This is a genomic window from Polyangium sp. y55x31 (assembly GCF_029946505.1).
GTDB lineage: Bacteria > Myxococcota_A > Polyangia > Polyangiales > Polyangiaceae > Polyangium.
Genome location: NZ_JARZHG010000034.1, coordinates 57,672 through 114,996, shown reverse-complemented (window position 1 = coordinate 114,996; position 57,325 = coordinate 57,672). Strand labels below are relative to the sequence as shown.

Annotated in this window: 49 protein-coding genes (2 of these 49 only partly in view); 17 read left to right on the top strand and 32 right to left on the bottom strand. The window is 68.9% G+C overall.

Annotation, left to right across the window (positions count from 1 at the left end; all coding sequences use genetic code 11):
• Together QHF84_RS38920 and QHF84_RS38915 are read right to left on the bottom strand one after the other, a co-directional pair.
• Positions 1 to 526, bottom strand: partial view of an amino acid permease gene (locus tag QHF84_RS38920; RefSeq protein ID WP_281318618.1) — the start only. Its footprint begins 1,013 nt before the window's first position; only the first 526 of its 1,539 coding nucleotides appear in the window; the start codon lies at positions 524 to 526; the stop codon falls past the left edge of the window.
• A 52-nt stretch (positions 527 to 578) separates the two neighbouring features.
• Positions 579 to 1,664 carry a PCRF domain-containing protein gene (locus QHF84_RS38915; RefSeq protein WP_281318627.1) on the bottom strand — a complete coding sequence of 362 codons (1,086 nt, stop codon included), beginning with the start codon at positions 1,662 to 1,664 and terminating at the stop codon, positions 579 to 581.
• 69 nt (positions 1,665 to 1,733) lie between these two features.
• Here QHF84_RS38915 and QHF84_RS38910 point away from each other — a divergent pair, with 69 nt between their 5' ends.
• Positions 1,734 to 2,456, top strand: coding sequence for a 2OG-Fe(II) oxygenase (locus QHF84_RS38910; RefSeq protein ID WP_281318617.1), 723 nt, complete (start codon positions 1,734 to 1,736; stop codon positions 2,454 to 2,456).
• Here QHF84_RS38910 and QHF84_RS38905 read toward each other — a convergent pair.
• Positions 2,429 to 2,947, bottom strand: coding sequence for a hypothetical protein (locus tag QHF84_RS38905; protein ID WP_281318616.1), 519 nt, complete (start codon positions 2,945 to 2,947; stop codon positions 2,429 to 2,431). The two genes, QHF84_RS38910 and QHF84_RS38905, sit on opposite strands and share 28 nt — an antisense overlap.
• Before the next feature lie 55 nt (positions 2,948 to 3,002).
• On the opposite strand from QHF84_RS38905, the gene QHF84_RS38900 reads away from it, so the two are divergent.
• Positions 3,003 to 4,112 carry a sterol desaturase family protein gene (locus QHF84_RS38900; RefSeq protein WP_281318615.1) on the top strand — a complete coding sequence of 370 codons (1,110 nt, stop codon included), beginning with the start codon at positions 3,003 to 3,005 and terminating at the stop codon, positions 4,110 to 4,112.
• 81 nt (positions 4,113 to 4,193) lie between these two features.
• On the opposite strand, the gene QHF84_RS38895 is transcribed toward QHF84_RS38900, so the two are convergent.
• Complete coding sequence (locus tag QHF84_RS38895; RefSeq protein WP_281318614.1) at positions 4,194 to 6,089, bottom strand: hypothetical protein; 1,896 nt, start codon at positions 6,087 to 6,089, stop codon at positions 4,194 to 4,196.
• 93 nt (positions 6,090 to 6,182) lie between these two features.
• On the opposite strand from QHF84_RS38895, the gene QHF84_RS38890 reads away from it, so the two are divergent.
• Positions 6,183 to 9,044 (top strand): penicillin acylase family protein, encoded by a 2,862-nt coding sequence (locus QHF84_RS38890; RefSeq protein ID WP_281318613.1) that lies wholly within the window; start codon positions 6,183 to 6,185, stop codon positions 9,042 to 9,044.
• A 40-nt stretch (positions 9,045 to 9,084) separates the two neighbouring features.
• Entirely contained in the window at positions 9,085 to 10,164 is a 1,080-nt protein-coding gene (locus tag QHF84_RS38885) for a hypothetical protein (protein ID WP_281318612.1), read from the top strand.
• A 24-nt stretch (positions 10,165 to 10,188) separates the two neighbouring features.
• On the opposite strand, the gene QHF84_RS38880 is transcribed toward QHF84_RS38885, so the two are convergent.
• Entirely contained in the window at positions 10,189 to 10,788 is a 600-nt protein-coding gene (locus QHF84_RS38880) for a hypothetical protein (protein ID WP_281318611.1), read from the bottom strand.
• Positions 10,789 to 10,916: 128 nt separating this feature from the next.
• The gene (locus QHF84_RS38875; protein ID WP_281318610.1) at positions 10,917 to 12,458 is read right to left on the bottom strand and encodes an AMP-binding protein; all 1,542 of its coding nucleotides are present in this window, start codon (positions 12,456 to 12,458) and stop codon (positions 10,917 to 10,919) included.
• A gap of 123 nt (positions 12,459 to 12,581) precedes the next feature.
• Between QHF84_RS38875 and QHF84_RS38870 the strand changes: the two genes are divergently transcribed.
• On the top strand, positions 12,582 to 13,358 hold the full coding sequence (locus tag QHF84_RS38870; RefSeq protein WP_281318609.1) for a biopolymer transporter ExbD: 777 nt from the start codon (positions 12,582 to 12,584) through the stop codon (positions 13,356 to 13,358).
• Here the strand turns inward: QHF84_RS38870 and QHF84_RS38865 are convergent.
• The 11 genes from QHF84_RS38865 to QHF84_RS38815 form a co-directional block, all read right to left on the bottom strand.
• Positions 13,342 to 13,854: a DUF2085 domain-containing protein gene (locus QHF84_RS38865; RefSeq protein WP_281318608.1), complete on the bottom strand. Its 513-nt coding sequence runs from the start codon at positions 13,852 to 13,854 to the stop codon at positions 13,342 to 13,344. The two genes, QHF84_RS38870 and QHF84_RS38865, sit on opposite strands and share 17 nt — an antisense overlap.
• Positions 13,794 to 14,738, bottom strand: coding sequence for a uracil-DNA glycosylase family protein (locus QHF84_RS38860; protein ID WP_281318607.1), 945 nt, complete (start codon positions 14,736 to 14,738; stop codon positions 13,794 to 13,796). Before QHF84_RS38860 ends, QHF84_RS38865 begins: the two co-directional genes overlap by 61 nt.
• 12 nt (positions 14,739 to 14,750) lie before the next feature.
• Positions 14,751 to 15,713 carry a thioredoxin-disulfide reductase gene (gene trxB / locus QHF84_RS38855; RefSeq protein WP_281318606.1) on the bottom strand — a complete coding sequence of 321 codons (963 nt, stop codon included), beginning with the start codon at positions 15,711 to 15,713 and terminating at the stop codon, positions 14,751 to 14,753.
• A gap of 98 nt (positions 15,714 to 15,811) precedes the next feature.
• The gene (locus QHF84_RS38850; protein ID WP_281318605.1) at positions 15,812 to 16,618 is read right to left on the bottom strand and encodes a hypothetical protein; all 807 of its coding nucleotides are present in this window, start codon (positions 16,616 to 16,618) and stop codon (positions 15,812 to 15,814) included.
• Positions 16,619 to 16,772: 154 nt separating this feature from the next.
• A complete protein-coding gene (locus QHF84_RS38845; RefSeq protein ID WP_281318604.1) occupies positions 16,773 to 18,320 on the bottom strand; it encodes a hypothetical protein in 1,548 nt (515 codons plus the stop codon).
• A 34-nt stretch (positions 18,321 to 18,354) separates the two neighbouring features.
• Positions 18,355 to 20,025, bottom strand: a complete 1,671-nt coding sequence (locus tag QHF84_RS38840; protein ID WP_281318603.1) for an MXAN_5187 family protein — start codon at positions 20,023 to 20,025, stop codon at positions 18,355 to 18,357.
• A gap of 16 nt (positions 20,026 to 20,041) precedes the next feature.
• Complete coding sequence (locus tag QHF84_RS38835; protein ID WP_281318602.1) at positions 20,042 to 20,812, bottom strand: hypothetical protein; 771 nt, start codon at positions 20,810 to 20,812, stop codon at positions 20,042 to 20,044.
• A 177-nt stretch (positions 20,813 to 20,989) separates the two neighbouring features.
• Positions 20,990 to 21,445, bottom strand: a complete 456-nt coding sequence (locus tag QHF84_RS38830) for a hypothetical protein (protein WP_281318601.1) — start codon at positions 21,443 to 21,445, stop codon at positions 20,990 to 20,992.
• Between the two features lie 34 nt (positions 21,446 to 21,479).
• The gene (locus QHF84_RS38825) at positions 21,480 to 22,973 is read right to left on the bottom strand and encodes a hypothetical protein (protein WP_281318600.1); all 1,494 of its coding nucleotides are present in this window, start codon (positions 22,971 to 22,973) and stop codon (positions 21,480 to 21,482) included.
• An 8-nt stretch (positions 22,974 to 22,981) separates the two neighbouring features.
• Positions 22,982 to 24,241, bottom strand: coding sequence for an AAA family ATPase (locus QHF84_RS38820; RefSeq protein ID WP_281318599.1), 1,260 nt, complete (start codon positions 24,239 to 24,241; stop codon positions 22,982 to 22,984).
• A 134-nt stretch (positions 24,242 to 24,375) separates the two neighbouring features.
• A complete protein-coding gene (locus tag QHF84_RS38815; RefSeq protein WP_281318598.1) occupies positions 24,376 to 24,930 on the bottom strand; it encodes a hypothetical protein in 555 nt (184 codons plus the stop codon).
• A gap of 448 nt (positions 24,931 to 25,378) precedes the next feature.
• Between QHF84_RS38815 and QHF84_RS38810 the strand changes: the two genes are divergently transcribed.
• Both QHF84_RS38810 and QHF84_RS38805 read left to right on the top strand, forming a co-directional pair.
• Positions 25,379 to 26,092: a hypothetical protein gene (locus QHF84_RS38810; RefSeq protein ID WP_281318597.1), complete on the top strand. Its 714-nt coding sequence runs from the start codon at positions 25,379 to 25,381 to the stop codon at positions 26,090 to 26,092.
• Positions 26,093 to 26,576: 484 nt separating this feature from the next.
• Positions 26,577 to 29,540 (top strand): kelch motif-containing protein, encoded by a 2,964-nt coding sequence (locus tag QHF84_RS38805; protein WP_281318596.1) that lies wholly within the window; start codon positions 26,577 to 26,579, stop codon positions 29,538 to 29,540.
• Here the strand turns inward: QHF84_RS38805 and QHF84_RS38800 are convergent.
• Together QHF84_RS38800 and QHF84_RS38795 are read right to left on the bottom strand one after the other, a co-directional pair.
• A complete protein-coding gene (locus tag QHF84_RS38800) occupies positions 29,537 to 30,379 on the bottom strand; it encodes an inositol monophosphatase family protein (protein ID WP_281318595.1) in 843 nt (280 codons plus the stop codon). The two genes, QHF84_RS38805 and QHF84_RS38800, sit on opposite strands and share 4 nt — an antisense overlap.
• Positions 30,376 to 31,845 carry a Mur ligase family protein gene (locus QHF84_RS38795; protein ID WP_281318594.1) on the bottom strand — a complete coding sequence of 490 codons (1,470 nt, stop codon included), beginning with the start codon at positions 31,843 to 31,845 and terminating at the stop codon, positions 30,376 to 30,378. Before QHF84_RS38795 ends, QHF84_RS38800 begins: the two co-directional genes overlap by 4 nt.
• 102 nt (positions 31,846 to 31,947) lie before the next feature.
• On the opposite strand from QHF84_RS38795, the gene QHF84_RS38790 reads away from it, so the two are divergent.
• Both QHF84_RS38790 and QHF84_RS38785 read left to right on the top strand, forming a co-directional pair.
• Positions 31,948 to 32,298 carry a hypothetical protein gene (locus QHF84_RS38790; RefSeq protein ID WP_281318593.1) on the top strand — a complete coding sequence of 117 codons (351 nt, stop codon included), beginning with the start codon at positions 31,948 to 31,950 and terminating at the stop codon, positions 32,296 to 32,298.
• Between the two features lie 89 nt (positions 32,299 to 32,387).
• Positions 32,388 to 33,005, top strand: coding sequence for a hypothetical protein (locus QHF84_RS38785; protein ID WP_281318592.1), 618 nt, complete (start codon positions 32,388 to 32,390; stop codon positions 33,003 to 33,005).
• Here the strand turns inward: QHF84_RS38785 and QHF84_RS38780 are convergent, their stop codons facing one another.
• A complete protein-coding gene (locus QHF84_RS38780) occupies positions 33,006 to 34,199 on the bottom strand; it encodes a M20 family metallopeptidase (RefSeq protein ID WP_281318591.1) in 1,194 nt (397 codons plus the stop codon).
• 81 nt (positions 34,200 to 34,280) lie between these two features.
• Here QHF84_RS38780 and QHF84_RS38775 point away from each other — a divergent pair, with 81 nt between their 5' ends.
• Together QHF84_RS38775 and QHF84_RS38770 are read left to right on the top strand one after the other, a co-directional pair.
• Entirely contained in the window at positions 34,281 to 35,327 is a 1,047-nt protein-coding gene (locus tag QHF84_RS38775; RefSeq protein WP_281318590.1) for a methyltransferase domain-containing protein, read from the top strand.
• Positions 35,324 to 36,424, top strand: coding sequence for an FAD:protein FMN transferase (locus QHF84_RS38770; RefSeq protein WP_281318589.1), 1,101 nt, complete (start codon positions 35,324 to 35,326; stop codon positions 36,422 to 36,424). Before QHF84_RS38775 ends, QHF84_RS38770 begins: the two co-directional genes overlap by 4 nt.
• A gap of 3 nt (positions 36,425 to 36,427) precedes the next feature.
• Here QHF84_RS38770 and QHF84_RS38765 read toward each other — a convergent pair whose 3' ends face one another.
• Positions 36,428 to 37,219: an enoyl-CoA hydratase-related protein gene (locus tag QHF84_RS38765; RefSeq protein ID WP_281318588.1), complete on the bottom strand. Its 792-nt coding sequence runs from the start codon at positions 37,217 to 37,219 to the stop codon at positions 36,428 to 36,430.
• A gap of 72 nt (positions 37,220 to 37,291) precedes the next feature.
• Between QHF84_RS38765 and QHF84_RS38760 the strand changes: the two genes are divergently transcribed.
• The 3 genes from QHF84_RS38760 (at position 37,292) to QHF84_RS38750 (ending at position 42,261) form a co-directional block, all read left to right on the top strand.
• Positions 37,292 to 38,833: a hypothetical protein gene (locus QHF84_RS38760; RefSeq protein WP_281318587.1), complete on the top strand. Its 1,542-nt coding sequence runs from the start codon at positions 37,292 to 37,294 to the stop codon at positions 38,831 to 38,833.
• Positions 38,834 to 38,913: 80 nt separating this feature from the next.
• Positions 38,914 to 40,566, top strand: a complete 1,653-nt coding sequence (locus QHF84_RS38755) for a hypothetical protein (protein ID WP_281318586.1) — start codon at positions 38,914 to 38,916, stop codon at positions 40,564 to 40,566.
• Positions 40,567 to 40,578: 12 nt separating this feature from the next.
• Positions 40,579 to 42,261, top strand: a complete 1,683-nt coding sequence (locus tag QHF84_RS38750; RefSeq protein WP_281318585.1) for a hypothetical protein — start codon at positions 40,579 to 40,581, stop codon at positions 42,259 to 42,261.
• Positions 42,262 to 42,270: 9 nt separating this feature from the next.
• Here QHF84_RS38750 and QHF84_RS38745 read toward each other — a convergent pair whose 3' ends face one another.
• Both QHF84_RS38745 and QHF84_RS38740 read right to left on the bottom strand, forming a co-directional pair.
• On the bottom strand, positions 42,271 to 43,077 hold the full coding sequence (locus QHF84_RS38745) for an SDR family oxidoreductase (protein ID WP_281318584.1): 807 nt from the start codon (positions 43,075 to 43,077) through the stop codon (positions 42,271 to 42,273).
• Entirely contained in the window at positions 43,058 to 45,766 is a 2,709-nt protein-coding gene (locus QHF84_RS38740; protein WP_281318583.1) for a M1 family aminopeptidase, read from the bottom strand. Before QHF84_RS38740 ends, QHF84_RS38745 begins: the two co-directional genes overlap by 20 nt.
• A gap of 81 nt (positions 45,767 to 45,847) precedes the next feature.
• Here QHF84_RS38740 and QHF84_RS38735 point away from each other — a divergent pair, with 81 nt between their 5' ends.
• The 3 genes from QHF84_RS38735 (at position 45,848) to QHF84_RS38725 (ending at position 50,103) form a co-directional block, all read left to right on the top strand.
• The gene (locus QHF84_RS38735; protein ID WP_281318582.1) at positions 45,848 to 48,172 is read left to right on the top strand and encodes an ATP-dependent RecD-like DNA helicase; all 2,325 of its coding nucleotides are present in this window, start codon (positions 45,848 to 45,850) and stop codon (positions 48,170 to 48,172) included.
• 179 nt (positions 48,173 to 48,351) lie between these two features.
• Positions 48,352 to 49,482, top strand: coding sequence for a hypothetical protein (locus QHF84_RS38730; protein WP_281318581.1), 1,131 nt, complete (start codon positions 48,352 to 48,354; stop codon positions 49,480 to 49,482).
• Positions 49,483 to 49,659: 177 nt separating this feature from the next.
• A complete protein-coding gene (locus QHF84_RS38725; protein WP_281318580.1) occupies positions 49,660 to 50,103 on the top strand; it encodes a response regulator in 444 nt (147 codons plus the stop codon).
• Here QHF84_RS38725 and QHF84_RS38720 read toward each other — a convergent pair.
• From QHF84_RS38720 to QHF84_RS38680, 9 genes are all read right to left on the bottom strand, one after another.
• Positions 50,098 to 50,934 (bottom strand): HAD hydrolase family protein, encoded by an 837-nt coding sequence (locus tag QHF84_RS38720; RefSeq protein WP_281318579.1) that lies wholly within the window; start codon positions 50,932 to 50,934, stop codon positions 50,098 to 50,100. The two genes, QHF84_RS38725 and QHF84_RS38720, sit on opposite strands and share 6 nt — an antisense overlap.
• 123 nt (positions 50,935 to 51,057) lie before the next feature.
• Positions 51,058 to 51,312, bottom strand: coding sequence for a 50S ribosomal protein L27 (rpmA, locus tag QHF84_RS38715; RefSeq protein ID WP_136933508.1), 255 nt, complete (start codon positions 51,310 to 51,312; stop codon positions 51,058 to 51,060).
• Positions 51,313 to 51,323: 11 nt separating this feature from the next.
• A complete protein-coding gene (gene rplU / locus QHF84_RS38710; protein WP_272416970.1) occupies positions 51,324 to 51,632 on the bottom strand; it encodes a 50S ribosomal protein L21 in 309 nt (102 codons plus the stop codon).
• A gap of 267 nt (positions 51,633 to 51,899) precedes the next feature.
• Complete coding sequence (gene hxsA4, locus QHF84_RS38705; RefSeq protein WP_136933506.1) at positions 51,900 to 52,196, bottom strand: His-Xaa-Ser repeat protein HxsA4; 297 nt, start codon at positions 52,194 to 52,196, stop codon at positions 51,900 to 51,902.
• Positions 52,197 to 52,247: 51 nt separating this feature from the next.
• A complete protein-coding gene (gene hxsB, locus QHF84_RS38700; RefSeq protein WP_281318578.1) occupies positions 52,248 to 53,762 on the bottom strand; it encodes a His-Xaa-Ser system radical SAM maturase HxsB in 1,515 nt (504 codons plus the stop codon).
• On the bottom strand, positions 53,759 to 54,001 hold the full coding sequence (locus QHF84_RS38695) for an HxsD-like protein (protein WP_281318577.1): 243 nt from the start codon (positions 53,999 to 54,001) through the stop codon (positions 53,759 to 53,761). The genes hxsB and QHF84_RS38695 overlap by 4 nt, the downstream gene beginning before the upstream one ends.
• Positions 53,998 to 54,480, bottom strand: coding sequence for a His-Xaa-Ser system protein HxsD (gene hxsD / locus QHF84_RS38690; protein WP_281318576.1), 483 nt, complete (start codon positions 54,478 to 54,480; stop codon positions 53,998 to 54,000). Before hxsD ends, QHF84_RS38695 begins: the two co-directional genes overlap by 4 nt.
• 57 nt (positions 54,481 to 54,537) lie before the next feature.
• A complete protein-coding gene (locus tag QHF84_RS38685) occupies positions 54,538 to 56,571 on the bottom strand; it encodes a MopE-related protein (RefSeq protein ID WP_281318575.1) in 2,034 nt (677 codons plus the stop codon).
• Positions 56,572 to 56,577: 6 nt separating this feature from the next.
• Positions 56,578 to 57,325, bottom strand: partial view of a radical SAM protein gene (locus tag QHF84_RS38680; RefSeq protein WP_281318574.1) — the 3' portion only. Its footprint extends 110 nt past the window's final position; 748 of the gene's 858 nt are visible here — the last part of the coding sequence; the start codon falls outside the window, past its right edge — the gene reads right to left on this strand; the stop codon is at positions 56,578 to 56,580.

Here is a 57,325-nt window from a genome sequence, read left to right as displayed (position 1 = left end):
CGGTGATGACGACGACGGCGGCGAGCTGGTGGCCCGGGCCGAGTGTTTCCGGGTCGACGCCGAAGACGGGGCCGAGCGAGCTCGCGATGAAGAGATACGCGCCTACGTTGATGGCGGAGAGGACGGTGACGAGGCCGACGAGGTTGAACCAGGCCGTCGCCCAGCCGATGCCCTTTCCGCCGAGAATGGACGCCCAATGATAGAGGCCGCCCGCCGTCGGGAACGCCGAGGCGAGCTGGGCCATGGCGAGCGCGAAGCAAAAGGAGAGCAGGCAGGAGAGCGGCCAGCCGAGGCCAATCGAAGCGCCGCCCGCGGCGGAAAGGCCGAGGTGGTAGGAGGTGAGGCCGCCGGCGAGGATGCAGATGATCGAAAAGGAGACGGCGAAATTCGAGAATCCGCTCATCCGCCGGAGGAGCTCCTGGGCATACCCCATCCGGTGGAGCTGGCGGACGTCGTCTGCGACGACCTCGGATTCGGCGTGCGGGGTGGTTTCGGTGGGGACGTCGGTGCGCGCGGGATCTTGCATGGGAGGCTCGCCGAGGGAGCCTCCAGCGTAGGCGAGCGCGCGCCGAGGTGGATCAGTTTTTCGGGGGAGGTTCGAGGAGGAGGTCGAGGTCGCCGTCGAGGACACGCTCGACATGGGGGCTCACGTCCCCCGTGATCTCGTCACGCACGAGCCGCTGCGGCGCGAAGACATAACTGCGCCGCTGGTGGCCGAATCGAGCGACTGGACGAGCGCCGCGCCGCGCCGCCGCGGCCTGTTCGCGCCGCTCGAGCTCGAGCTCGACGAGCTTGCTCCGCAGGAGCCGGAGCGCACTCGCGCGGTTTTGATGCTGGCTGCGCTCCGACCGAGCGACGATGACGATCCCCGTCGGAAGGTGGCGCATCCGGACTGCCGACGCGACCTTGTTGACGTTCTGTCCGCCGGGCCCGCCGGCGCACATCGCGGTCACCTCGAGATCGTCGTCGCGAATCTCGACGGGAATCACGTCGTCGATATCGAGCAGGACCTCGACCGCGACGAACGAGGTTTGTCGCCGATCCCCTTTGCCGAAGGGACTGACGCGCACGAGCCTATGGACGCCGGTCTCGCCCCGGAGAGCGCCGTACACGCCGGCGCCCGGGATCCGGAGCGCGACGCCGTCGATTCCCGCTTCGTTTCCTTCCTGCCGGTGGAGCTCCTCGACGACGAGCCCCCGCCGCGCCGCCCAGCGGAGATACATCCGCAAGAGCATTGCCGCGAAGTCTTTGGCATCGACACCGCCCGCGCCAGGTTGAAGGGACACGATCGCGCCGATGCACCCCTCCGGTTCGGGGGGCACGCACGAGCGCTCGGCCTCGCGAAGCTCGACGTCGAGGGACGCGAGATCGGCTTCGGCCGCAGCGAGCGCGCCCGCGTCGCCTTCGTCGAGGGCGAGCAGGACGAACCCATGCGTATCGCCCAGCGTGCGCTCGGCGTGCGTGATCCGATCGTTCAGCGCGCCGAGACGTGCTCGCTCCGCGAGGAGCTCTTCCGCACGTTCGCGGTCGCGCCAGAGGTCGGTTTCGCTGAGAAGGAAGTCGAGTTCGGCGAGGCGTCGCGCCTGCCGGGGGAGGTCAAAGACCGTCGCGGAGCCGGGTGAGGCGTCGACGAAGCTCGGCGAGGCGTTCGAGGATGGGAGAATTCATGCGCCATCGTATACACTATGGCGCTCGCTCCGTCAAAGGCGTCCAGGCTGCCCGAGGAGATGTCCATGAAAACCCGAACCCACATCTCCTTCCGCCGGGAGGAGACCTTCCGCGCCGTACCGCATCGCTTCGACGAGGTCTTGCTCGACGAGGACCGCGCCGTCGCGGTCCGCCGCGAGGACGTCGAGAAGGGAGTGTATCTCCTGCACGGCGTGATGTCGCCGAAGGAATGCAAGCGATTGATCGCCACGGCGGAGGCGATCGGCTTCACGCACGCGGGGCTCGCCATTGGCAACGACACGTACCGGGTGAACCTCGCGGCCCGCAACAACCTGCGCGTCGTGCTGGACGCGCAGCGGCTCGCCGAAGGGCTCTGGGCGCGCATTCGCGGCCACGTGGACACGGAGCACGAGGCCTCGCCCCTCGTGGGCCTGAACGATCGCTTTCGGGTCTATCGGTACGAGGTCGGCCAGCGCTTCTCCCCGCACCTCGACGTGCGCACGGCCGTGCCGCGGGGCGAGACGCGCGCGTCGCTCATGATCTATTTGAACGAGGGCTTCGAGGGCGGCTCGACACGCTTCTTCGAGGTGAAGGACAAGAAGAGCCGCCGCGGGGAGGGTCGAGGGCGCAAATTCGACAATCGCGTGCGATTCGCGGTGCGGCCGGCCCCGGGGAGCGTCGTCGTGTTCGACCACCTGCTCCTGCACGAGGGCGCCGAGGTCACGGCCGGCGTGAAGTATGCGGTGCGGTCCGATCTGATCTATGCGCCGTCGCGCGCTTCGCGGTGACGCGTCGCCTCGGCGTCGGGCGAAGGCGGCCGAGGCCCGGAGAGCAGCGTGACGAGCAGTCCTCCGATCGGCGTGAGGATCACGGAAAGAATCAGCGCTCCCCATGAGCCGATACGTCGTTCCCTCCCGAGGAGTCCCACGGCGAGCACCTTGAGGACCGGAAAAACGTAATCATCGAAGAGCGGGCCGAGCTCCAGGCCTGCCCAGGGGTTCTCAGGACGGCTTGATCGCCCCGGCTGACTGCTTTCAGCGAGCGTCGAGATACGAAGGACGAGATTGTCCGCGGGCGCCCACGCCCCGCAAACATCGCGGAGCGTCTCGTGCACGGCCTCCACATCCACGAGCCGCGAGGGATTGGGGAGGTCTGGCACGAACCTGTCACCTCGCACGAAAGACGCAGCGACGAGCGCGAGCAACACGAAGGTGATGGCCAGCTCGCGAACCATGGGCCCGAAGCGCTGCTTCTCTGGGTGCTTCCGGGTCAGGTCCACGATGCGCCATCCTACTACGGGATGAAGTGGGCGTGTGGTAGTAGGTTCGTCCACCGTGCTTCAAGGGCTCCTGTTGTTGTTCTTCGTCCTCGTCATGGGTCTCGAATGGCACGTGGGCCGCACGCGTGGGCGGCAGGTCTTTCGCGTGTCGGATGCGACGTCGAACTTGCTGCTCGGCATGGCGCAGCTCGCCCCCGCTGTTCTTCTCTTTGGCTTCCTGCAGGTCAGCTACGAATTCATCTACCAGGGCTCTGCCGCCTTCGAGATCAAGGCAAACTCACCGATCGGGTGGATCGGGCTGCTCATCGGTGTCGACTTTTGCTACTACTGGTTTCATCGTTTCTCGCACCGCGTGCGTGTCGCCTGGACCTCGCACGCGCTGCATCACCAGGGCGAGGACTACAACCTCACCCTCGGGATCCGTCAGCACCCGACGCAGGGATTCTTCGAGCGCGCGTTCTACCTGCCCCTCGCGTTCATCGGGTTTCCCCCCAGGATGGCCTCCATTGCAGTCACCATCAACGCGGCCTACCAGCTCTTCCTCCACACCGAGCTCGTCGGCAAGCTCGGCCCGCTCGAGTGGGTGCTGAACACGCCTTCGCATCACCGCGTCCACCACGGCATCAACCCCCGCTACCTCGACAAGAACTTCGGGGGCATGCTGATCATCTGGGATCGCATATTCGGCACGTTCGCGGAGGAGCACGAGCAGCCGGTGTACGGCACGGTCGAGCCGATCGCGTCCTTCGACCCGGTCCACTGCATGTGGGCCCCGCTGGACGATGCGATCGAACGCGCGTCGCGCACATCGGACTCCCTGGATGAGCTGCGCGTCTGGCTCATGCCTCCCGACTGGCGGCCGAAGAGCACGGCGAAGGCCGACACCCAGATCAGGCTCGATCGGCCCAAGTACGACGTGAAGCTCAGCCGCGGGGCGAAGCATTACTTGATGGCGATGACGGGGCTCACGATCGCGATGATGATACGCTTCCTTATCAACAATGACCTGGACCCCCGGCCGCTGACGATGCAACTCGCGTTCATCGCGTGGATCGCCGTCACTCTCGTCGGGCTCGGCGGCATCATCGAGGGGCGCACATGGGCGAAACCCGTCGAGGCGCTTCGGCTCGTCGCCACGCCGTTCGTCGTGATGACCCTGGTTTGAGCCTTTTTGAACGGGCCGGCTGGCCGTGCTGGCAGCGGTCCGATCCGATCTATGCCCCGTCCAGGTGACGGGACAGCGCGCTCAATGCACCCCACCCACGAGCCACGCATACCCGGGGACGAGCACTTCCTCGGGGCTCGCGCCGCCCTGGGTCGCAGGCGCCGTGCCCCGCGCGTCGCACGAGAGGCGGAAGCCGTGGTCGCCGAAGACGAAGAGGAGCGTGCGCGGCGGCGAGCTCTCGACGAAGCGCGAGATCACCTGCGCCGTCTCGTCCGCGATGCTGCCGAGCCGCTCGTCGAAGCCGGGGCCGACGCCGCGCAGGCGCGCCTCGACGAGGTCGAGCTTGAAGACTTCCTTGGTGCCGTACCGCTCGCGGCGAATCGTGGAGAGGGCGCGGCCGCGGACGATGTCGGGCTCGGGGCCGGGCTCGGGCAAGGGGTCGCGTAGGCCCTCGGGGCCGCGGCCGAGGAGCGCGACCTGGGCGGGCGTGGTCGTGGGAAGCGCGCTCCAGAGCAAGGTGCGGTCGACGCAGACGGCGCGGCCCTGCAAGGTGGGCTTGAGGCGCGCCATCACGCGCTCGCCGAGGTCGAAGCGGAGGGCGTCGACGAGGAGCAGGCGCACGGCGCGGGCGTTGTTGAGGCGCGCGATCCGCGCGGCCACGTCGGGCGCGTCGAGGACCATGAGCGGGCGTTTTCCCGTCGCGCGGATCGCGGCAAAGCCCTCGGTGTAGCTGTGCTCGAAGGAGGTGCGGAAGCCGTCGACGACGCGCTGGACGGAGGCATCGGCGTGGCCACGTGAGAGGGCGCCGACGAGGGGCATGTAGCGGGTCGCGAAGAGCCGATCGATGACGCCGGCAGGCTTGGGGCCCCGCGCATTGTCGAGGTCCATCGCGAAGGCGCGCCACTCGGCCGCCGAAAGAACACGCTCGACGGGCGAGGGATTGGCCGGCGGCGAGGGCGGCGCGAGGTCCGAGGGCAAGGGCGGCGGCGGGGGGAGCGTGTCGGCCGCGGGAGCGTTTTTCGCGGCGGGCGCGGCGGCGGCCTCGGGCTCGCGGTCGCGCATGGGCTCGCGGTCGCGCATGGGCTCGCGGTCGCGCATGGGCTCGCGGTCACGATCACGCGCGGCCTCGAGCGCGGGCGAGGAGGGCGTGCGAGGACGTGGCGCCGGGGCGGCCGGCTCCGCGGGCGGCGTGGCCTCCATCGGCGGCGGCGGGGTCGACTTGAACGCGCGCGGCGCGCCGTCGACGGCGGGCGTCGCGGTCGGCGTCGGCCGCGGGCCCGACTTGAGCCCACGCAGGCGGCCGATCGGCGCGCGCTCGGGCGCGGCGTCGGCCTCGGGCGGGGCGGATTCGTGGGTGGTGATGGGACGCACGTCGCTCGGCTCGGCCTCGGGCGGCGGCGCGGGCGGCGTGAGGGGCGGACGGGCGACGACGCGCGAGTGCTCGGGCAAGGCGCGGCGCGTGGGCGCGGCGTCGGCGACGAGCTCGTCGAGGCGGACGGGCGCGAGGATCCGCAAGGCTCGGTCGGCCTCGTCGAGGACGAGCGCCACGGGGCCGGCCTGGGCCGCTTCGTTGAAGACCGAAAGCACGGCGCTGTCGGAGGGACCGAGCGCGGGCGCGTCGCCCGAGGTGTCGGCGAGCGTCGCGAGCGGGGGCAAGGCGAGGGCGAGACCGAAGGAGCCGAGGCCGCGGGCCCGCACGACCTGATCCCGCAACGAGGCGGCGCCGTCGACGTCGGCGTTGACGGACGGCGGGGGCGCGCCGCGCATGGCGAGGGCGCTCTCGACGGCCTCCTCGACGGCCTGCCGCAGCCGACCGGGCGCGGGGGGGCGCAGGATGCTGGCCACCACGTAGCCGCGGCTGCGCAGCTCCGAGAGGAGCTCGGTCTTGCGGGAAGCGGCGACGAAGAACGCGCCGAACGACGGTCGTACGGGCGGAGAGGGGGAGCCCGACGGCGCGGGGGCCTGCACCAAGCGCATGAGAGGTCCCTTGCCAGAGAGGACGAGAAAGGGACGAATTTTCGGCGAGCCGAAGACCCGGCAGGCTAGTCCGGGAAGGAGGAGACCTTACCCATGCACGAGCCTCGACGCTTCCCGATCGCCCGCTTCCTGAGCTTGTTCGCCCTGACCCTCGCGCCCCTCGCCGCCGGCTGCTCGGACCCGACCGAGACGCCGCCGCCTGCGGGGGATCCGTTCGGCCCGATCGGCGATCGCGCCGATCTGCCCGTCACCGAGCGCATCCAGATCGACAACCTCGCCTCGCCCGTGGACGTCGTGCGCGACAAGGACGGGCGGCCGCACATCTTCGCGTCGAGCTTCGAGGACGCGGTGCGCGTGCAGGGCTACCTCGTGGCGCAGGACCGGCACCTGCAGATCGAGTTTTACCGCCGCGTGTCCGAGGGCCGGCTCGCCGAGATCCTCGCCGACGCCGACGCGAGCGTGATCGACAACGACATCGTCTTCCGCAACCTCGGCCTGCACCGCGTCGCGAAGAAGCAATACGAGGTGCTCGGCGCCGAGGAGAAGACCCTCGTCGACGCGTTCGCGGACGGCGTCTCCCAGCACTTCCGCGCGCTCCGAGACCGCGAGGCCGCGCTGCCGGCGGCGGCCTTCCTCGTCCCGGTCGATGCTTTCACCGATTTCACGGGCGTCGATGCGCTCGCGATCGCGCGGCTCCAGTCGTACCTGCTCTCGCACTCGGCCGACGGCGAGCTCGCGGACACGATCTCGATCCAGACGATCGGCGCGGCGTTCCCGAAAAACGCGGGCGATCCGCTGGTCGCCGCGCGCAGCGGCATCCTCCGCGAGCTCTATCGCTTCGCGCCGTACGAGCCGGCGACGACGACCACGGGGTATCCGATGGGCCAGGGCGGCGCGAAAGCCCCCGCGCCTTCCCCTCTCCTGCCCGACCTCGGCGCGCGTACCGAGCGCTACCGCGAGGCCCTGCGCAAGACGAAGGATCTGTTTGCCCCCGAAGGATTCGGCTCGAACAACTGGGCCGTCGGGGCAGGCAGGAGCAGCACGGGGCACGCGATGCTCGCGAGTGATCCGCACCTGACGCTCGCCGCACCCGCGATCTTCTGGCCCGTGGCGATGGAGGTGACGCCGAAGGATTCTTCGGCGCGGGTGAAAGTCTCGGGCCTCGCGTTCCCCGGCATCCCCGGGATCATCCTCGGGCACAACGAGCACATCGCCTGGGGCGCGACGGTCGCCGGCTACGACGTGACCGATCTCTACGCCGAGCAGATCACGCCCGATGGCAAGTCGGTCGTGTTCGAAGGGAAAAACGTCGCGATCGAGACGGTCGACGAGGTGATCCAGATCCAGGCCGGCGCGCCGTACACCTACAAGGTCCCGGTCGTGCCGCACCACGGCGCGATCCTGCCGGAGATCCTGCCCGATCACACGGTGGCCCCGCTCGACCCGGCGAAGGGCGCGGTGAGCATGCGCTGGACCGGCGACGAGCCGACGAACGAGCTCGCGGCGATCCTCGGTCTTTTGAGGTCAAAGAATGTCGACGAGGCCAAGCTCGCGCTCGACGGTTTTCAGGTGGGCGCGCAGAACTGGATGATCGCGGACACGCAAGGCAACGTGCTCTGGACCTCGCACGCGAAGCTCCCGACGCGAAAACCCGGCGCCGTCGCGTGGAACCCCGATACGTTCACGGGCACGCTGCCGTGCCTCGTCTTGCCCGGCGATGGTTCGGCCGAGTGGACGGGCGCGCTGCCGGACAACCTCGTTCCCTGGGAGAAAAACCCCGCGGCGGGCTTCCTCGCGACGGCGAACAACGATCCGATCGGAGACTCGATCGACAACGATCCCTCGAACGGCACGCTGCCCGACGGCACGCCGATGTACCTCGCTTGCTCGTGGGACATCGGCTTCCGCGAAGGTCGCATCCAGGAGCGGCTCGCAGGGCTCGACAAAGCGACGCCCGAGGACCTCGCGAAGATCCAGGGGGACGCGAAATCGGCGCTCGGCTCGCGGCTCGTGCCCGCGCTGCTCGAGGCGATCGATCGAGCCGAAGCGGAACGCGCGACGCCCGGAACGCACCCCGATCTCACGGCCGTGGTGGCCGATGCCGGCTACGACGCGGCGAAGGTCCAGAACGTGCGCGCGCTGCTCACGGCGTGGGGCACGGAGGCCGGCTACGAGGCGATGAGCGGCGTCGATCCGGACACGAACAAGCCGCTCCCGGAAGAGGGTGACACGGCGATCGAGGCGCGCGCGGCGCAGGCGACGCTCGTGTTCAACACGTGGCTCCTCCGCCTCGTCGAGCGCGTGCTGGGGGACGAGCTCGAGCACGCCGGCAGGCCCTTCGTGCCGCGGGATCAGAAGGCCAAGGCGATCCTCGCGATCACGCGCGAATCGCCCGAGGCGCTCCCGACGTACAACCCGATCACGAACGAGAGCGCGCTCTGGGACGACATGGCGACGCCGGAGATCGAGACGAAGCACGAGCGGATCGTGCGCGCGCTCGTGGACGCGCTCGGGACGCTCGCGGCCGATGTCGGCCCGGACATCAGCGCCTACCGCTGGGGCGCACGCCATCGCGTCCGCTTCGAGGCGATCCTCCCGGTCCTCGGGCAGCTCTCGATCCCGCCGCTCGGCGATCCCGTTTTTCCGGACGGTTTTCCCCGGCACGGGGACAATTTCTCGGTCGATTCGTCCGACTTCTCCCTCACCGCCCGGCTCGACGTGACGCCTCGTTACGATTACGATTTCGGCCCGACGCAGCGCCTCGTCGTGGACCTCGATCCGGAAGGACCGCGCTCGTGGAACGCGCTGCCGGGAGGCGTGGTGTGGGACTCGCAGAGTCCGCACTTCCGTGATCAAGCCGAGCTCTGGCGGAAGAACCAGACGCGGCAGGTCCCCTTTTTGCTTCCCGATGTCGTAGCAGCCGCCGCGTCGCGCATCGTCGTGACGGGGAGGTAGCGCCAGAACAATCACGTCAAACAACACAAAGGAGGGCGGGTTGGTCCTGCGCCGCATCCTCACGACCGCTGCTTCCGGGTTCGACAAGACCGTCGGCACGGCGATGCTCGTGCGCGGTGACAGGATCCGCGCCTTCGATCCCTCGGGCCTCGGCTCCGAGGCCCGAATCGAGATGCTCGAGACGATCCGCTCGATTTACGACAAACCCGAATACTTCACGGCGCCGAGCTCGTTCTTTGGGGCACCAACGATCCCCAACGTCGAGCTCGCCCGGGTGCGCCTCATGGGCGGCCCGGATCCCGGCATGGTGCTCGACGCGACGTGGCCGAGCGAGTTCGAGCCGCTCGAAGAGGGCGTGCGCACGGACTACCTCGGCCACACGCTGAACCGCACGGCGACGGCGCGGCTGTTTCTGCACGCTACGCCCCGGCCGGTCGTGATCCTGGTGCACGGCTACCGGTGCGGGGCGTTCGCGCTCGAAGAGCGGCTCTGGCCCGTGCCCTGGATCTTCGAGCTCGGGCTCGACGTGGCCATGGCCGTGCTCCCGTTCCACGCCTGCCGGGCGCCGAAAGGGACAGCGCTGTTTCCCTCGCCGGACATGCGATTCACGATCGAGGGGTTTCGCCAGGCCGTCATGGATCTACGCGCGCTCGCGGCGCTCCTCTGCGATCGGGGCGCGCCGTCCGTCGGCGTGATGGGCATGAGCCTCGGCGGCTACACGACGGGGCTCTGGGCCACGATCGATGAGGCCCTCGCGTTCGCGGTGCCAATCGTGCCATGCGCGTCGATCGCCGACGTGGCGCGCGCGGTGGGCCTGCTCGTCGGCACGCCCGAGCAGCAGGCGGCGCAGCACCAGGCGATCGAAGCGACGCTGCGCGTGGTGAGCCCCCTCGGACGGCCTTCGATGCTGCCGCCGGAGCGATTCCTGGTCATCGGGGCGGCGGGTGATCAGATCACGCCGCTCGATCACGCGCGGCGCATGGCCGAGCATTTCCGCGCGCCGCTCGAGACGTTCCACGGCGGGCACCTCTTGCAGTTCGGCCGGGCGGACGCGTTCCGCGCGGTGCGGCGTATGCTCGCGCGGATCGGGATCATCGAGACGCGCCACGCCGCGGCGTGACGCGCCTCGCGCCTCAACCGAGGATCACTGCACGCACTTGTCGACGCCGGCGCCCGTGCAATCGGCGTCGGCCGTGCACTCGCACACGCCCGACGAGGTGTTGCACTTGCCGTAGCCGTTGCAGTCCGCGTCGGCCATACACCCGCCCATCATCGTCGGCTCGACGGTGCAGTACTTCGCGCCGTTGTCGTCCGAGCCAATACACTTGGCGGGCATCGTGCAATCCGCGTCCGCCATGCAGCCTTCGGCGCAGGTCTTGAAGTCCTTGATGGTCAAGCACTTGAAGTCCGGCGCCACGCCGCCGAACGTGCAATCCGCGTCGGCCGTGCATTGCGGAGGGCCGCACACGCCGTTATCGCACGTCCAGTTGTTCGGGTAGTTGCCGGGGCAGTTCGGCACGCCCATGGGACAACAATCCGCGGGCATCGCGCACGACTTGCCGCAGTAGCCGCCCATCGGCCCACCGCCGCCCGCGCCGGCCATGCCGCCCGTGCCGCCCATGCCACCCGTGCCGCCGCTGCCGGCGGTGCCGCCGCTGCCACCCGTGCCGCTCGGCTCGCTGCTACACGCCGCGAGCCCGAGGAAACCAGCGCCGACCAGGAAAAGAATCGAAAGCATTCGCATGAGAAGTCTCCCCTCCGAATCCGTGGTCGTTCCACGGAACTCGACCATCGACGTCAGTCCCTGACACGCGGGGTCGTCGATAGCAAAATTCTCATGCGCAACGTGATTCTGATTCAGCCCGCGACGTATTACGATTCGGTCCGCGACGTATTTGCGACCGTCCCTTGCAGAATTGCCTTCACCAAATCGGGCTTGACGACCTTCCCGAGGGCATTGCGCGGAAGCGACGTGGTCACGATCACCTCGCGCGGGACCTTGTACGGCGCGATTCGCTCTTTCGCCCATCCACGGAGAACATCCGGCGCGCATTCCGCAGCGCGACCGGGCGCGGCGACGACGACCGCGACGACGCGCTCGCCCCACGCTTCATCGGGCAAACCCACGACCGCGACCTCGGCGACGGCCGTGTTTTCCCGCAGCGCCTCCTCGATCTCCAGGGCCGAGAGCTTGTAGCCGCCGCTCTTCAGGATGTCGACGCTGGTTCGTCCGAGCAAACGCAAGGTTCCATCGTCGGCGCGCTCGGCGACGTCGCCGGTGCGGAACCAGCCGCCCTCGGCAAAAGCATCCCGCGTGGCCTGCTCGCGGCCGAGGTATCCCTTGAACACGCTGGGCCCCCGAATCCAGAGCTCGCCCGGGCCACGTTCGAGGTCGTTCCCCGCCTCGTCGACGATCCGCGCCTCGACCGAGCGCGGGGGCAAACCCACCGAGCCGGGGCGCCGGCCGGACGGATCGAGAGAGTTCGTCGCGCCAACCCCGATCTCGGTCATGCCGAATCGCTCGAGGGGGATCGCGCCCGCGACGGCGCGCCAGCGCTCGGCGAGGGTGGCGGGCAACGCGGCCGAGCCACTCGTCGCGAGGCGCAAGGTCCGCGCGCCGCTCGCCCACCGCGCTCGCGTCTGCTCGTCCGCTGCGTCGAACGCCTCGAAGAGCTTCTGGTACATCGTGGGCACGGCCATCCAGACCGTGGGCGGGTTTGGCCCGCAAAACGCCTCCCACACGCGCCGCGCGTCGAAGCGCGGGAGCATCCGCGCCGAGGCGCCCGCGAGCAGCGTGGTGAGGAGCGAGATGCCGAGGCCGTGCAGGTGATGCAAAGGGAGCGCGTGGAGCAGCCGATCGCCCTCGCCGAACGCCCACGCCTCGCGCAGGATCGCGGCCTGCACGTCGACGTTCGCGTGCGTGATCATCGCGCCCTTGGGTTTGCCCGTGGTGCCGCTCGTGTAGAGCAGGAGCGCGACGTCGTCGGGTTCGAGCGGCGCGGCGTCGCCCTCGGGCCGCGGGCCGTCGGCGAGCGTCTCCGCGAAAAGGACACGGCGACCTTCGCAGAGCAAGGCGCCACGCTCGCGATGATCGTCCGACACGATCACGGCCGTCGCGCGCGCATCCTCGCCGAACCAGGCGAGCTCGGCGGGCGGGTACAGCGGCGAGAGCGGCAAGGCCACGCCGCCCGCGAGGATCGTGCCGAAGAAGGCTTCGAGCCAGAGCGCGCCGGGCGAGACGAGGATGGCGACGGCGCGGCCCTCGAGCGAAGGCGCGCCCTCGGTGAGCGCGAGGCGGACGCGCTGGGCGCGATCCCAGAGCTCGGCGAAGGTGCGGCTCCGCGCGTCATCCTCCACGGCGAGCCGGTCCGAGTGCTGCAAGCTTGCGAGGCGCGTGACGAAGGGGGAAGGCATCGTGAAATCCGGCTCGGTTCGAGGGCCCGAACGGCCCAGGGCGCGCGGAAGCTACCACGCCCCGGCGCCCCGAGGACGCCGCTTCCTTTCTCCCGCGCCTCCTGCTTCGGTACACTCCGCGCCATGCACTCCCGCGTCCCTGTCCTCGCCTCGCTCGCGCTCCTCGTCGCGACGACGCTGACCGCCTGCGGCGACGACAAGTCCAAGACGGGCGCCGCCCCGAGCGCGACCGCCTCCGCCGCCGCCGCGCCCACCGAGCCCGCACCGCCGCCCAAGCCGAAGACGATGCCCGCGCTCATCGTCGACTCGCTCGGCCCCTACATCGGCCAGATCCGCGTCGACATGAAGCAGGAGAACTGGCCCGAGAAGCTCACGGCGGCGGTGAAGGATCTGCCGATCAACGGGCAGCAGGTCACGGTGATCGCCGAGAAGAAGGCGCGCACGCCGGACGTCGCCGCGGTCGTGGCCGAGCTCGGCCGCGCAGGCGCGCCGAAGATCCTGCTGAAGACCGACGGCCGCGACGACGTGCCGAAGGAGCTCCTGGTGACGCCGCCCGACAAGGTGTCGAACCCGCCCGGCTGTTCGGTGACGGTGATGGTGCTGAAGGACCTGTCGACCGCGGTGTGGCCGTTCAAGGGCGGCCTCGGCAAGAAGCAACGCAAAGGGTTCGCCGGGCCCGATCTCTCGAACACGGGCGACGCGATCAAGAAGGACCTCGCGCTCTGCGACTCGTCGTTCGCGTTCTTCTCGGCCGACGACACGGTGTCGTGGGAGATGGCCTATAACCTCGCGGGCACGCTGAAGGTCGTCGATGACAAGAGCGACAAGAAGAAGATCGAGACGCTCGTCTTGCTCGGCGAATCGCCCGTCGCCGGCAGGCCCGTCACGCTGAAGAAGTGAGCCTTTCGGGCCTCGCGAGGTGCTCGCGCGCGAGCGCGAGGATCCCGAGGCCGAAGACGTGCCCCCACAGAACACCCGTCAAAAGCCGCGCCGGATGGAAGAGCGGGCGTAAGCCGAGGTCCTGCGTGACGACGTCGACGAGCATGATCACGCTCGCGACGAACCCGTAACCGAGGCACGCGCGCACGCCGAAGCGCGGCCGCGGAAAGATCCCCGCCGTGACGAACCCCGCGAAGATGCCGGCGCATCGGCTGCAGAGCGGCATGAGCACGCCGGCGAGGGCGAGCGTGCGCTCGGGTTTGGTGTGACAAACAGGCTTGAAGAGCAGGTAGAGAAGCTCGGTCGCTTCGGGGCTCGTCGCGCGTCGCGCGAGGGGCGCGAGGAACGGCGCGACGCCGACGAGGCAAAGCAGCACGCGAAGGACGCGCTCGAGCGTCAGCCCCGCGCGGGCGGCTTCTTGCCGAGGCGCGCCATCACTTCCTGAAGGTCGGTCCATACCTCGCGCTTCGCCGACGGCTGCCTGAGGAGGTAGGCCGGATGGAACGTCGGCATGACGGGGATCCCGCGGTACATCTTCCACTTGCCGCGCAGCTTCGTGATGCCCTCGGTCGTGCCGAGCAGGCCCTGGATCGCCGTGGCGCCGAGCGCGACGATGTACTTCGGCCGCACGAGCTCGATCTGCGCGGCGAGGTAACCCTTGCACGCATCCATCTCTTCGGGCTGCGGCTTGCGGTTCTCCGGAGGCCGGCACTTGACGATGTTGCAGATGTAGACCTCGCCCGGGCGGTACCCCATCGCGGCGATCATCTTGTCGAGGAGCTGACCCGCAGGACCGACGAACGGCTCGCCCTGGAGGTCCTCCTCCGCGCCCGGGCCTTCACCGACGAAACAAAGCTCGGAGATCGGATTGCCGCGGGCGAACACGGTCTGCGTGCGCCGATCGGCGAGGCCGCAGCGCGTGCACGAGGCGACCTCGGAGGCGAGGACGCGGAGCTGCTCGATGCGCGCCTCCGGCGTGCGTGCCTCGGGGCGCGCGACGGCGGCGCGCTGCGGGCGCTCGGCAGGCGGCGCGGGGGGCGTGAACTGCGGCGTGAACTGCGGCGCGGGCGCGCGCTCGGGCGGCGGCGTGAACTGCGCGGGCTGCGCGAAGGTGGCGTCGCTCGGGGCGGGGCGTCGCTCCGCGGGCGGCGCGGGCGCGCGCGGGTTCGGCGGAGGCGCTTCGTGTGGCTCGGCCGCGGGATACGCAGGCTCGACCTGGCCACGCGCAGGCGCGAGCGGCAAGCCCCACGCACCCGTGCCGTCGTACCACTCGACGAGCGCGCGCACCGAGGTCGCGATCTCGAAGAGCTCGTCGCGCGGGTCGGCGTGGGGCTCGTCCATCGAAGGCCTTCGTCAGTGACTCCCACCTTCTTGCTGCAAGAACCGCTCGGCGTCGAGCGCGGCCATGCAGCCCGTCCCCGCGGCCGTGACCGCCTGCCTGTACGTCCAGTCCTGCACGTCGCCCGCGGCGAACACGCCGGGCACGCTCGTGCGCGTGGAGCCGGGCACGGTCTTCAAGTAGCCGTTCGGGTGCGTCTCGAGCTGCCCGACGAAGAGCTCGGTCATGGGCGTGTGGCCGATCGCCACGAAAAACGCCGCGGCCGGGATGGACGTCTTTTCCCCGTTCTTGAGGTTTTTCACGACGAGCCCCGTGACCTCGTCCTTGTCGACGCCGAGGACCTCCTCGACGACGTGGCTGTAGAGGATCTTGATCTTCGGGTTGTTCACGACGCGCTCGACCATCGCCTTGCTCGCGCGGAACTCGTCGCGGCGATGCACGAGCGTGACCGAGTTGCAGAGGCCCGCGAGGTAGCTCGCCTCCTCCATCGCGGTGTCGCCGCCGCCGACGACGGCGACGTCACGGCCGCGGTAGAGCGCGCCGTCGCACACGGCGCAGGCGCTCACGCCCTTGTTCTTGAGCGCCTCCTCGCTCGGCAGGCCGAGGTAGTTCGCGCGCGCGCCCGTCGCGACGATCACGGTCTTGGCGAGGTAGAGCGTGTCCTCGACCCAGACCTTGAACGGCCGCGCGGAGAGGTCGACCTTCGTCACGTCCGCCGTCACGATCTCGGTGCCCTGGTGCTCCGCCTGATCACGGAAGCGCTGCATGAGCTCCTGGCCCGTGACCTTCTGCGGAAAGCCCGGATAGTTCTCGACGTCGGTCGTGAACATGAGCTGACCGCCGGGGATGAGCCCGCCCGCGTTGAAGCCCTCGATGCAGAGCGGCTTGAGGTTCGCGCGCGCGGCGTAGATGGACGCAGTCAGGCCCGCAGGGCCCGAGCCGATGATGATGACGTTGCGGACGGGTGTGTCGGTCATGCTGGCCCGGGTCATAGCGAAGGCGCGCGGCCGCGTCGATACGTGCGCACCACCCGGACGAACGGAGGCGGGAAAGACCGCAAAATCCGGGTCGAGGCCTACTTCTTCTTTTTCTTCTTCGTGTCCTTCGGCGGCGGCGGCGGCGCGGCCTCGGCGACGAGCTTCTTGTTGTACGAGCGCGCCACGTCGTGGAGGTAGTCCTCGGTCGTGAGCTTGGGGAAGTCGGAGGACGAGATCTTGTCGTTGGCCATCGCGGTGGCCTTCTCCGCCTCGCGGCGCATGCCGCCGAGCGCGCTCTGGTAGATCCAGGTGCCGATCGCGCCGACGATGACGCCGCCGATGATGATGCCCGTCGAGGCGCCGGTCGGGATGAGCGGATCGTCCTTCGTTGCGGCAGCAACGATCGCCCAGCCACCCGCGAGGCCGTAGCCGACGCCGGTCACGATCATGCCGGTGGAGCGCTTGCCGGAGTTGTCTTTGATGCCCTTCTCGTAGACCGACATGGAGTTCGCGTGGTTCTCGCGGATCTCCACGATGCGCTCCTCGAACGCCTCCTCGAACGCCTGGTCACGCGCGATGTGCAGCGCGCTGAGCACGTCGATGCGCTGCCGGCCCTGGTAGACGTCCCACTGGTAGCCGCGGCGCGCGACCTGCTGGTTGCCGTAGATGCGGCTCGATCCGACGAGGCGACCCTGCGCGTCGCGGATCTGCTCCTCGCCGAGCTCGACGCGCTCCGTCGTCGTGTAGGTGAAACTCTGGCCCTCGACGCTCAGGGGCTCGCCGGTCTTTTTGTACTCAAACTTGTAGTCGTATTCGTCCGGGGCCGTCGGCGGGGGCTTGGGAATGGAGCAGCCGACGACCGCCAAACCCAGACCAACCACCATCAACGAAGCACGCGCGTTCATCCAATCCTCCCGGACTTGTTCGTCCCCAACCGACGATAACCGTGGCATCGAAGCGTGCCGGCGTATCCGGTGTCAACGCCCACGACGTCACATCTTCACGTGGCGCTGGGGATTCGTCGTCCGTTGCTCGTCCAGCCACGCTGGAACGAGTCCGTCAGAACCTGTAGGTCGCCCCGAGCGCCACTTCGTTCAGGCTCGACTCGAGCCGTCCGCCATTGACGTTGTGGACGCTTCGATAATTCGTGGTCGCGTCGCCGGAGAGGCCAAGGACCTCGCCCTTGCCGCCGTTGTCGAGCGGCTCGAAGAACGTGTGCTGGTAGGCGAGCGAGACGTCGACCGGCCCGAGGCGCACGGAGCCGCCGCCGCCCACGCCGACGCGGCTGCCGAGGTGGAAATCGGGGTTCAGGTACGCCGGGTCCTGCCCATTCGTTTCGAAAAACCCGCCGGCCCGCACCGCGATGAAGCCGGGGATGATCGTGAAGTCGCCGCCGAAGCGCACGCCGAAGACGTTCTTCCACTTGTGCGGGATGTCGGCGTTGGTCGGGATGTTGCCCGGCGTGCCGTTCACGCGGATGCCCTCGTCGAAGCGGACCTCGAGGACGTCGACGACGCTGTTGTGCGCGTACGTGAAGTCGACCTCGATGTCGAAGAGGTCGTCGGCGAGCGGGTCGCGCACCTTCGGGCCGACCTTGGGCACGAGCGAGCCCGCGCGCAGCGGGTGGTGATACCGGAAGCCGAGTCGCGCCTCGAGCGGGATGCGGAACTTGAGCGTGCCCGCGTCCGTGTCCTCGGTGATGTTGCAGCCGGCCGGGCCCATCGGACACGGGTTTTCGTTTTTCTGGCCGCCCGCGCGCCAGTAGAGCGATTCGAGCTTCACGCCCGTGCGCGTGGAGATCGCGTCCTGCCACTTGAACCACGCGCCGAGGTCGAGGCGCTTGTGCGGCGAGGCCATGACGCCGATGACGACGCCCGGCACGAAGCCGTCGAAGGCCGAGAGCGTGGACTTGACTTCCTGGTTGCCGGAGAAGTCGTCCGTGGGGATCTGCGAGGTAGCCTCGGTGAAGTTGACGAAGTCGATCGAGGCGACGCCCCAGATGAAGCCCGCGCCGATGCTGAGCCAGTCCTTGATCGCGTAGCTCACGCTCAGCGTCGGGTTGACGATGAGCGAGTCGCTCTCGATGAGCAGGTGGCGCTGCGGCGCGGGCTGCGTGGTCGAGATGCCGAGCGTGTTCGTGTACGGGACCGACTCGGGCCAGACCATCTTGCCGACGCCGTGCGGGCCCATGACGGAGAGGCCGATCGCGAGCTGCCGCGTGATGCGGAAGTTCGCGGCGATCTGCGGGTTCGGGAAGGGCGAGGTCTCCGCGCAGACGGGGTCGGAGGGGCCGCCCGCCGCGCCGGGTCCCGGAATGCCGCCGCCCGGCGAGACGGGCTGGCCGTTCACGTCGCGCCGCGAGAAGCAGCGATCCATGAACATGAGGTGCGCGCCGAGGTGCACGCCGGACTTCTGGAACGCGAGGCCGGCCGGGTTGTAGTACGCGGCGAGCGGGTCGTCGGCCCGCGCGACGTAGGTGTTGCCGCGGCCGAGTTGCACGACGCCGTTGTCGGGAGAGTCGATCCCGGAGGAGGCGCGCGCGACGCCCGCGCCTCCGAGCAAGACCGACCCCACGAACGCCCCCACGACGAGATTCCTCGCGCCCATCGCTCTGCCGCTCCTGCCGATTCTGGTGCTGGGTTTACTTGTTGACCGGCGAGGCCTTCAGCGCGGCCTTGCCTTCCTTCGCGTACACCGTGAACTTCACGCGCGTCACGCCGTGCCGCTGCACGAGCGCGTCCTTGTTGCGTTGCAGCGTCGACTTGAACTTCTCGAACGTCATGCCCGCCGTCGGCTCGCCGCACTGCTGCTTCATGGCGACGAACTCTTCGTAGACCTTCTGCCACTCGGTGAGCTCGTCGACCTCGTCGCCCGCGCCGGCCGCAGGCTCGGCGGCCGCCGCAGGCTCGGCCGCGGCGGCCTTCGGCAGCGGAGGCGGCGCCGCAGGCGCGGCCGCTTCGGGCTCGGGCACGGACTCGACCGGATCCTGCGTCGTCGAGCCGGGACGCGGCTTCGGCTTCGGCAGGGCCTTCGGGAGCGGCTTCGCGGCCGCGGGGCCGCTGTTCGGGACCGTGATCGCGGTCGACGAGGTCTCGCCGGGGCCGGGCACGGCGAAGGCGCTCATCGTGGGCGCGGCCGGGATCGGGCCGAGCACCGTTTCGAGGTCGGCCGCGCGACGCGGCGCGCCGCCCTTGGCCGCGATCTTGTCGACGCCGTCGTTGATGTCGGAGGCGATCTTCTTGTACGCGCCGCGGAACTTGCTCGGCGCGAGCACGTCGACCTCGCCCTTCGCGAGGCGGATGGCCTCCTTGCCGAACGTGGCGAGCGGCTGCGTGTGCTCGAGGACCGAGAAGAAGATGCCGACGCCCGCGAGCACGAGGATGCCCGCGATGACGAGGATCGTGTTGACGTTCTTCTTGTCGGTGTCGTCGGCCTTGTTGAGGAAGTCGAGCGGCGAGTCGACGGCGACCGCGAGGCGACCGACGGCGTACCCCGCGCCGAGATCCCAGGCCTCGCCGGGCATGCGCGCGTAGACGACGCCGAGGTGGGCGGCGATGACGCGCGGCTCGCTGCGGCCCTTCTCCTGGTAGTCCTTGTTCTCGGCGAGCTGCTGCAGATCCTGCGTGATCTGATCCAGGTTCGCCTTGTCGAACCCTTCGGGGGCCCAGGACGCGACGCGCGCGCCGTCGGCGTAGAAGCCGACCGCGGCGCCCGTGCGCTTCGAGACGCCTTGCGCGAACTTGTCGTCGACGATCTTCACGCCGATGACCGCGCCGACGGGCTCGCCGTTGACCTCGGCCTCGACGGGGCGCGCGACGACGCGGTAGATGCGGCCCTTCCAGACCCACGCGTCGTCGCGGATCCAGCCGTGCAGCGCGTCGGCGACGACGGGGTAGCCGCCGAGCTCCCAGTCCTCGGCGTGCTCGATGCCGACGGAGGCGATGACGCGGCCGTTGGCGTCGACGGCCCAGAGCGCGTCGAACTTGAGGTCCGCGGGGATCACCTCGGCGTCGAGCTTCTTCAGCGCCTTCTTGGCCTCGTCGCGGATCTCGCGGCTCGGCTTGGCCTCGGGCGTGGACTTGGCGAGCTGCCCGCGCAGCTCCGGCGAGAGCGCGAGCGGGATGAGCGCGCTCGATCGATTGCGCGCGTCGTCTTTGAGGTACCAACCGACGGCGCTCGAGTCGGCGGCGAGCGAGTCGCTCATCGCGCGGAGGCCGGCGCGGTTGTACATCTGCGCGGCGAGCATCAGGGTGAACGCCGACACGCCGAGCAGGATGGCGAGGGCGAGGTACCAGAAACGGGACAGGATCATGTTCTCGTCTCCGCCTTCACTTGCTCGGGGTCGACTCGCCGACGACGAGGGGCGCCTTGAGGGGCTGCTCGGTGGGGAAGGGCGTGATCACGACGTCGAGCTCCTGGCCCACGGGCTCGCCGTTGAAGTACGCGCGGAGCTTGTGCGGTCCGGGCTCGAGCTCGATCGCGAAGTCGCCTTTGCGATCGGGGTACGTCGAGGCGATCGCGCGCGGCTCGACGACGACCCAGGAGCGGATGCTCGGCGCGAACTGATCACGGATCTCGTACTTGCCGGGGCCGGGCGGGGTCCACGAGCGGCTCTTGCTCGGTCCTGTCTCGACGGCGCCGAAGCCCTTGTTTCCCGTGTCGTAGAGCTTGTGCGGGAAGGGGTCTTTGTTCTCGAAGTTGATCTGCTGGCCCTCGGGCACGACGATCGTGACGGGGCTCGTGCGACCACCGGCGATGCTGACGGTGACGGGCACTTTCTGCGGCGTGCCCTTGTCGCCGAGCGCGACGATCGCGAGCTCTTTCGGCAGGTGTCCCGTGAGGGTACGCACGTCGGGCCGCACGGTCGGCGACGGCTCGCGGAACGTGTAGCGACGAGCGTTCGGGTCCTTCGCCTCGTTCCACACGGGGTTCAGGAGCTTGTCGGCCCCGCTCAGCTTGCCCTTGGCGGTGACGGCGGCAAACGCAACGCCTGGGACGGTCAAGAGCACGAGCGCGACGGCGCCTCGGCGGACGAGGCCGCGCAGGCGGCCGGATTGACTCGCCTTCGCCTTGGAAACGAGCGTGTCGAACGTGTCCATCGGAAGGGGGAAGCTACCGGAATGGCAGGGCAAACGGAAAAGAAAAGCCGCCAGGGAGGACGGCACGCGCGCGCCCGTCGCGCGAGCGTCCGAAGCGTCAGACCGGTGGCGGCGCGAGGCGCCTGCGAGGGCGAGCGCGCGGCGGGTTTTGCTTGACAGGGGCGGCGGAGTGATCGGTCAGGCGGGGTTCGTTCGGAGCTCGGCGAACCAGGCGCGAGCGGAGGCGTGGTCGTCGAAGTAGCGGATGGGGGACTTGGCGATTTCGAGCTTGAGGAGGCGCGCGGCACGGATGAGCGTCTCGGACACCGTGCGCATGCGATAACTCGCGCCGATGACGGCGGCGGCGCGGATGATGCTCGGGGTGAACTGACGGTTGAACGCGAGGGCCGCGCCGACGTTGACGCGCGTGAGATGCACCGTGGCGTCCGTCACGGAGAAGAGCCCGCCGGTCCGCGCCGCCGCGTCCCGTGTGAACGCCACGATCTGCGCGGCCTCCGCGTCGGTCAGGTCGCGATGACCGAGGGAAAAGACAACGATGTCGGGAGGCTCGAACCGAGCGATCTCGGGAACGAGGTCGAACGGAGCATCCAGCGTGGTGTGCTCGGGTACTCGCAAGCTCGGCGCGTAGGCCATGACACGGTTGTATCATGGGCGCGGCCCCAGCCGGTCAACGTGGAGGCTGCCGCGTCCCCCCCTTGGAGACCCCACCCTTGCGCTTCAGCCCGAGCCCATGGAGGTACAGGTCCGGGACGTCGTACTTGTCGCCCCCGCGGTCACGTAAGATGCCAAGCTCGAGGAGTACGTCGACGAGTTCCCGCGGGGTATCCGCCGGCAAACGTTGCTCCGGATTCTGCGCTGACCAGGCGTCCCAATTCGCCTTCAACGCAAGCTCAATCACGCGCCTGGATTCCCAAGGTACCTGCGAGATTGCCTTCAATCTCTCCCTGACCATGGGCAACCAATGGAATTCATCCGCTGCCTGGGTCACATAAGACTCGGATACCTTGTCGAGCGCGTTGCGGAGCGAAAAATGACTCAGCACTTGCGCCCCGGTCGCCCGCAAGTTGCCTAGCTCCAGTACAGCTGCATTTTCGAAAAGCAAGACCAAGGAGCGCGGTGAAACTTTCCCGTTCCCGTCCCGAAGATGGTCCAATATCCACGGGAAGGACTCCCCCTTGCCCTTGGTCGCGCCCATGTAGGGTCCAACGAGTCGGTCGACGAGGGGCTTGGCGTCCTCTTTCTTCACGAGCAGGGGGATGTTTTTCAATACGGAATCGTACTCGAAGCGGACCTTGTCACCCTTGCCGCGATTGCAGTATTCGAACCACGCGTCGTTGAGGTTGGCAATATGCTTGAGTAGCGCTCCGTAGAGATTTTTATCGCTCCACGAAAGCTCAACCCGAGTAGCAGCTAGCTTTGCTATCTCCGCGCCGGCGACATCGCTACCGTGATGCCTGTAAAAGTCGGTCCTCAGGAAGATTTTGGGTCGGATCCTCGACCAGCGACGACCATGACTGGCCCAGAAACCTATGAGTCCCCGGATCAGCGCGCCCATCGCCCACCAATCCGAGTAATAGAGGGTGTCGAGCTCGTCATACATGACGAAGACCCATCGGTCCTCGGACGTGAGCTTTTTATCCAAATTGTCCAGAGCGACCAGAAGCGAGTCCCCGGCTCGCAAGCGGTCAGCGAATCTCTCCTCGACCTCCGCCCCGGGTTCGTCGAGGAGCCGTGCGAATCTGACAGCAGTATCCTCCGGGAGCAGCCCCCTCAAAACGCGGAACAGATACGTGAACCAGAACTCCTGAGCGGCAGCCTTTATATGGTCGCGGTGACTCAAAACGAAATTCTGGAGTCCGAATGGACTTGGGCCGTACTCCATCGGGTAGCCCTTGATCCATGCGGCTTCGCCACGAGCGAACTGCACGCTCGGCGCTCGGCGCAATGCGGCTTCTCGCAGATCCGGATCCCGCGCTACCGCAACGAGCTGTGATTTGCCGGCGCCACGATCGCCCACGATGAGAACGACCTCAGGTTCGAGCGCGCGCAGGTGCTCCGTGATCGGATAGAAGTTATACTCCGTACGGCCCTTGGCTCCTTCCGCTTGGCCGGCGTCGGAGCGCAACGCACGGAGGAGTTCCTGCCGGTCTTCATTCGTCATGGACGCCATCATTCGCCTCGCTTATCCCCGGCCTTGTTCGAGCTGGGAAACTGCGCGAGGATCCGCCCCGCGATTTCAAGGTAAGGGCCCTCGACGAGATCGGATGCTACGTCGTCAATCGAAGGGAAGAACGCGAACCGAGCGCGATAGGGTACTGCGATCGCTCGGCTCGGCGACATCTTTGCATCCATGTTGCGCACGGACCAAAGCTCCCCTTCGGGGTCTTCGTCGTCTACGATCACGTAATGATCGCGCATCGTCGATTCGAGCCACGTTTGGAACTGCGCCCGTGCCGCTTTCTCGACCTCCACGACGTCTACCACCATGGCCTGGACGACAAAACAGTTCGCCTGCGAGCCGTCCCTTCGGATCCTCTCCTCCCCGAGGGTTCGAATCACCTGCGTCAAACCGAGCTGACTCTGCGTGCTGTTGGTCCCGAAGAGCACGTGCAGGTGCGCGATGCCGTCGAGCAGCAGGCCGGCGGAGGGGGACAGACCCGCGCGAGAGTCGAGGAGGATCCAATCCGGCTCGATTTCATCCCGCGCCTGGACAAGCATCTCCTCCAGCGGATGGCGCTCGCCCCGTACCTCCAGATCGAGCCGCGAGAGCTTGGCGAGGTAGTTCTCGTCCACGCTCCCCGCAGGCATGACTACGATTTCGGCGCCATCGGCGTCACCCACGAGGCGGTCGCGCTTGCATCGGTGCACGTAGTCGCCGAATTGCACATCGCCGAGCGCCGCTTCCAACAAATAGTCGACGACACCACGTGAGGCATTGCCTTCCCCGCCGGGCAGGTCACTCGGATCGGGCCCAAGGAGGGTGCCGGCCCCGGGAGCATCGAGGTCCATATCGATCACGAGCACCCGCTCGCCATCCCGTGCCCGCTGGATCGCAAAGGCAGCGAGGGCCGTGGTACGCCCCACGCCACCCTTGAACGAATACCAGACGACAACGGGCGGCCCCTTGGCTGGACTCCCGTCCTCCTTCGTCTCGGTCTTCGCCGGTCGCCAATCTCGAGACGCTTCCCAGAGCGGCATGCGAAACCGAGGGAGCCAAGCCGTACGCGTGCGGGTACGGTCGTCGATACGGAGCTTTTCGACACCGGGAACCGTGATCCCCTCGTCCCAGGCGGACGAATAGATGAGATCGTCGGCGTGGGAGGTCCTCGCGGAACAGATGTAGATGTCGCCTGTCCAGAACTGGCCAGACGCAGCAAGCGCCTCCTCGATACGGGCCCGGAGCGCTTGCTCGTCCGCGTCGGGGCGCAACCAGACGATCACGCGAAGGAGACCGAAGAGATCCTGCCCGAGGACAGCTTTTTCGAGGCTCTCCTCCCTGTCCGCGAGGTCCGAAAGTGCGACAATCGCGTTCTGGCGTGCGTCGTCGATGTGAACGTTCGCCTTCATGACGTGATCAGCCCGTCTCGCATCATCTGCCCGATGGTCGATTTATACACCTCCTCCGCCTCCCGGACCCACGTCCTGGCCTGGGACTCGGTCACCGCTCCCTCGGCTCGATACCGAATTCCTTCTGTCCATGCTCCACCCAGTGGTTTTGCAGCGACAGACGGAGCGTACTGAGCAACGTGGGAGGTGAGCACGGCCGTGTAGCCACTTGTCGCAGTGGCCAGTCGATCGAGTTCGTGTTTCTGGCCGATATCGCGGGCCTCCTGGCCAGCCATACGCTTGAAACGCTGGAGGGTGGCACCGCTCGGCTGCAACTCCATTTTCAAGTTTGGCTTCCTGCTCGTGCGCTTCTCCTGGGTCGCAGTCGTCTCCGCCTCCGTCGCGAGGCGACCCACCATGACGACCGACCGCAGCGAACACTCGACGATGTACCCTGCCAGGTACCCAGCCGCATCAAAGCGCTTCGCATCGAGGAGCACCTTCGCATCGTTCAGGTGCTTGCGCGCTGCTGCGGGGTAGTCATCCCCGCTGCTCAATGCCAGGTTCGACACGCGGGCAGGCTACCTGTTCAGCATCTTCAGGCCAAGCTTCGCACGCACGCCGCCCGCGGCAAACGCCGGGCCGCGTTGCTCCCCCGTCGCCCCCCTCATCCCCTCCCACCCGACAGCGCCGCTGCGTGTTCCGCCACATCGCCCCCAAGCTCTCGGCGACATCTCCGCACCTCCGCCACCGCCGCAGCCAGGCTCGCAGCAACGTTTCCGCGCCCTCCACCACGCCGCAAACGTGTGTCCCCCCACGCTTCCTTTCCCTCCGCCACGCCACCTCCAAGCCCCAAGCAACCCCTCCACCCCCACAGCCACCCCACGGCACCGCCGCAAGTCACCTTGCCGCACCCTCCCCACCCCCACACTTTCCCCCAGGCTACCTGTATCCGTCCTTGACAACCTCGCCCACCTCGTTTCTGCTTCCCGCCTTACCAAACGAACCAGGATACAAGCCTTGTCGGTACTCCCCAACGCCAAGACACCCATCGCTCGCTGCGAGCTCAAGAGCCTCTACACGCGGACCATGCTCGGAAAGTTCTCCGACGTCGCCGCCTTGAACGGCCTCGCGTCCAAGCTTGAGGACGCCACGAACGCGCTCCTCGCGCGCGAGCAGGGCTACGACCAGAAGGTCAAGGAGCTCATCATCGTCCGGGTCGAGGTGAAGTTCACCGATCGGCTCGCCGACCAGGTCGTTCGCCTCGCCCTCAAGCGCGCCGAAATCGAGGACGGTCGCCCCGGCGGGCGTATCGTCTCCACCCTGTTCCCCGGTGGCTCCACGCCGATCATCAAGCCAGTCGGCGGCACCCAGATCAAAGAGATGCGCGCCCTCGAAGGTCGTTACACCGAGATCGCCACGATCTACCCCGCGGGCTCGGCCGAGCTCGACAAGATCACCGCCGTCCGGCACCGCTACGAACAGGCACTCGAAGCGCGCAGGCTCGGCATGGAAGCCACGGCGCAAGCGCGGGCAGCGCGCAACCTCGCGAAGGAAGAGTTTCTCGACGTATTCGCCGAGGTCGCCAATCGCATCAAGGCCGCCTTCCCGCGCGACAAGCAGACGCAAGATCTCTTCTTCCTCAAGGACAAGACCGACGACGGGCTCGATGTCGGCGACGACGAGGAAGCCGAGGACGGGGTCGCCACGGGCGCAGCAGGTGGCGAGGCATAAGAGCCACCCCGCCCGCCGTCCCCACACGTTCGTGACAAAAAAAAGAGCCCGGCTCTCACCGGGCTCGAAGAAGAGTTCCTTACCGCCGTAATCGTGGGTTGAATGGCTTGAACCCCTAGCTTGCGGCTAGGTGGGTGCCCGATGTGCCGCTTTAGGCTTCCCGATGACTTCTCGGGCCTAGCTCACCACGACAGCGTAGTGGGCCCCTGGTTCAGGCTTACTCGGGATTCAATTGCCAATCACCTCACGGAGAACAGCAGAGGGAACAACCATACCCTACCACCCCAGAGGCCAACGCTCCAGCCCGAACACGAGTCAGTACGAACCGAAACGACCGGAACGTCAGCGACAGACGGTGCGATTCCACACCAAATGAACGCCGCGCGCCCCGTGCTCGCTCGTTGACAGGCGCGGCGCGGAGGCCGGTATGGTGGCGGGCATGCGTACCACGCCCCTCTCTCGCCGACTCATTTTCGCTTTTTGTATGGCTCCGGTCGTGTTGCCGCTCGCCTGCAGCCGCGCCGATACCCCGGAGGTGCTCACCCTGAATGCGGCCACATCCGCGCTCACGGCGCCGCGCTGGGATGTGGTGCCGCCGATGAACATGGCGCGGAATCGGCACACGGCCACGCTGCTGCCGAACGGGAAGCTCCTCGTGGCCGGCGGCGGGAGCGAGACCGCCGAGGTGTATGATCCCGTCGCGAATTCATGGTCGCTCGTGGCGCCCATGAGCACGACGCACACAGCCCATTCCGCGACGCTCCTGCCGAATGGAAAGGTCCTCGTGGCCGGAGGCGTGACGGACACCGTCGAGGTATACGATCCGGTCGCCGATACGTGGACGCTCGGCGCGCCGATGCTCGCGCCCCGCATGGGGCATACCGCGACGCTGCTCCCCGACGGGCGAATCTACTTCCTCGGCGGCGTCGTGGACGGAGATGGAGTGACCTTCGAGGCGGAGATCTACGATCCCGTCGCGAACACGTCGATCGAGGTCACGCCGCCGCCCGATTACATCGAGGACCATACAGCGACGCTGCTGCAAGACGGCAAGGTCCTCGTCGTGGCGAGCTCCCTCATGCAGGTCTATGACCCCGCCACGGATTCGTGGGTCTTCGCGGGGTGGATCGAGAATCGCGAGGGCTACACCGCGACGCTGCTCGCGAACGGCAAGGCGCTCATCACCGGCGGCTACACCGATTACGGCGGCGAGGGTTTCACCGCCGAGAACCGCGGCACGGTGCTCTACGATCCGGCGACCAATACGTGGACCGAGGGGACGCCGATGAACGTGACCCACTACATGCACACGGCCACGCGCCTCGCCGATGGTCGGGTGCTGGTCACGGGCGGCGCGCTCACGGAGCTTTATGATCCGGTCACCGGAAAATGGTCGCTCGGCAGGTTCATGAACACGAATCGCAGCGGGCACCTCGCCACGGAGCTCGCCGACGGGCGGGTGCTCGTCACCGGCGGCGGCACGGCGTTCGTCGAGTCGCTCAGCTTGTCGGCCCCTGGCGGCGCCTGCCTCTTCGACGGCGAATGCGCGAGCGGCTTCTGCGTCGACGGCGTCTGCTGCAATGCCGCGTGCGACGCGGGCGCGTGCGACGCCTGCGCCGTGAGCAAGGGCGCGTCCGCGGACGGCGTCTGCACGCCGCTGAGCGGGGCCTCCTGCGGCAGCGCCAACGGTTGCACGGCGAATGGCGTTTGCGAGGCGGGCGCCTGCGTCGGGGATACGCCGGTCGGCTGCCAATCCACATGGACGCCGGCCGGGAGCATGTCCATGGCGCATCAGGAGGGCACGTGGGCGGAGCTCGCCGATGGCCGCGTGCTCATCGCCGGGGGAATCAACAACGACTGGGACGGTAACCCCACGGTGCAGATCTACGATCCGGCCACGAATGCATGGAGCGACGCCGCGCCGCTCATGCACGTGCGACGTCGCGCGAAATCGGTCCGGGTCGCGACCGGCGAGATCCTGGTGGTGGGCGGTGATTCCCCGTCCACGGCGGAGCTTTACGATCCGGCGACCAATACGTGGACGATGACCGGCGCGATGGCCGCGCACCACGACAATGGCCTCGTGCTGGCACGGCTATCCGACGAGCGAATCCTCGCGGTCGGCGGCGGGACGGCGGCCGCGGAGCTTTACGACCCGGCGACGAAGACGTGGAGCGCGACGGGCTCGCTCGGCGCGGCGCGCTCGGGGCATGCGGCCATCGTGCTCGCGGGAGGAAAGGTGCTGGTGACCGGCGGCAGTGGGACCCCGGCGACGGCGGAGCTTTATGATCCGGCGACGGGGATGTTCTCGCCGACCGGGACGCTCACGTACACGCATGCAAAACTCCAGGCGACGGCGCTGCTCGACGGCCGTGTGCTCGTGGTGAGCGGGGACGGCGCCGATCGATATGATCCGGCGACGAATGCATGGACGCCGACGCAGGCGCTGCTCATGTCGCCCGCCGATTTCACGACGACGCTGCTCGCCGATGGCCGGGTGCTGGTCGCAGGCGCGCGGAACGTGCCGCACGCGCAGGTGTACGATCCGGCGACGAACGACTGGACGGTGACGGGGCCGCTCGACGTCGCGCGTCGGCGCCACGGGGCCATGCGGCTCGGAAATGGAATGGTGCTGCTCTTCGGCGGCAGAGAATGGACCGGCGGCAACGATTGCCCCCTCCGGAGCGCCGCCGTGTACAACCCGGAGACGAATGACTGGACGCCGGCGCCGAACATGAGCGAATCGCGCACGTATGCCGGGGCCGTGCGGCTCGAAGGCAATCGCGTGCTGGTCTTCGGAGGGATGCAGGAGGGCTGCTCGTCCGGAGACGGCGACCCGGCTGCCCATGAGAGCGCGGAGATTTTCGAAGGTGGCGTGACGCCGGAGGGCAACGGCAGCGGTGGTGCCGGCGGAATGGGCGGCTCGGGTGGAATGGGCGGTTCCGGCGGCGAGGGCGGAATGGGCGGCTCCGGCGGCGAGGGCGGCTCCGGTGGAATGGGCGGTTCCGGCGGCGAGGGCGGCTCCGGTGGAATGGGCGGTTCCGGCGGCGCTGGTGGAATGGGTGGCGCTGGTGGCGCTGGCGGCTCCGGCGGTATGGGCGGCTTCGGCGGCGCTGGTGGCTCCGGCGGAATGGGCGGCTCCGGCGGTATGGGCGGCTCCGGCGGCGCTGGTGGAATGGGTGGCGCTGGTGGCTCCGGCGGCTCCGGCGGTATGGGCGGCTTCGGCGGCGCTGGTGGCTCCGGCGGAATGGGCGGCTCCGGCGGAATCGGCGGCTCGGGCAGCGGCTCCGGCGGCTCCGCAGGGTCGGGCGGCGCCATCATACCGGGCGGGGGAGGCGGTTGCAGCACCACGGGCAACCCCGCCAGCCACACCGGTCGTGGACTCGCGGCCCTCGTGGCCCTCGGCGCCCTCATCACGCGACGCCGCAAGCGCGACGACGCGTCCTAGGCGTTGATCGCCTCGACCAGCGCGTCGTGCAGGTGCCCGTTCGACGCGGCGATGTGACCCTCGTGGTAGTTCGGTACCCCGCCATCCAGCGCCGTGATCCTCCCCCGCGCCGCCAGCACCACGGCGCAGCCCGCCGCGAGATCCCAGATGTTGAGCTTCCGCTCCCAGTAACCGTCGTACGTCCCGTCCGCGACCATGCAGAGGTCGATCGCCGCGCTCCCGCAACGCCGCACGCCCTGCACCACGTGCTTCACGCTCATGAACGAGTGGAAGTTGTTCGCAGGCGCGACGTTGCGGACCGGCGGAAAGCCCGTCGCAACGAGCGCGTCCTCGAGCCGCAACGTCGGGCTCACGCCGCATCGCTGACCATTCCGTCGCGCCTCGCCGTGCCGGCCCGAGCGGCCCGTGACGCTCACGGGCTCGCCCACCCAGCCGCTCCAGCGAAGGCCGAGCGCAGGCGCGACGACCGCGCCCGCGATCGGCTCGTCGCCGTCGAAGAGGCCGACGGAGATGCTCCAGAAGGGATGGCCGTGCACGAAGTTCGTCGTGCCGTCGAGCGGGTCGACATACCAGACGAGGCCGCTGCGCAAGGCCATCGGCGCGAAGCCGTCGCCGCGCTCCTCGCCCACGACCGGGATGCCGGGGGCGAGCGAGCCGAGGCGCATGGTGATCATGTCCTCGCTCGCGCGGTCGTACTCGGTGACGAGGTCGGAAGGACCCTTCGACTCGACGGGCGGGCGCGAACGGAAGCCGGCGCTCACGAGCGCGCCCGCCTCCTCGGCCACGAGCTGCGCGATGGCGGCGAACTGCGCGCGCTCACCCGTCGTCGTGCTCTTCATGGCGCGAGCGCTCCCCGAAGCTTCTCGTAAATGCCGCCGAACGCGCCGTTCGAGAGCAGCGCGATGGTGTCGCCCGCCTGCGCGCTCCGCGCGAGCAACGTGACGATCTCGTCGACGGACGCAGGCGTCCACGCGCGCTTGCCCCGCGCTTCGAGCGCAGCCGCGAGCGCGCGAAGATCGAGCCGCTCGGCCTCGGGGATCTCGGGACGACCGAGCGGGGCGAGGACGATGACGTCGGCCGCGTCGAAGGAGCTCGCATACTGCTCCTGATGCAGGGCGCGACAAGCCGTCGCGCTGCGCGGCTCGAACACGGCGTAGAGCGCGCCTTTCGCGTGTCGGGCGCGGAGCGCGCGCAGGGTCTCGTCGACGGCGGTCGGGTGGTGCGCGAAGTCGTCGTAGACGCGGACGCCGCGCACTTCGTAGAGGAGATCCTGCCTTCGGCGGACGCCCTGGAAGGTCGCGAGCGCGGAGATGACCGTGGAGAGCGGCACGCCGAAGCCCTGGGCGACGGCGGCGGCAGCGGCGAGCGCGTTCCGGATGTTGTGGCGGCCGGGGATCGTGAGCGCGGCGCGGCCCGCGTAGACGCCGCCGGCGTAGAGGTCGAACGACTGGCCGTTCTCGTCGACCTCGGCCGGCGCGGCGAGCCAGTGGGGCGGCTGTCCGTGGGTGTCATCGCCTTCGAGGGCGAACCACGCGACCTCGGCGCGGGCCGATGCGCGGACGACGTCGACGACACGCGGATCGGCCGCGGCCGCGACGATGAGGCCGCTCTCGGGGACACGCTCGACGAAGCCGCGGAAGGCCGCGAGGTAAGAGGCCTCGTCCGGGTAGATGTCGACGTGGTCGTGCTCGATCGACGTGAGGATCGCGACCTCGGGCCGGTAGTGCCAGAACTTCGGGGTCTTCTCGAAGAAGGCGGTGTCGTACTCGTCGCCCTCGACGACGAACGGCGTCTTCCTGCGCGACATGCCTTCACCCGTGACGAGCGGCAAACGACCGCCGCGGGCCACGTCGCCGGGGACGCGGAAGCTCACGTCGAAGTTCTTGGGCAAGCCGCCGATGAGGAAGCCCGGGTCGCGGCCGGCTTCGTGGAGGAGCCACGCGCAGAGGGCGCTCGTGGTGGTCTTGCCGTGCGTGCCGCCGACGACGAGCGGAGAGCGGTGCACGAGCAGGAGCTCGGCGAGCGCGTGGGGCATGCTCTTCGTCGGGATGCCGCTGTCGAGCGCGGCGCGGGCCTCCGGGTTCGTTGGACGGCAAACGTTTCCGATGACGACGAGATCGGGGCGCGGTTCGAGGTGCTTCGGGTCGAAGCCCTCCATGAGCCGGATGCCCCAGCGTTCGAGGGCGGGGCCCATGGGAGGATAGAAGGCGACGTCGGAGCCGGAGACGTCGTGCCCGCTGGCCTTGAACAGCCCGGCGAGCGCGCCCATCCCGGTCCCTGCCACGCCCACGAGGTGCACGTGCATGGCGGCGAGTTTGCTATAGGAAGGTGGGAGGGCGCCACGCTCAAAGCGCCGCGACGAACACCACGTTTGATTCCCGGTCGGGCTTCCGATAAAGCCGGGTTCATGAAGAAGGTTTCGAGCGCGCTCGTCGGCTTGTTCTTCGCGGGATCCCTGCTCGTCGCGGCGTGTAGTCCGCCCAAGCAGGCAGAGGTGCCGGACGTCGACAAAGACACGGGCGGCCAGGACATGGCCGGCGAGGAGGCGGCGCCGAAGCCGGTGGAGGAAGGCGAAAAGCCCGCGGATGCAGGCGAGATGAAGCAGAAGTGCTGCGCCTCCTGCAAAGAAGCGTTGGCGACGGATCGTTCGGGCACGTCGCCGGACCAGATCCCGTGTGCCGACTTCACCGCGGCGCTGAGCCCGTGGTGCCTCGAATACTTCCGCGCGAATCCGACGAAAGCCTCCGAGTGCCAGTGATCATCTCCCCTCTCCCGAGAGGGAGAGGGGCTGGGGGTGAGGGAATCGTCCGATCCAAGGTTCGCGCCCGGGTCGTGTAGACTGCGGACATGGCGCGACCTTCTCGTCCTCCCGGCTTCGACATGACGTACCGCCCGGACAGCACGGTGTCGTTCGGGCCGCCGCTGAAGGAACGCCTTCCCTGGCTCGCCTACCTCGCGGTCGCGCTGCTCATCTCGGGCGCGATCGTCTACGGGCAACACGCCCCGACGAACTCCTGGCTGTTCAAGTACGTCGTCGAGGACGATCGCCACCGCATCATGCCGGCCAGCGTGTGCGCGATCATCCTGTTCTGCAGCGCGATCGCCGGGGTGTTGCGCGACCAGATGCGCGGCGTGGTGGTGAACCCGGAGGGCATCGTGCTGCGCGAGCTGCTCTCGTTCGGGGTGCCGCGCGTGCGCCGCTGGAGCTGGTCGCAGATCGACAAGGTGCGCATCCCGAAGACCGAGCAGAAGGGGCAGGAGCTGCCCGTCCTGCGCGGCAACATCGGGCTCGATCTCTGGGACGGGACGAGCACGCTCCTGCCGCCCGTGAACAACATGCTGGAGCTCGCGATGATGCTCGAGCGCGTGGCCCTCGCCCGCGCGATCCCGCTCGAAGGCACGACGGGCATGCTCGACGACCTGCAAGCCGCCGGCGTCGACAGCAAGCGCGCGCCCGCAGCCTGATTACTGCCTGTTTTTCTCCTCGAAAGAAGACGTCATCGCCGCCCGCAAGGGTGCGTCCGAAAGGATGTCGAGCGCCGTGAGCGCCATCGCCTGCGCCGCCGCCATCATCGCCTCCGCGCCTCGATCGCTGTCCGCATACCGCGCGAACGGGCGCTCGTGGCACATCGTCTCGCCCTCGTCGCAGATCGCGATCAGCGGGTGGATCGAGGGGATCACGTGCGAGACGTCGCCCATGTCGGTCGAGCCCATGCTGCGCACGGGGTCGACCAAGCGCGCAGGCCTGCCGAGCGCGGCGAGGTGCTCGCCGAAGCGGCGCGCGAGCGGGATGTTCGGGCGCAGATCCTTGTAGCCGCCCCGAACCTCGATCTCGACCTCCACGCCACACGCGATCGCCGCGCCGCGCGCACATCGCTCGACGAGCGCGCGCACCATCGAGAGCTCGGCGAACGACGGCGCGCGCACCGCGAAGTCGACCACGGCGCGCTCGGGGATGATGTTGACCGCCTGGCCGCCCTCGACGACGACGCCGTGCACACGCGTGCCGTCCCGCAGTTGCACGCGTTGCGCGTCGACGAGGTGCATCGTCGCGAGCGCCGCCGCGAGCGCGCTCTTGCCCTCCCACGGGGCCATCGCCGCGTGCGAAGGCACGCCCTTGAAGCGGAGCGAGAGCCAGTAGCTCGCGAGGGAGGTCGGCGCGAGAAGATCGCAATCGTAGGGGTGAAACATGATCGCGGCCGTGACGCCCTCGAACACGCCGGCCTGGAGCAGGCGGATCTTGCCGCCGCCGCCCTCTTCCGCAGGCGTGCCGATGATCTCGATCGTGCCCGCGAAGGACGGCCGCGCGCGTGCAATCGCGAGGAACGCGCCGAGCGCGCCGCCGGCGATCAGGTTGTGGCCACACGCATGTCCCATCTCGGGGAGCGCGTCGTACTCGGCGAGGATCGCCACGCGCGGGCCCGCGCCGTCGCCGAGGCGCGCGCGGAACGCCGTCGCGAGGCCACCCGTGCCGCGTTCGACGGGGACACCCTCGGCCTCGATCGCATCGCAGATCCATGCTGCGGCGCGCGTCTCTTCGAACCGTAACTCCGGGTGCGCGAAGATGCGCGACGCGACGTCGCGGACGATCGGCGCGACGGCACGCGCGGCCGCGAGGATGGCTTCCGTGTAGGGTCGATCGACGGACGTCGTCTGCATGGATAGATCGCGCAGCATACAGCCCTCTCGCGCGGCGCGCCCGTGACGCGACGCCGCGCCGGGATGCGTTAAGCTCGGCCCATGCCCCGCGCCTCGATGCTGTCCGAGGTCCTCCGCCGGCGCTTCGATCCAGCCCTCGAAGCGGTGATGCGCAAGCTCAGCCGCCACGACGTGCGCGGTCCCCTCCGCGCCGCGCTCGCGCTGCACCGCAACAAAGCCATGCGCCGCACGATCGAGCGATTCGCACCCGCGGTCGCCCCGCTCGAACATGCCGTGCTGCAAGGCGATGGCGCGGCGATCGAGCGCTTCGACACGCTCGTCGCCGAGGCCGTCACGGCGATGCGCGCCGAGCGGCCGAGGGATCTCGATGGAGACGGAGGCTCGCGGCTCACGGAGCTCTTGCATGCGGTGGACGCGCGTCTCTATCGCGATCGACCGGAGCTCATGGATGATCCGAGCTTCCCGGAGGACGAGCGGACGCACGCGCTCGACGTGCTCGATCGGTTCAACCACTGCACGGGGATCTACGAGACGGTGAAGGCCGCGATCGATCCGCTGGTGGAGGCGGCGAGCGCGGGAGGAAAGCGGCCGATCGTGCACGACGTCGCGGCGGGGCACGGCGGGCTCTCGCTCTACCTCGCCGAGCGGTTCGGGGAGCGGGTCGCGATCGAGGCGAGTGATCTGCGGGAGGAGTACCTCGCGCTCGGGCGCGCGCAGGCGGCCGAGCGCGGACTCTCGGTGCGGTTCTCGGTCGAGGACGCGCTCGCGCTCGGTGGGCTCGAGGAGCGGGGCGTGGACGTGATCACCTGCACCCAGGCGATCCACCATTTCCCGCCGGGGATGATCGCGCGGATGATGGGCGAGGCGGCGCGGCGCGCGCGCGTCGGCGCGTGTTTCATCGACGGGGAGCGGAGCTACACGTCGCTCGGGCTCGTGGCGCTCGTCGGAGCCCTGTACGGTCGGACGTACACGTTCTACTACGACGCCGTGACCTCGATCCGACGCATGTTCTACGAGGAAGAGCTCGCGCTCGTCGCGGCGCTCGCGCCGGGGATGCCCAAGGTGCGCGTGGAGACGGGCATCGCCCCGCCATCGCACGTCTACGTGCGGATCACGCGGGAGTCATGATGGAGCCGCGCCACGTCTTTCTCCTCGGCGCGCTCGCCCTCGCGGCGTGCAACACGTCCTCGCCGCCCGAGCCCACGCCCGAGCCGCGCCCAGAGGCCGCGACGCCGCGCCCGCCGCCGTTCGATCCGAAGAAGGTGACGCTCGACGACAAGGCGATGGGCACGCACGTCGTGATCACGACGTACACCACGCGCGAGCTCGACGAGGCGGCGATCCGGCCGAAGCTCGACAAGGCGCTCGCCGAGATCCGCAGGCTCGAGCGGCTCATGACGACCTGGCGCGACGACAGCGAGATCTCGCGCATCAACCAGGCCGCGGGCAAGCAGGCCGTCGCCGTCGGGCCCGAGACGTTCGAGGTGATCAAGAAGAGCATCTCGGTCGCCGATCGCTCGGAGGGCGTCTTCGACATCTCGTTCGAGGCGATGCGGGATCTCTGGCGCTTCGACGAGAACAAGGTCGAGGAGGTGCCCTCGAAGGCCGACATCGACAAGGCGCGCGCGCTCATCGATTACCGCAAGATCAAGCTCGACCACGACGCGCGCAGCGTGCTGCTGCAGAAGCCCGGCATGCGCTTGAGCCTCGGCGGCATCGCCAAGGGTTACGCCGTCGACGCCGCGGCGAAGGTGCTCGCCGCCGAGGGGCTCGCGTCGTTCTACGTGCAGGCCGGCGGCGATCTCTACGTGCGCGGCAAGAAGCCCGACGGCTCGCCTTACCGTGTCGGCGTGCGCGATCCACGCGGGCAAGGGCCGAACGACTACTTCGCGATGATCGACGTCACCGACCACGCGTTCTCGACGGCCGGCGACTACGAGCGCGCCTTCGTGAAGGACGGCAAGCGCTGGCACCACATCATCGATCCACGCACGGGGTATCCCGCGATGAAGAGCCGCAGCGTGACCGTGTGGGCCAAGGACGCGTTCACCGCCGACGGGATCGACGACGCGATCTTCATCCTCGGCCCCGACAAGGGCCTTTCGATCTGCGAGGAGCTCGACGACTGCGGCGCGGTCGTCGTGGACGAGCACAACAAGGTGTGGGTCTCGAAGCGGCTGGAGAGCAAGATCCAGATGCTTCGAGATCCAACGGATGGGGTTTAGCCGCTAGACGCCGCGGAAGGCGGGCTTGCGCTTCTCGGCGAACGCGCGCAGCGCTTCGAGCCGATCCTCGCTGCGCAGCGTCTCGTCGTAGTAGACGCGTTCGAGCTCGAGGCCGAGCTCGAGCGGCACCTCGTAGGACGTGTCGATCGCCCGGAGCGCGGCGCTCTGCGCGATCGGCGCGCCGCTCGCGATGGGCTCGATCCAGGCGATCGTGTCGTCGAGGACGTTCGTGCCCGCGGGCGAGACGCGGTTCACGAGCCCCCACGCGAGCGCCTCGGCCGCGCCGAGCTTCCGGCCGAGCAGGATCATCTCCTTGGCGCGCGCGTCCCCCACGACACGCGGCAGACGCTGCGTGCCGCCTGCGCCCGGGATGATGCCGAGCGTGGTCTCGGGGAGCGCGAGCTCGGCGTGCGGCGCCGCGACGCGCAGGTCGCAGATCAGCGCGAGCTCGAGCCCGCCGCCGAAGGCGACGCCGTTGATCGCCGCGATCACGGGCTTCTCGCTTCGATCGAGCACCCCGAGCTCGCTGCGGTAGAGGCCGACCTGCTTGCGCACGTCGTCGGGGCTCATGCCCTGGCGCTCCTTCAGATCGGCGCCCGCGCAGAAGGCCTTGTCGCCCGCGCCGGTGAGCACGATGGCGCGGACCGACGGATCGCTCACGAGCTCCTTGCCGAGGCGACCGAGGGCGTAGAGGGTCTCGCGCGAGAGCGCGTTGCGACGATCGGCGCGGTCGATCACGAGCACGCCGACGGCGCCGCGACGCTCGACTTTCACGGGGGAGGTTTGATCGGACATGCGCTCGTGCGTAGCGAAGGCGGGCTCGCGCGCAAAGAGGCTCGTCGTTGTGCGATGCTCGTGCCTTGCGACATGAAACGGCAAACAGGTACGGGGCGGCTTGAAAAACGAAACGTCGTGGGGTGCGGGCTCCTCGGCCTGTGGATGGCCTGTGCGGCGGCGTGCTCGCCCGACGTAGGGCCCGGCGTGACGAGCGGGACGGGCGGCTCCGGCGGCGCCGGCGGATCGGGCGGATCCGGCGGCGTGGGCGGCGCGGGAGGCGCGGGAGGTGCAGGCGGCGATGGCGGACCGGGCCCGACGCCCGCGTTCGGGCACGTGTGGAGCAAGAGCTTCGGCGAGACGGACATGCAGTCGATCGAGAGCGTCGCGATCGATCCGGCGACGGGCGACGTCGTGGCCGTCGGATCGTTCCGAGGCGTCGTCGACTTCGGCGGCGGACCCCTCGTGAGCACGGGGGAAAACGATCTCTTCGTCGCTCGCTTCGGACCCCTCGGCGAACCGAAGTGGAGCAAACGCTTCGGCGACGCCGCGAACCAAGAGGCCTTCGCGGTCGCCATCGATCCCGCCGGATCGATCTACATCGGCGGCGCGATCCAAGGCGCCATGGACTTCGGCGACGGACAGATCCTGACGAGCGCGGGCAACGACGACGCCTTCGTCGCGAAGCTCGACGCGCAGGGCAACCTCGCCTGGGCCAAACGTTTCGGTGACGCCAAAGTCCAGCGCACGACGCGGATCGTGATCACACCGTCCGGACGCATCGTCCTCGGCGGCTCCTTCACCGGCACGATCAACTTCGGCGGCACGGACCTCGTCTCCGCGGGATCGAGCGACATCTACGTCGCCGAGCTCGACGCCGAGGGCGCGCACGTCTTCTCGCGGCGCTTCGGCGGCGGAAGCTTCGAAGACCTCGGCGGGCTCGCGGTCGATGCCACGGGATCGCTGCTCGTCACGGGCACCTTCGACACCACGATCGACTTTGGCCCCGTCGCTGGCGGCGCGCTCACGAGCATCGGCGGACACGACATCTTCTTCGCCAAGCTCTCCGCGAACGGCACCGGCCTCTGGGCGCGTCGCGCGGGCGACGCCGGGCCCCAACGTGGGCTCGCGATCGCGGCGGCGCCGAACGGCGACGTGATCATCGCGGGCGAAGCCTCCGGCACGCTGTACCTCGACGCCCCCGTGCTCTACGCGAAGGGCGACCGCGGCCTCTACCTCGCGCGGTACACGTCGAGCGGCGGCATCGTCTGGGGCCAGATGTTCGGCGGCGAGCTCTCCGGCACGTTCGGCGTCTCGCTGCGTGTGGATCCCACCTCGGAGAGCATCCTCGCCGCGGGCTTCTTCGACGACGAGGTCGACTTCGGCGGCGGACCTCGCTCCTCGGCGGGCAACGTCGACGTGTTCGTCGCGCGCTTCACGATGGACGGCGTGCACCTCGGCTCGCGCACGTTTGGTGGTCCAGGCGCCGACGGCGCGCTCGCCCTCGACCTCGGCCCGCAGGGTGACGTCGTGATCGGCGGCGCGTACGCGGGCTCGATCGACTTCGGCGGCGGCGCGTTCACGACCACGAGCACACTCGACGCGAGCGGGTTTTTGGCGCGCCTCTCCCCCTGAAGTCGGGCCCCACGCGGCTGATCCGAGGAGCGCCGATCCATGGCATGCTCGGATCGATGATAGGCAGGATCCAAAGGGGTTTGGCTTGGTCTCATCGGCACCTCGGCGCCTTGATCGGCGCCGCTTCGATCATCGCCGTCGGGGCGGCCGCGTGCACGCCGGAGGAGCGCGACTTCGGCGACACGACGAGCTCGAGCGGCTCGGGCGGCGCCGGCGGCAGCATGGGCTGCGCGGAGAACGAGCAGAGGGCCTGCTACACCGGACCTCCTGGCACCGAGGACATCGGCGCCTGCAAGAAGGGCATCCAGATCTGTCTGCCGAACGGCTCGGGCTTCGGCGAGTGCTCCGGTGATGTCCTGCCGCAAGCCGAGAACTGCCTCACGCCCGAGGACGAGGCGTGCAACGGCGACGATCCGGCCGAATGTCCGCCGCTCGATCACGTGTGGAGCAAGGGTTTTTCCACGGCCGACGAGATCTACATCCGGGCCGTCGCGGTCGACCCGAAGACGCACGACATCGTAATCACGGGCGAGCTCCGCGGCACGCTCGATCTCGGCGGCGGACCGCTCGCGAGCACGGGCAGCTCCGACATCCTGCTCGCGAAGTTCAGCGCCGACGGCACGCACCAGTGGAGCAAGCGCTTCGGTGACGCGTCGTCGCAATCGAGCGCCGGCGTGGCGATCGACGCGTCCGGGATGATCTACCTCGTGGGCGCGGTCTCCGGCGCGATCGACCTCGGCGACGGGACGCTCACGAGCGCGGGCAGCACCGACGCGCTCGTCGCGAAATTCCAGCCGAGCGGCGAGGTCGTGTGGGCCAAGCTCTTCGGCGACACGGGCTCGCAACGCGCCACGGCCGTCGCGCTCACGCAGGCGGGGCAGGTCGTCGTCGGCGGCGAGTTCCAGGGCACGATCAACCTCGGCGGCGCGGCGCTCACGGCCCCGATGGACACGGACCTGTTCGTCGCGCGGCTCGATGGATCGGGCTTCCACTCGATGTCGCGCCGCTACGGCGGCGGGGGCTTCGAGGAGATCGTGGGCCTCGCGGTCGACACGAAGGACAACATCGTCCTTACGGGCCACTTCAGTGGATCGGTCGATTTCAGCGTCGCGGGCATGTTCACGAGCGCCGGCAGCAACGACGTGTTCACGCTCAAGCTCATGCCGAACGGCAACCCCGTCTGGGCCAAGCAATGGGGCGACACCGCCAATCAAGAGGCCCTCGGGATCGCGGTCACGCCGAGCGACGAGGTCGTCCTCTCGGGGCGCTTGGCCGGCGTCATCAGCTTCGACGACGGCTCCACGATCGAAGCCGCGCCCATGGCGACGAACGCGTACCTCGTGAAGCTCGCGTCGGACGGCACGCTCGCGTGGAGCAAGGTCGTCGGCGGACCAAAATCCCTCTCCGACTGGGGCGTGTCGCTCGGCGTGGCGAACGGGCGCATCGTGACCGCGGGTTGGTTCAGCGATACGGTCGACTTCGGCGGCGGACCGCTGACCGCGTCCACGCAGGTGAGCCCCTTCGTCGCGCAGTTCGAATTCGACGGAACACACCGGAGGTCGCGCACGTACACGACCGACATGCCGGCCGGCGTGCTCGCGCTCGGCGTCATGCCCACCGGCGATCCGATCCTCGCGGGCCTGAGCTACACGCCGATCGATCTCGGCGGCGGCGTGCTGAAGCCGGACAACGCCCAGCAAGCGCTCCTGTTCCTCGCGCGTCTCTTGCCCTAAGGAAATCCTTTCATGTTCGAAGCAATGAAACGTGTTTCGCTCACCCTCGCCGGCATCGCCTCGCTCGGCGCGATGGCGCTCGTGGCGTGCTCTCCGGAGGAGCGTGCGTTTGGTACGTCGGGCACGGGCGGCGCGGGCGGCGCGGGCGGCAGCGGCGGCGGCATGGTGTGCACGCCCGACGAGCAGCGGTCCTGTTACACCGGCCCGCCCGGCACCGAGGACGTCGGCACCTGCAAGCCGGGCATCCAGGTCTGCCTGCCGAACGGCACGGGCTTCGGCGAGTGCGGCGGCGAGGTGCTGCCGCAGGCCGAGGACTGCCTGACGACCGAGGACGAGGCGTGTAACGGCGTCGATCCGCTCGAATGTCCGGCGCTCGGCAACGGCTGGCTGAAGACGTACGGCGAGCTGTTCTCCCCGCAGATGATCTCGGACGTCGTGATCGCCCCCGACGGCAACATCGTCATCGCGGGCGGGTTCGGCGGGACGATCGACCTCGGCGGCGGCCCTCTCGCGAGCACGGGCAGCTACGACATCCTCCTCGCGAAGCTCACGCCGAAGGGCGAGGTCGTCTGGGCCAAGCGCTTCGGCGACGCGGCCCAGCAACAAGCGAACGCCGTCGCCGTCGACAAGAACGGCGCGATCTACGTCGGTGGACGCGTGTTTGGCGCGGTCGACTTCGGCGGCGGCGTGCTCACGAGCGCGGGCTCGGGTGACGTGTTCGTCGCGAAGTTCGACGCGAACGGCGATCACGTCTGGAGCAAGCTCTTCGGCGACACGGCTTCGCAAGACCTGCGATCGATCGTGGTCACCAAGGCGAACCAGGTGATCGTCGCCGGCAACTTCGCGGGCACCATCGACTTCGGCGGCGCGCAGATCCCGTCCGCCGGCGGCAACGACATCTTCCTGGCGAAATTCGACGAGACCGGCTTCCACGCGGCCTCGCGGCGCATGGGCGGCATGGGCGCCGACGAGGTCCGCGCGATCGCCGTCAACGACATGGACCAGGTCGTCGTCACGGGCGTCTTCGCCAGCACGATCGAGCTCCCCACGGGAAACGTGATCACGAGCAAGGGTGGGCTCGACATTTTCGCCGCGCAGTTCTCGCCGAGCTTCACGCCGCTCTGGGCCCATGGATGGGGCGACTCGTTGGGACAGCAAGCGTTCGATGTCGCGATCGCGTCGAACGGCGACGTGTTCCTCACGGGCGCGTTCGAGGGCACCCTCGACTTCTTCGGGCAGACGCTCCAATCGCCCGATCCCGCCGCGCGCGCGCTCTACGTGGCGCGCATCGCGGGCACCGGAGACAGCGTCGTCTGGGCGAAGGCGATCGGCGACACGACGTCGTACGTGACGCAGGTGAGCCTCGCGTTGAACACGGCCGATCAGCTCGCGCTCGCCGGCACGTCCCAGGGCGGCATGGACTTCGGCGGCGGGCTCCTCATGGCCATCGAGGCCGGCGACGTGTTTTTCGCGAAGCTAGGCAGCGACGGCGCGCACGTCTCGTCGCGTGTCCTCTTGAGCGGCGGCAGCAAAGGCAACGACGCGGCGAACTCGGTGCTCGCGCTCGCGCTCTTGCCGACGGGCGATCTGATCGTCGGCGGTCAGAACCGCGCCGCGTTTGTGATCAACAAGGCGCTCGTCGGCCAGCCCGACCCGAAGGACGGCGACGCGTTCCTCGGGCGCTTCTTGCCCTGACGACGGCGGCTACCGGCCTCCGCGCGCCTTCTTCCCCATCTTCGACAGAAACGGCCGCACGAGCGCCTTCGGCAGCGCGTCCACCGTCATCGCCATCGCCCGCGGCACGACGCCCGGGATGACGCGCGCTTGCCCTCGCTTGAGCCCCGCGACCGCCTCTTCCGCGCACGTCACCGCGTCCACGTAGACTGCTTTCGGAAGCTCCGGCCGCACGTCGCTCCCCGCGACCTCCTGGAACTCCGTCGGCACCGGGCCCGGACAAACCACCGTCACCGACACGCCCGTCCCGGAGAGCTCCGCGCGCAGGCCCTCGCTCAGGTGGTTCACGTACGCCTTGCTCGCCGCGTACGTGCTCATCGCGGGCGACGGCAGGATCCCCGCGATCGATCCGACGTTCAGGATCGCCCCGGATCCACGCGCCACCATCGGCGGCACGAGCCGCGAGAGAAGCATCGTCGTGCTCACCACGTTGAGCTCGAGCATCCGCTCGATCTTCTCCCAGTCGCGCTTCTCGAGCAGGCCGTAGTCGCCGAAGCCCGCGTTGTTCACGAGCACGTCGATGACCTCGCCCGCCTGCGCGAGGTCGTCGAGCATCGCGCCGAGCGCCTTCCTGTCGAGCAGGTCGACCGCGCGCACGAGCACCCGCAGGCCCGGACGCGCGGCCGTGAGCTCACGCGCGAGCTCGTCGAGCCGCTCGCGCCTCCGCGCCACGAGCACGAGCGCCGCGACCTCGCGGCCGAGCACACGCGCGAGCTCGCGGCCGATCCCCGCGGACGCGCCGGTGACGAGCGCCGTTTTACCGCGAAGCTCGTTCATCCTTCTTCCTCTTCTTGCCCTTGTCGCCGGACTCTTTTTCGGCCTCGTGTTTGTCCGCGGCGCGCACGTGGTGGACGCCGTTCGGCTTGCTCTCGGCCTCCTTCGGCGCGAGCAGCGCCTCGAGCTTGCCGAGGCGCGCCTTGAGGTCGGCGTGCTCGCTCCGCAGCGCCTCCAGGTCCTCGCGCAGCCGCTCGGACTCGCGCTTGCCTGCGCCGCCGAGGTCCCGCAACGCCTCGCGGATCCGCCGGCGCACGCGGCCGTCGAGCTCGCGTTCGAGGTGGCGCGAGAGCGGCCCGCGGGACTTCGCGTCGCCGATGTCGACGAGCGCGCGCACCACGTCCACCTTGAGGTACGGATCCGACTGATCGAGCAGATCCTCCAGCGCCTCGCGCACCTTGCGATCCGTCGAGAGCTTCGGCAGCGCCGTGATCGCGGCGCGCCGGCCGCGCGTGGGGATGCCGTACCGGGTCCGCGTGAGCACGTGCGCCTGCGCGCGCTCGTCACGCAGGGCCGCGAGCCCATCGAGCGCGCCCGCGCGGACGATGTCCGACCACGAGGGACGATCGAGCACCTCGATCAACGTGTCGAACGCGACGCCCTGCCGAGTCGCGCCGAGCGCGCGCGCGGCCTCCGCTTCCACGAGGTAACTCGCGTCCCGGAGCGCGAGGCTCTTCAGCGCCTCCGCGGCCTGGGCCTTGCGGAACTTGCCGAGCGCCGCCGCGACCGCGCGCCGCACCTTCGCGTGCCCCGTCCGCGCGTGGGCGAGCAGGTGCGCGAGCGCGTCGTCGCTGCGCACGTCGCCGAGCGCCGAGGCCGCCTCCGCGCGCACGCCCCAGAACTCGTCCTCCTTCGCGAGCGCCGCGCCGAGCGCGCGTGTCGTCGCCGGATCGTCGAGCTTGCCCATCAGGCTCGCGGCGAGCAGCCGCCCGCGCGCCGTCGTCGCGCCGGCGAGCTGCGCGCGCAGCATGTCGGCCGGGCACTCGACCCGCACGTCGCCCACGATCCGGAGCTCCGGATCCACCACGACGAACGCGGGCCGCTTGGGCACGCGGATCGTGAACGTCGCCGCCTGCGACTCCACGCGCCGCACCTCGCGCCGCACCTCGCCGTCGATGGCGATGTCGAGCTCGAGGTCGAGCGCGAAGACGTGCGTCCCGGCGTCGTCCTTGTCCTTCTCCTTGCTCTCTTTCGCGGCCTGCGCCTGCTTGACCGACACGGTCAGGGCCTCGCCCCCGTGATCGATCTTCACCTCGAGCTCCGGGTGCCCGGCGCGGAACACCCACTGCTCGAAGAAGCGCTCCAGGCTCTTGCCGCTCGCCTCTTCGAGCGCGCGCATGAGGTCGCGCGTCTCCACGATCCCGCGCGCGTGCCGCTCCAGGTACGTCTTGATGCCGCGCCAGAACGCCGCGTCGCCGAGCTCGAGCCGCAGCATGTGCAGGACGCACGCGCCCTTCTCGTAGAGGTGACGATCGAAGATGTCGATCGGCGCCTCGTAGTCCTGGCACACGATCGGACGCCGGTAGCGCCCGCCGGCCTCGCCGAGGTAGGCCGCCACGTCGCCGCGCACGCCGTGCTCGTACTCGTCGCGGCCGAGGTACCCCTCGCGATCGACGTGCTCCATGTACGTGGCAAAACCCTCGTTCAGCCACGCGTGGGACCAGTCGCGGCACGTCACGAGGTCGCCGAACCAGTGGTGCGCGAGCTCGTGCGCGATGAGGTCGTCGGCCGTCACGTCGATCGCGGCGCGCTCGTCGAGCAAGATGTGCTCGTACATCGTCGTCGCAGTCGTGTTCTCCATCCCGCCGAAGATGAAGTCGCTCACCACGATCTGCGAGTACGTCTCCCACGGGTACGCGACGCCCGTGAGCTTGCCGAAGCGGCGCACCATGTCCGGCGTCCGCCGGAACGTTCGTTTGCCCTCGTCGGTTTTTCCTTTGGGCACGAAGTAATGCAGGCGAACGCCGTCGGCCTCGTCGTCGATGCGCTCGAACTCGCCCGCGACGAGCGTGAACAGGTAGCTCGGGTGCGGGTCGTCCATCCGGTAGCGGTAGACGCCGCGCTGCTCCTCGTCCTCGTCGCTCTCGCGCGCGCCGTTCGACAGCGCGAACCAGCCCTCGGGCACCGTCACGCGCAGCGAGGTCGACTGCTTGTTGTGCGGTTTGTCGATGCACGGGAAGAAGTGCCGCGCGTCCTCGTCCTGGCACTGCGACCAGACCTGCGCGGGCCGATCACGCACGTGCTCGTCCGGCGCGAGGAAGTAGAGCCCCCGCCGCGGCGTCGCCGAATACCGCACCCGCACCGTCACGCGCGAGACCGCCTCGGGGATCGACACGCGCAGCGTCTGCCCGTCGTACACGTGGTCGACCGGAGCGAATTTGCCCGCGTCGCCCGCGCGGAGCTCGACCGCTTCGAGGTCGAAGCCCACGGCGTCGAGCGCGAGCTCCTTGGCGCCCGCGTCGATGCGCGCGACGTCGAGCGTCGCCTCGCCCGAGACCGACTTCTTCGGCACGTCGAGGCGAAGGTCGAGCGCGATGTGCGTGACCGAAAACGGCCGAGCCCGTTCGTAGACGCGCTGCACGCCGGTGAGCGCGAACGGGCGCCCGGAGGCAGCGGAGGCGGACGAGTGGCCGTAGGACGAAAGCGTTGATCCGCACGCGCAGCGGTCGTGGAGGCGGTGCTCGAGGCTCATCGGGCGGCGAGTCTTACCCAACAAACTCGCCGAGCAAAGCCCCTCGCCCCGGGAAAACCGCGCTAGCCTCGCCCCGCGCCCATGAACCGCCGCGGACGCACGCCTCTGCTCGCCGGGGGGACGGGCCCGAAAAGCCCGGCCGGAGCCTCGTCGCGCCCGCGATCCGGGCCCCAGGGCCCCGCGCAGCACACGCTCTTCGCGGCGCAAAAGGCCGCTCCCTCGAAGGACGGCACCGTGACCCTCGAAGGCGAGGTCGTGCGTGTCACCTACGAGAACGACCAGACGGGCTTCCGGGTCGTGAAGGTCGCGATCGACGGCCACGAGGCTCCCCTGCCCTGGGTCGGCCGCTTCCAGCCCGTCGCTCCCGGCACGCGCGTCCGAGCGACCGGTCGCTACGAACGGGATGGTCGCCACGGCGACCAGCTCCGCGTCGAAACACTGCTCGAGATTGCACCACAGACTTTGCAGGGCCTCGAGAAGTACCTCGGCTCGGGCATGGTCCACGGGGTCGGGCCCGTGTTCGCCAAGCGGATCGTCGAGGCGTTCGGCGAGGACGCGCTGCGCGTGCTCGACGAGGAGCCCGAGCGCCTCGGCGAGGTGCCGGGGCTCGGAGCACGACGCGCCGAGGCCGTGGCCAAGGCGTGGGCGTCGCAGCGCGTCATCCGCGACATCATGATTTTCCTCCAGCAGCACGGCGTCTCGCCCGCGCTGGCGACGCGCATCTACAAGCGGTTCGGCGCCTCCGCGATCGAGATCGTCAAGCGCGCGCCCTACCGGCTCGCGCTCGACGTGTGGGGCGTCGGGTTCAAGACGGCCGATCAGATCGCGCGCGCCATCGGCGTTTCGCCGGACGCACCCGAGCGCGCGCAGGCCGGCGTGCTGCAGATGCTGAGCGACCTCGCGGGCAAGGGGCACGTGTACGCCGAGCGAAACGCGCTCGTCTCGGCGACCGCGCTCATGCTCGAACGCGAGGAGGAAGGCGTCGATCGCGCCATCGACGTGCTCGCGCTCTCAGGCCGCGTGCGCGTCGAGACGTTCCCCTCGGGCGAGGTCGCCGTCTACGAATCGTCGCTCTACGAAGCGGAAGCGCGCCTCGCCGATCGCCTGCTCGCGCTCCTCCGCGCGACCGGTCGTCCCCTCTCGGGCCGCCGCGGCGAATCGCCGGACGCCGTCGCCAAGGCCGCCATCGAGAGCTTCGAGGCCCGCACGCGTGTCGCCCTCGCGCCCGCGCAACGCGACGCGATCGAGCAAGCCGCGCGGAGCAAGGTCCTCGTGATCACGGGCGGCCCCGGCGTCGGAAAAACCACGATCGTCCGGGCGATCCTCTCGCTCTTCGACCTCGCGGGCCACACGGTGCGCCTCTCCGCGCCCACGGGCCGCGCCGCCAAACGCATGAGCGAGGCCACGGGGCGCGAGGCCGTCACGCTCCACCGCATGCTCGAGTTCGACCCGAAGGAGCGTGGCTTCCTCCGCAAGAAGAGCCGCCCGATCGAGGCCGACGTGATCATCGTGGACGAGGCCTCGATGATCGACCTGCCGCTCTGCGACGCGCTCACGCAGGCCGCCTCCGACGGCGCGCGGCTCGTGCTCGTCGGCGACGTCGATCAGCTCCCGTCCGTCGGCCCGGGCGCGGTCCTGCGCGACGTCATCGCCTCGGGCGCGATCCCGACGGTGCGCCTCTCGCAGATCTTCCGCCAGGCCGAGGGCAGCCTCATCGTCCAGAACGCGCACCGCATCCACGACGGCGAAAAACCCGAGGGCGCGACCGACAAGCGCGGCGAATTCTTTGTCTTCCAACGAAGTACGCCCGAGGAGGCCGCCGCCACGATCCACGAGCTCGTCACCGAGCGCATCCCACGCGGCTTCGGCCTGCATGCCGTGCGCGACGTGCAGGTCCTCTCCCCGATGAACAAGGGCCCCGTCGGCACGATCGCGTTGAACGAGGTGCTCCAGCGCTCGCTCAACCCGGACGGCCCTTCGGTCACCCGCGGCGGCAAGCTCTTCCGCCTCGGCGACAAGGTCATGCAGCTCAAGAACGACTACGACCGCGAGGTCTACAACGGCGACGTCGGCCTCATCCGCGCGATCGACGCCGAGCAAGGCACGCTCACGGTCACGTTCGACGGCCGGGACGTCACCTACGAAGAGAGCGACCTCGACGAGCTCGTGCTCGCCTACGCGACGAGCATCCACAAGAGCCAGGGCAGCGAGTATCCGGCCGTGGTGATCACGCTGCTCTCGCAGCACTTCGTGATGCTCTCGCGGAACTTGCTCTACACGGCCGTCACGCGTGGAAAGCGTCTCGTCGTGCTCGTCACGGACGGCCGAGCGCTCAGCCTCGCGCTCTCCGAGACGCGGCGCGAGGAGCGGCAGACCGGCCTCGCCCATCGACTCCGCCGCGGCTGACTCGTTGGTATCGAGGTGCGCGGAACGCCTCGGATCCGCGGGGGGCCGTTGCTCTGATGGGGGCATCCTGCTAGCCTGCCCGCCCCTCGTAACCAACGACATTTCTTTCCCGTTCGACGCGACGTCGAGCGGCGACCGCGGGCGCAAGGCGCGCCCCGCGTTTCCCGGGTGGAGCGACCATGGCGCAGAACGGACAGCAGGGTGGAGTGGCGGCGGGACTTCAGATCACGGGCGGCGCGGCCATCATGGCGCCCGTCAGCGCATTCCCCAACGGAGTGCCTGGCAACGCTCTCATCGTGATTCCCCTGTCGAAGGTCGACGACGAGACCAAGGCCATGCTCGACAAGGGCCCGTCGCTCGTGACGCCCGAGCAGATGTGGAAGCTGCTCGGCTTCAACGGCCCCGCGGTGCAGGTGCAGGACGACCAGGGCCGCCCGATCGCGATCGGCCTCGAAGACCTGCTCTCCGGCCTGGAGAAGCACTGGCAGGAGCAGCCCGACGACCTCAACCGCGCGCGCATCTACGCGCAGGAGCTGCTCAAGTACAACCGCCTGCAGCGCGCCGAGCAGGTCCTCTCGAAGGTCGTGGCGAAGGGCGGCACGGGCGACGACTGGCTCGCGCTCGGCATCGCGCAGCTCCAGCAGGAGAAGTTCGACAAGGCCGAGGGCACGCTGAAGGGCGCCCAGAACCTCCTCAAGGACAACCCCTACCCCTCGCTGCACCTCGCGAAGGTCTACCAGCAGAAGAAGGAAGTCGAGAAGGAGCGCGAGTTCGTCGACAAGGCGATCGGCATCAGCATCGGCTGCATCGATGCGTGGGCCTACCTCTACCAGTACCTCAAGCAGCACGAGGGCGAGGACAAGGCGATCGCCGAGATCGAGAAGATGGCCGCCGACAAGAAGAGCGCCGCGCCGTACATCGCGCTCCAGGGCTTCTTCGCGAATGACGACGCGACCCGTGATCGCGCCGTCACCTACGCGAAGAAGGGCGTCGAGATCGCGCCCGACGATCCGCTCGCGCTCCTCTGCCTCTCGGCGCTCTACGGCCAGAAGGGCGACCTCGAAGCCGTCATCCGGCTCCTCCAGCCGCACGAGGCGAAGATGAGCCGCGACGTGCGCATCGCGAACAACTACTTCGAGGCCCTCTTCCAGTCGCGCCAGATCGAGAAGGTCACGAAGCTGCTCAACGCCCTCGCGGGTTCGCCCAACAAGGAAGTCAAGCAGTTCGCCATCGAGCGCTCGCGCCTCGTCGCGCAGTTCCTGCAGCAGCAGCAGCAGCAGCTCGCCGCCGCCGCCCAGCAGCGCAAGTAACAGCGCAACGCGACCCCACGCGCGGGGGCTCCGCAACCTGCGTCGAGCCCCCGGGCAAACCCCCCGAATCCCTCGCATCGATGACCACGGACGGAGCACGATCCGTCCACTCGGCAATTTCGTGCCGCTCGTCTTTCACATTTGGAAGCGGGCAGAAACCCGGGTAATCTCCGGATCGTGCGCACGTGGCGACCGCGTCCCCCCGTCGTGCTCGTGGTCGATGACGACCCCGACATCTTGAGGCTCCTGGGGATGTGCCTGGAAGCCGAGGGGTGTGAGGTGCGCGAGACGATGTCCCCCGCGGCAGCCCTCGAGCGGCTCGACCGCGTCGACGTCGTCGTCGTCGACCAGCGCATGCCCGAGATGAGCGGCACGGACTTCATCGAGGCCGCGCGCTCGCACGGCTACGACTGCCGCTTCCTCGTGATCTCGGGCAAACGCGGCGCGCGCGCCGAGGCCGCGCAGGCCGGCGCCGAAGGGTTCCTCGCCAAGCCCATCGGCATGCGTGATCTCATCGGCGAGGTCGAACGGCTCTTCTACCTCGGCTTCGCGCCCCCCTCGCACGTGGGCGTCCCGAAGGCGCCTATCTCCGGCGTGCCCTCGCCGAAGAGCTCGTCATAACGTCCCCCAGGCCCGCTCGATCGCCTCAGCGACGCCCGCGTCTTCCGCGCTCCACGCGGAGAGCTGTTCGGTCGCGTGCTCCTTCACGTGCAGCGGCGCGCTGCCCATCGCGAACGATCGCCCCGCGACCTGGAACATCGGCACGTCGTTGAGCCAGTCGCCCACCGCGACGACCTCGTCCACCGTGCAGCCGTGATAGTCCGCGAGCCACGCGATCGCCGTGCCCTTCGTGGGACCGGCCGCGCGCACCACCATCGCGTGCGTGTCGGCCCCGCGTGTCACCGCGAATCGGATGACGAACGCCGCGCCGCCGAGCTCGCCTTCGAGCTCCTCCGCGGCTGCGTGCACGCTCTCCTTCGATCCGATCGCCACGACGGCGAGCAGACCTCGCTCGTGCTCCCAGTACGGGTGCGACGTGACGCTCTCGACGACCGTCACCCGCGGCGACCACGTTCGCACGTAGCTGCTCCACGGCGCGCCTGCGGCGTCGTGCACGATGCTGTCGTGCGCGAACACGAAGCTCGCCGTGCGATGCCGCTCGAGCACGCGCCGGAGCTGCGCGGCGTGATCGCCGGCGAGCGAGGCGTGGTAGTGCTCGCGATCGTCACGCGCGTCGACGATGTGGCTCCCGTCCACGCACGCGATCGGCCCCTGGATCCGCGCTGCCACGGCCGCGTCGCGCGAGCCCGAGTAGAGCCGGCCCGTGCAGATCGTCACGGCCACGCCGCCGCTTTGCAGGCGCTCGATCGCCCAGCGATCACGCTCGTGCAGCGAGCCATCGTGACGGAGCAAGGTGCCGTCGAGGTCGAGGGCCAGGAGCTTGTATGTCATCGCCGCGGTTCGTCCTCGCCGCTCGGCGCGTGAACTTCGTTGGACGTCAAATGGACGACGGGCGATCGACGGGGTTTTTCCCGCCGTATCGCCCGGCTCGTCTCGATCACGAACGCAGAAGGTTCAGGCCGGATAAACCGAGACCTGCTTCTTCGTGTTCGACTTCCACTCGTACTTCACGACGCCCTCCACGAGGGCGAAGAGCGTGAAGTCCTTGCCCGTGCCGACGTTCTTGCCGGCGTGGATCGACGAACCCACCTGCCGCACGAGGATGCTACCCGCCGAGACCTCGGTCCCCGCGTACACCTTCACGCCGCGCTTTTGTGCGCTCGAATCACGCCCGTTACGGGACGAGCCGCCGCCTTTTTTATGAGCCATGCCGGTTTCTCCTAGGCGCTGATGCCGGTGATCTTGAGCTCGGTGTACGGCTGCCGGTGGCCGGTCTTGCGGCGGTAGTTCTTCCGGCGCCGGAACTTGAAGATCACGACCTTCTTGCCGCGATCCTGCGCCTTGATCTGCGCCTCGACCTTTGCACCCGCAACGAGCGGCTGGCCGATCTTGGTGGCCTCGCCGCCGACGAGCAGGACTTCGTTGAACGTAACCGTGTCGCCGGCGTTGCCGCTCAGCTTCTCGACGCGCAGCACCTGGCCTTCGCTGACCCTGTACTGCTTGCCGCCCGTCTTGATGACCGCGTACATGTTCGTGCCCTCGAGCCCTACGACAGTTGCTTCACCGACGCACTCCGCCGGGAAACAAGGGAGCGGAAGTATACGGACGCGCGTCCGTTCCGCAAGCTGATCAAATGCGCCTCCGTCCCTTTGGATCCAGAGCCTCCGCAAGAGGCTGGTCCGGGCAGGCTGGAAACGGGAGCGAAAGGGGGATCAAGGCGGACGAACGGGGCCGTTTCGCCCGCCAGGCGAGGAGGTTCCGATTCCGAGACTGTGGGCGCGCCAGGGGCGGTCTGTCTACCAGCTACCGTGGCTGCCGTGCGAGCCGTGGCTGCCGTGCGAGCCGTGGCTGCCGTGCGAGCCGTGCGAGCCGTGCGACCCGTGCGAGCCATGGCTGCCGTGCGACCCGTGCGAGCCGTGCGACCCGTGCGAGCAGTGCTGCGCCGGGATCACGCCGCCCGCGTCGTCGCCGATTACGCCGGCGCGATCCGCCTCTTCGCTCGCCTTCGCGCCGACCTCGCTCTCCGTCTTGGAGAGCATGCCACCCGGCTTGCGGGAGAAGCTCGGCAGCCCACCTGTTCCGTTGTTCGCCATCGTGGCCTCCCTGATCCCAAGTCCCGTTGCGCCCGCGTCGATCGTTTGCCCTCAAGATGCCGACGACGCGTGGATGAAGTGCGTTCGCGCCCGGACCGTGGTCCAGCGCCGGAGGATCTCGACCGTCTTCGGGTCGTTCTCGCGCAGTTTGTCGAAGAGAAAATCCTGGATGCCCTTGTGGACGGCGCACAAGGTGCTCTCACGCATCCTACCGAAGATCGTGCCCTGCGTCCGGTAGCTGTGCTCGGGCTGAATCCCACAGTACGGCGTGTACGTGCAGTTCACGCAGTCGGGCTGCGCCTCGCGGATCGACGCCATCACGAGCGCGCGCACCGTCTCGTGCTTCATGAGCGAGCGATACGTCGAGGTGAACACGTCGCCGATCTGGAACGCGGGATCGCCGGTCTCGTACATCATCCGGCCTTCGTCGCTCGAGAAGATCTTCCCGTCGTAGTTGTACGCGAGCGCGCCGATCCCCGAGCCGCTCGGATTGCGGATGTCGAGGAAGTTCGGGTCGTCGTCGCCGAGGATCTTCGTGAGGAAGATCGATCCGTACCGCTCGAGGACCTGCTCGCCGCGCCGGTTGAGGTCGAGGATGTGCTCGACCGCGGTCCGGTAGAACGCGTGGTACGCGGCGCGATCGTACTCGACGATCTGCGCGGTCTTGCCCGCGAAGCCGAACGGATCGATGGGGCGGAGGAAGATCGCGCGACACCCGAGGCCGACGTACGTGTCGACGATCTCCTTCGGGTACTTGAGCGCCTCGCGCGTCGTCGTGAGCAGCGCTTCGACGTGGTAGAGCGTCGGGTCGAGGCCGATGTCGATGTAGGCCTTGTTGATGCGCTCGATCCACTTCACGGCCTCGCGATGCGCGTTGCCGCCGGCGAGGATGCGTTGCTTCGTGTGCAGGTGCTCCGGGCCGTCGATGCTCGTGCAGACCTGGACCTTGCGATCGACGAGGAAGGCGAGCTTCTCCTCGTCCATCAAGGCCAGGTTCGAGACCATCGTGAACTCGAGCCCCTTGCCGTAGGCGCGGTTGCGAGCGAGCGCGTACTCGATGACGTGCTTCATCACCGGGAAGTTCGCGAGCGGCTCGCCGCCCTGGAACTCCAGCGTCACCGAGGGCGAGGTCGACTGGAGCATCAGGTCCACGACCTTCTCGCCGATCTCCGGCGTCATGTCGGTGTGGACCGCGTCCATGTTCGCGCGGCTCGCGTGGCAATAGACGCACGTCTCGTTGCAGCGGAGCGTGACGACCGCGATGTGCAGGTTCGGCCCCCAGTTGAGGAACCGCTTCTTGTACGCGATGCGCTCGGCCGCCTTCGCTTGATCGAGCCCCTCGCGGAGGAAGCTCCGCGACGCGAGTCTCTCGTGCAGCGGCGACGCCGGATCGAGCTCGCCGCGCGCGAGCGAGCGGAACTCGTCCTTCGTGACGAAGAGCCAGTCGCCGAGAAAGTTGGTGAGCAAAATGTCTCCGCCCACCTCGCGGAACCGGAACGGCACGAGGCCCGCGGGCGCCTTCGCCGCCGGGCCGAGCTCGGTGAAGAGCGTCGAGAGGCCGGTCATGCCGCACCTCCCGATCGCGCCTTCTCGATGGTCAAACCGAGCGCGTAGTTCGCGAGCTCCGCGGAGAGCACGCGCTCGTCGATGCCTTCGCTCGTGGCCTCGGGCTTCGCCGTCACCTTCACGACGTACGCGCCGCCGTCGCGCGAGAGCTCGGCCGTCGCGTACGCGGCGTACGTCTTCACGGCCTCGTCGATCGCGAAGCCGTCGTAGAGCTCCTCGTGAAACCTGAGCTCGATCACGACGCCTTCTCGCCCCCCGACGCGTTCTCGCCGGCGCCTTCGGCCTCGGCCTTCGTGCCCTCGGCCTTGCCCTTCTTCTTGTACTTCTCCTCCCAGCTCATCGCGATGCCGAGCGGATCTTCGAAGGCCGTCTCCTCGCCGATGTCCATCGCGAGCAGCTCGTCGAGCCCAGGCGGACCCGCCGCGCCGCCGAGCGCGCGCGCCGTGATCGACTCGATGAGCTTCTTGTTCTCCTCGACGATCCTGAGGCGCCACGTCTGTCCGAGCAGCTCGTTCTGGAACTCGCCCACGAACGCCTGCGTGTCAGCGCCCGCCTTCTTCGCCTTGAGCGTCACCTGGATGCGCCGATCTCCCGCACGATCGAGGTGTACCCAGCAGCGATCGATGAAGACGTACGCCGCTCCGTAGATCGCATCCTTGGGGTACAGGTCCTCGTCGAACTCGATCCGGACCGAGCCCTCGCCCAAGTGAAACGACATGTCGCTCATTCGCCCTTCGCTCCCGATGACGTACCGTAAGGTGCGTCCCGCCGCTCCTCACGGGTTCGTGGCGGTCACGGTATACTGATCGCACGTCGGCGGCGTGCCGTTCTTGCGATACACGCGAACCTTGACGGACACGACCTTCGGGTTGGCGTCACTCCAAGGTCCGGTGGGATTGCCGCTCATGTTGTACTGATAATTCAGCTCCCAGACCGTGGCCCCGGACCCCGTGCCGCCGTCGTTGCAGGTCGCGACTGTGTTGCAGTCGAAGAGCACGTCCATCCCGTACTGGCCACCCGCGTCGTTCACGAGCTGGACCTTCGGCATGTACGCCACGCCGAGCCCCGCGGGCGCGACGAAGTTGAACGTGAGCCAGTCGCTGGCCATCGGCGTCTCGACCTTGCCGATCATGTTCACCGTGCCGCCCTTCGGCACGCTGACCGCGCCCGCGCTCACGCACTGGTTCGCGTACTGATCCGTCGCGCACTCGCAGCCGTTGCCCGGCGCGCCGTCGATGTTCGCGTAGCCGACGTTGCACTGCACGATCTGGCACTGGCCGCCGGTGCACGACCAGCCCGAGACGAACTGCGCGTTCGGGTTCTGCGCGGTGCACGCCGGGTTCGGCTGCATCTCGTCCGTCTGCCCGTTGCAGTTGTTGTCCTTGTTGTCGCAGAGCTCGGTCTGCGATCCCGGCGTGACCTGCGGGTTGCACGAGGAGCTTCCGCCCACGCAGACCGTGGTGCCCGTCGCGCACACGCCGGGGAACGACGTGCCGCAGGGCAAACCGTTCACGAGGGCCGGATCGTCGATCGTGCCGTTGCAGTCGTCGTCCTTGCCGTTGCACGTCTCCTGGATCGTGCCGGGCAGAGGCGCGTTGCAGAGGAGCTGCGGCGCGCCCGCGGGGCACTCGAAGACGCCGAACTGGCAGACGCCGAGCTGACCGGGCTTCGTGCACGGCATGCCGACCTGCGGGATGGCATCGTCGACCATGCCGTCGCAGTCGTCGTCGAGGTTGTTGCACGCCTCGGGGAGCTGGCCGGGGACGACGTTCGGCATGCACTTCGGGCCGTTCACGCCGTCGCACTTGGTCAAACCCGTGCTGCACAGGCCCAGGAAGCCCGTCGTGCACTGCATGCCGCCGCCGGGGTTGCCCTCGTCGGTGTTGCCGTCGCAGTTGTTGTCGAGGCCGTCGCAGATCTCGGGCTGCACGGGCGCAGGCGAGCACTTCACCGCGCCGTTGATGCAGTTCTGCGTGCCCTTCTTGCACTCGCCGAGGCCCGGCGCGACGCACGCGCCGCCGCCGCCCGGGTTGCCGTCGTCGATCGTGCCGTCGCAGCTATCGTCGAGGCCGTTGCACTGCTCGGGCTGCGGCGTGGTGTCCCCGAGACACGGGCCCCACTTCCCGTCCGCGCCGCACGTCTGCGAGCCGGGCTTGCAGAGGCCGACGTTCTCCGTGCCCATCGGGCCCGTGTAGCAGCCCTTCGTCGCGCCCGTGACGCAGTCACACCCTTCGTCGACCTCGGTGTCGCAGTCGTCGTCGAAGCCGTTGCAAGCCTCGGTCGCGGCCGGGACGACCTCACCTTCGCACGGGCCCCACTTGCCGGACGCGTCGCAGGTCCTCGAGCCTTCCTTGCACGCGCCGACGCCCTTCGTGCCGTCGGGGCCCGTGTAACAGGCCTCCTTCACGCCGGTCACGCAATCACAGCCCTCGTCGATCACACCGTCGCAGCTATTGTCGACGCCGTCGCAGACCTCGGTCTGCGGCACGCACATCTGGCCGCCCGAACCACCGGCTCCACCCGCGCCGCCCGCGCCGCCCGCGCCGCCCGCGCCACCGGCACCGCCAACGCCGCCGACGCCGCCTTGGCCGCCCACGCCGCCCACGCCGCCGGCTCCACCCTGGCCACCCACGCCGCCCGTGCCACCCGTGCCCGAGCTGGTCGAGATGCCGCCCGAGGAGGTCACGCTCCCGCCCTCGGCGCAGGACGAACCCGCCGCCGCGCCGACCACGGTCAGAAGCGCCGCGATGGCGATCCGTCGCACCTGCTTGCCCCGCTGCTCGTCACTGGCTTTGACGTTGCTCGCCATTGTCACTCACCGCTCCCAAGCAATGCTTCGGTTGACGCTCGGTGGTTTCGCTCGGACGAGCCGAGACGTTTCCACGAAGTTCTGGTCGGAGGCCGCTCCCAGGGCGCCGGTCGTCCTCGACGAACCCAGCACCTCCGCCTCCGCGATCTCCACCTCGCCGAGGCCCGCGAAGAGCTCGCGCGCCTCCGCGTGGCTCGCCTTCTCGCCCGCGAGCCAGCCCATCCCGAGCCGCGCCGCCTCGGCGATCCCGCGCGCGAGCTGCGGCCGCACGAGCTCCTCCGGCGCGACGATCCGATCCGCCGCGCGCGCCGCGCGGCCAAACCGTGAAGCCCTCGCGAGGTGCACCGCGCGCGCCCCGAGCGCACGCGAGAGCTGCACGATCTCCGCGAGGTGACGGTAGTTCGACCGCGTGATCACCGTGGTCGTCCCGACCTCGATGCCCTCGGCGCGCGCATGCCGCACGCCGAGCGCGGTCTGCTTGAAGCTGCCCGGCGTCTGCGTGTGGTAGTCGTGCATCGGCTCGGTCGAGCCGTGCAGCGAGACGTCGAGCGAGAGCTTGCTCGAAGCCTCACGAAGCGCGCGGGCATAAGCGCGATACGCGAGCCGCCGGCCGTTCGTCTGGACGACGATGCGGCGGGCGCCGCGCTCGTCGAGCGCGCGAATCACCGCCGGAAGATCCTCGACGAGCGTCGGCTCGCCGCCCTGCACGAACACGACGTCGCCCGGCTCGACGTGCAGGCGCCGCGCGAGATCG

Coding starts and splice junctions, on each gene's coding strand:
- rplU (WP_272416970.1), bottom strand. CDS start 51,632: ATGTACGCGGTCATCAAGACGGGCGGCAAGCAGTACAGGGTCAGCGAA.
- QHF84_RS38730 (WP_281318581.1), top strand. CDS start 48,352: ATGGCGCAGAACGGACAGCAGGGTGGAGTGGCGGCGGGACTTCAGATC.
- QHF84_RS38845 (WP_281318604.1), bottom strand. CDS start 18,320: ATGGGCGCGAGGAATCTCGTCGTGGGGGCGTTCGTGGGGTCGGTCTTG.
- QHF84_RS38775 (WP_281318590.1), top strand. CDS start 34,281: ATGCCCCGCGCCTCGATGCTGTCCGAGGTCCTCCGCCGGCGCTTCGAT.
- QHF84_RS38720 (WP_281318579.1), bottom strand. CDS start 50,934: ATGACATACAAGCTCCTGGCCCTCGACCTCGACGGCACCTTGCTCCGT.
- QHF84_RS38800 (WP_281318595.1), bottom strand. CDS start 30,379: ATGAAGAGCACGACGACGGGTGAGCGCGCGCAGTTCGCCGCCATCGCG.
- QHF84_RS38895 (WP_281318614.1), bottom strand. CDS start 6,089: ATGCGCTTGGTGCAGGCCCCCGCGCCGTCGGGCTCCCCCTCTCCGCCC.
- QHF84_RS38880 (WP_281318611.1), bottom strand. CDS start 10,788: ATGCGAATGCTTTCGATTCTTTTCCTGGTCGGCGCTGGTTTCCTCGGG.
- rpmA (WP_136933508.1), bottom strand. CDS start 51,312: ATGGCTCATAAAAAAGGCGGCGGCTCGTCCCGTAACGGGCGTGATTCG.
- QHF84_RS38760 (WP_281318587.1), top strand. CDS start 37,292: ATGAAACGGCAAACAGGTACGGGGCGGCTTGAAAAACGAAACGTCGTG.
- QHF84_RS38740 (WP_281318583.1), bottom strand. CDS start 45,766: ATGAGCCTCGAGCACCGCCTCCACGACCGCTGCGCGTGCGGATCAACG.
- hxsB (WP_281318578.1), bottom strand. CDS start 53,762: ATGACCGGCCTCTCGACGCTCTTCACCGAGCTCGGCCCGGCGGCGAAG.
- QHF84_RS38875 (WP_281318610.1), bottom strand. CDS start 12,458: ATGCCTTCCCCCTTCGTCACGCGCCTCGCAAGCTTGCAGCACTCGGAC.
- QHF84_RS38860 (WP_281318607.1), bottom strand. CDS start 14,738: ATGGACGAGCCCCACGCCGACCCGCGCGACGAGCTCTTCGAGATCGCG.
- QHF84_RS38830 (WP_281318601.1), bottom strand. CDS start 21,445: ATGGCCTACGCGCCGAGCTTGCGAGTACCCGAGCACACCACGCTGGAT.
- QHF84_RS38735 (WP_281318582.1), top strand. CDS start 45,848: ATGAACCGCCGCGGACGCACGCCTCTGCTCGCCGGGGGGACGGGCCCG.
- QHF84_RS38785 (WP_281318592.1), top strand. CDS start 32,388: ATGGCGCGACCTTCTCGTCCTCCCGGCTTCGACATGACGTACCGCCCG.
- QHF84_RS38765 (WP_281318588.1), bottom strand. CDS start 37,219: ATGTCCGATCAAACCTCCCCCGTGAAAGTCGAGCGTCGCGGCGCCGTC.
- QHF84_RS38795 (WP_281318594.1), bottom strand. CDS start 31,845: ATGCACGTGCACCTCGTGGGCGTGGCAGGGACCGGGATGGGCGCGCTC.
- QHF84_RS38910 (WP_281318617.1), top strand. CDS start 1,734: ATGAAAACCCGAACCCACATCTCCTTCCGCCGGGAGGAGACCTTCCGC.
- QHF84_RS38870 (WP_281318609.1), top strand. CDS start 12,582: ATGCACTCCCGCGTCCCTGTCCTCGCCTCGCTCGCGCTCCTCGTCGCG.
- QHF84_RS38890 (WP_281318613.1), top strand. CDS start 6,183: ATGCACGAGCCTCGACGCTTCCCGATCGCCCGCTTCCTGAGCTTGTTC.
- QHF84_RS38835 (WP_281318602.1), bottom strand. CDS start 20,812: ATGGACACGTTCGACACGCTCGTTTCCAAGGCGAAGGCGAGTCAATCC.
- QHF84_RS38850 (WP_281318605.1), bottom strand. CDS start 16,618: ATGAACGCGCGTGCTTCGTTGATGGTGGTTGGTCTGGGTTTGGCGGTC.
- hxsD (WP_281318576.1), bottom strand. CDS start 54,480: ATGTCGTTTCACTTGGGCGAGGGCTCGGTCCGGATCGAGTTCGACGAG.
- hxsA4 (WP_136933506.1), bottom strand. CDS start 52,196: ATGGCGAACAACGGAACAGGTGGGCTGCCGAGCTTCTCCCGCAAGCCG.
- QHF84_RS38770 (WP_281318589.1), top strand. CDS start 35,324: ATGATGGAGCCGCGCCACGTCTTTCTCCTCGGCGCGCTCGCCCTCGCG.
- QHF84_RS38805 (WP_281318596.1), top strand. CDS start 26,577: ATGGCTCCGGTCGTGTTGCCGCTCGCCTGCAGCCGCGCCGATACCCCG.
- QHF84_RS38780 (WP_281318591.1), bottom strand. CDS start 34,199: ATGCAGACGACGTCCGTCGATCGACCCTACACGGAAGCCATCCTCGCG.
- QHF84_RS38745 (WP_281318584.1), bottom strand. CDS start 43,077: ATGAACGAGCTTCGCGGTAAAACGGCGCTCGTCACCGGCGCGTCCGCG.
- QHF84_RS38790 (WP_281318593.1), top strand. CDS start 31,948: ATGAAGAAGGTTTCGAGCGCGCTCGTCGGCTTGTTCTTCGCGGGATCC.
- trxB (WP_281318606.1), bottom strand. CDS start 15,713: ATGACCGACACACCCGTCCGCAACGTCATCATCATCGGCTCGGGCCCT.
- QHF84_RS38750 (WP_281318585.1), top strand. CDS start 40,579: ATGTTCGAAGCAATGAAACGTGTTTCGCTCACCCTCGCCGGCATCGCC.
- QHF84_RS38825 (WP_281318600.1), bottom strand. CDS start 22,973: ATGACGAATGAAGACCGGCAGGAACTCCTCCGTGCGTTGCGCTCCGAC.
- QHF84_RS38685 (WP_281318575.1), bottom strand. CDS start 56,571: ATGGCGAGCAACGTCAAAGCCAGTGACGAGCAGCGGGGCAAGCAGGTG.
- QHF84_RS38865 (WP_281318608.1), bottom strand. CDS start 13,854: ATGGACCGACCTTCAGGAAGTGATGGCGCGCCTCGGCAAGAAGCCGCC.
- QHF84_RS38840 (WP_281318603.1), bottom strand. CDS start 20,025: ATGATCCTGTCCCGTTTCTGGTACCTCGCCCTCGCCATCCTGCTCGGC.